Consider the following 49527-nt stretch of genomic DNA (forward strand, 5'->3'; position numbering starts at 1 on the left):
CTGGCTGCTGCGGTGGATCGTGTTTTTGTGTGCCTGGATCCGGGAGTGCCTGTTGCCGTCGGCGGCTCGCAGCTCAGGTGCGCGCGTCGCAATGGTCTGCTGAAGCGGATACTTCAGGGGTGACTATTGACACGATTCCCGAGGAGGTTGGTATGGCGCGCATCCCGGAAGCAGAGGTTGAGCGGCTTAAGGCCGAGGTGTCGTTGCAGCGGCTGGTGGAGGCCAAAGGGGTCAAGCTGGCCCGGCAGGGGAAGGACTGGCTGGGCCGCTGCCCGTTCCACGACGACAAGACGCCTTCGCTGGTGGTGAGTCCTGGGAAGAACCTGTGGCACTGCCTGGGCGCGTGCGCCACGGGCGGGACGGTGATCGACTGGGTGATGCGGGCCGAGGGGGTGTCGTTCCGGGGAGCAACTGGATATCGCCCTGGAGCGATCAAGCCTGCAGTTCACCAAGCCGGCGGAAATCGCCGCAGTGATCCGCTGGCATAAGGTTGCGTTGGCGCAGCAGCGGGCGCGCTACTGGGGCGAAGGCGCTTGACGGCGACCGTGCCGTGGGCCAAAAGTGCATCAAGGGAATTTTACGAAGCCGGGAACCCGCCTCAATGGCCGCAGCGTTCGCAAGTGCCTATCGCATCAAGGGAAACCGTCGCCGGATACGACGGCGCACGTCAGGGCGAACTATCTATGTCTATGTTGGAGGGAATCCGGTTAGCTACGTCGATCCGGAGGGATTGCAGCAAGTTTGGGGAGGAAGAAGCGCGCAGGGATGGCAAGCTTTGTCTGTTTCGCAGCGTAGTCAGTACCTAGCCAATAGGGCTCCAGGTGAGGCTGCCATGGGAGCGACTGACTTTGCTCGACAGTTCGTCAATCAATGGCTGGCCACGCATGTAGTCGGCCGTTCCCATAACGGATGGGGGGGGCAGGATAAATATTTCCACTGCATGGCAAATTGCCAAGCGGCACAAAGAGGCCCAGGCGGATATGTGGCTTCCCAATGCTTAAGTGATGGCCGGGAATGGTTCGACCAGAATATCAAGGGAGATTCCGCTGCTGATTCTGCGGTAGATCAAGCAGCGAACAACTATGGGCGGTCATCTGGGTGGTCAAACCCAAGTGGAAATTGCTCGCAGATGTGTGGTGGTTACCGGCCAGGCGGGAGCTTCCCCTTCTGATGATCCGAAAACCTTCCATGAGCGTTCGTAAGGCTTGTCTTGCGGTGGCTTTGGCCGTCATCGTGTCTGGTTGTGGCGAGGTAACCATCGCGAAATATGCGGATCGTAATGACGCGCTTGCAAGGGAGGCGATAGGCGAATCTAAATGGCTTCCTGCGTGGTTGCCTGAGGGTGCTGTTGCTATCCGAGAGACTCATGATGTGGACACAAACGAATCATGGCTGGTCTTCCGCCTGAATGGCGATAAATTGACTTTGCCATCGAAATGCGAGCTGGCAGATAAACCAGCTATGACGGAAAAGCGAGTGATGTCGCGATTTCCTCAGTTTGCTCAAGATGCATGGTCCCGTGCCTCTGAGCACACTGGCGAGTTCTATCGTTGCCCTGAGAGCAGTGTTGCTCGCTGGGTTATGCATGACGAGGAACTAGGCTTGGTTTATAGCTGGGTAAAGTTCTGAGTTGCATAGAAGCGCCGCACTCGCCGCGGGGCTTCTTCATTTAGCCGCTGGCCTTCTTCTTGGGCTGCATGCGCAACTGCGACTGCCGGGCCTGATGCTTGAGGATCAAGCCTTCCAATACGGCTTGCGCGGTGGCGCGCTCGTCATCGTCGAACTGCTGCAATGCCTCGAACTGCAAGCGCAGGCTGTCGTCAGGGCCGCGTTCGTCGTCGTCGAACAAGAGCCGATCAGCACTAACGGTTAGGGCTTTGGAGAGTTTGCGGATCATCTCCAGCGTGGGCTGGGCCTCGCCCTTCTCGTAGCGTTGCACCTGATGGCCCGCATCCCGGAACAGGAAATCGAACGCCTCAAGGCCGAGGTGTCGTTGCAGAGGCTGGTGGAGGCCAAGGGGGTGACGCTGGCGCGGCAGGGCAAGGACTGGCTCGGGTGCTGCCCGTTCCACGCCGACCGCACGCCGTCGCTGGTGGTGAGTCCGGGGAAGAACCTGTGGTACTGCCTGGGCGCGTGCGCGACGGGCGGCACGGTGATCGACTGGGTGATGAAGGCCGAGAGGGTGTCGTTCCGGCACGCGGTGGAGCTGCTGCGCAACGACGCGCCGCTGACCGGGCCGGTGGTGCGGCAGGCGACGGTGCCGAAACTGGCCGCGCCGGTGGGGGCAGGTCAATCCGACCATCGGCGGCGGGGTCGCCGGTAGCGGCGCGTAGCCGGCCTGTGACCTTGACCTCCAGGTATGCCCCCTCCCAGCCCCCCGCCGTTCCACCCGCCACCGCCAGCGTTGCAGCGCCGGAACCGATCCCGCCGGCCGGCCGGCCCGTACCGGGCCTACAATGGCCGCCATGAACGCCCCCACCCCCCGCACCATCCCGCTCCAGGTCCTGTCCGAATCCGCCGCGCCGCAGGCGCCGCTGCAGGTCGGGGCCAAGCAACTGGGCGGGGACAAGATCAACCGCTCGCCGGTGCAGTTCGCCGACGCGCCGGTGCTGCGCAAGCCCTCGTGGATCCGGGTGCGCATTCCCTCCGGCAACGCGGTGGCCAACCTCAAGGCCAAGCTGCGCCAGAACCGCCTGGTCACCGTGTGCGAGGAGGCCAGTTGCCCCAACATCCACGAATGCTTCGGCCACGGCACCGCCACCTTCATGATCCTGGGCGAGGTCTGCACCCGGCGCTGCTCGTTCTGCGACGTCGCACACGGCCGGCCCAAGCCGCCGGACCCGGCCGAGCCGCTGCACCTGGCGCAGACGGTCAAGGACATGGGCCTGAAGTACGTGGTGGTCACCAGCGTGGACCGCGACGACCTGCGCGACGGCGGCGCCGGCCATTTCGTCGATTGCATCAGCGCCATCCGCGAGTTCAGCCCGGGCACCCGGATCGAGATCCTGACTCCGGATTTCCGCGGCAAGGGACGCATGGACCGCGCGCTGGAGATCCTGGCGGCCAATCCGCCGGACGTGTTCAACCACAACGTGGAGACGGTGCCGGACCTGTACCCGAACGTGCGCCCGGGCGCGGACTACCAGTGGTCGCTGACCCTGCTGCGCAAGTTCAAGGCCCAGCATCCGTCCATCCCGACCAAGTCCGGGATCATGCTTGGCCTGGGCGAGACTCTGGAGCAGGTGCAGGCCACCCTGCGCGACCTGCGCGCGCACGAGGTGGACATGATCACCATCGGCCAGTACCTGCAGCCCACCGCGCACCACCATCCGGTGCTGCGCTACTGGACGCCGGAGGAATACAAGGCGCTGGAGGTCTACGGCTACGGGCTGGGCTTCAGCCACGTCGCCTCCGGGCCGATGGTGCGCTCGTCCTACCACGCCGACCGCCAGGCCGCCGGCGCCGGGGTGGGTTGAGCGCACGCCGCTGCGCCGGTACGCGCGCAGGCGGGGCGTTCACCTTTCCCCACGCGGCAGCGGCTAGCCTGTGAAAGGCGTCGCGCGCGCGGGCAGGCAACTTCCGGCGCGGCGATGGGTCACAGTCGTCGTCCAATCCGTATGCAACCGGCCAGGAACGGCCCGAGATCGCGCATGAATCCCAGAATCCCCGCTCTTCTGAGCCTGGCTTTCCTGCTGGCCGCGCCGACCGCGCTGCCGGCCCGCACGGATGCGCCGGCGCAGGTGGCCATCGCACCGACCGCCGACCAGGCCACCACGTCCAAGCTGGTCTACGGCCTGCTGTCGGACAGCCGCTATGCCTATCGCCCGCGGCCGGCCGATGCGGCCATGTCGGCGGACATCTTCCGCCGCTACCTGGAATCGCTGGACGGCAGCCGCCAGTTCTTCACCGCCGCCGACATCGAGCGCTTCGCGTCCTGGCGCGGGCGCATGGCCGACGCGGTGCGCAACGGCGACCCGGCGCCGGCCTTCGCCATCTTCGTGGCCTACCGCGAGCGGGTGGGGCAGCGCGCGGCGCATGCCCGCGCGCTGCTGGAGCAGGACTTCGACTTCTCCGGGCACGAGCGCTGGGAATACGACCGCAAGGACGTGCCCTGGGCCGCCGACGAGGCCGCGCTGGACGAGGTGTGGCGCAAGTCGGTGATGAACGACTGGCTGCGGCTGAAGCTGGCCGGCAAGGCCCCGGACGAGATCCGCAAGACCCTGGACAAGCGCTACGCGCAACTGGGCCGGTCGGTGACCGAGCTGAAGAGCGAGGACGTGTTCTCGCTGTTCCTCAACGCCTACACCTCCGCCATCGACCCGCACACCGACTATCTCAACCCGCGCACCGCCGAGAACTTCAACCAGGCCATGTCGCTGTCGCTGGAGGGCATCGGTGCGCAACTGCAGCGCCAGGACGACGTGGTGGTGATCCGCGAGATCATCCCCGGCGGCCCGGCCTCGCTGGACGGCACGCTCAAGGCCGGCGACCGCATCGTCGGCGTGGGCCAGGGCGCGTCCGGGCCGGTGGAGGACGTGGTCGGCTGGCGCATCGACGACGTGGTGGCCAAGATCCGCGGGGCCAAGGACACCCAGGTGAACCTGGAGTACATCCCGGCCGAGAACGGCATGGACGGCGAGCACCGCTTCGTCCTGCTCACCCGCGCCCGCGTGCAGTTGGCCGAGCAGGCCGCCAAGAGCAAGACCTACGCCATCCCCGCGAAGGACGGCCTGCCCAGGCGGGTGATCGGGGTGATCGAGCTGCCCACCTTCTACCAGGACTTCGAAGGCCGCCGCCGCAACGGCAGCGACTACACCTCGGCCACCCGCGACGTGGCCAACCTGCTGGACCAGTTCAAGAAGCAGGGCGTGGACGGCGTGGTCCTGGACCTGCGCAACAACGGCGGCGGCTCGCTGGACGAGGCGGTGCAGTTGACCGGCCTGTTCGTCGACCAGGGGCCGGTGGTGCAGGTGCGCGAGTCCGGCGGCCGGGTCAGCGTCAACAGCGACCGCAACCCGGGCGTGGCCTGGGACGGCCCGCTGGCGGTGCTGATCAACCGCGCCTCGGCCTCGGCCTCGGAGATCTTCGCCGGCGCCATGCAGGACTACGGCCGCGCGCTGATCATCGGCGAGACCACCTTCGGCAAGGGCACGGTGCAGAACCTGGTGGACCTGGACCGCTGGCCGACCAGCGAGGGGCCGCGCTTCGGCCAGGTGAAGCTGACCATCGCCCAGTTCTTCCGCATCGAGGGCGGGAGCACCCAGCACAAGGGCGTGGTCCCGGACATTGCCTACCCGCTGAGCGTGGACGCCAACGAGTTCGGCGAGAGCACCTACGACAACGCCCTGCCGTGGACGCGGATCGCGGCCGTGCCGCATACGCGCTACGGCAACTTCGCGCCGCTGCTGCCGCGGCTGCAGGCCCTGCATGCGCAGCGCATCGCCGACGACCTGGAGTTCCGCTGGTGGAGCGAGGACGTGGTCCGCTACCGCGAGGAAGCGGCCAAGAAGTACCTCTCGCTCAACGAGGCCGAGCGCCGCACCGAGCGCGACCGCCAGGAAGCCCAGCGCAAGGAGCGCCAGGCCATCCGCAAGGAGAAGGGCCTGGATCTGGACCCGCTGGCCGACGAGAGCGACGACGGCCTGACCGCCGGCGAGCGCGACGTGGTCAAGGACGCCGCGCGCGAGAAGGCCGCCGAGAAGCGCCCGGACCCGCTGCAGCGCGAGTCGGCCGCGATCCTGGCCGACGCCATCGGCCTGCTGCAGCAGGACCGGCCGTTGTCGGCGCAGGTGCTGCCGAAGACGGCCTCGGCGGTGCGCTGGGCCGAGTAGGCGGGTGGACGGCCGCCGCCGCGCGTGCGGCGGCTTTGGACGGGCTGGCCGCCGGCGGCTGCCCGCCTTGCGTGTCGGCTCCTGCAAGAGGCCACCCTGCCTTGCCCGTTCCATCCGCGGCAGCCAGAAGGCCGCGCAATCTTCCGGTTCCGGTTCCGGTTCGCGGTGCAGCAGCGCAGTTCGGCAATCGCGATGGATGGACGGGCCGGCCTCAGTCCGGGATCGCCAGCGCCAGGGTCTCCTTGACCTCCTCCATCACGATGTAGCTCTTGGACTCGCGCACGTGCGGCAGGGTCAGCAGGCTGCTGCCCAGCAGCTTGCGGTAGGAGGCCATCTCCGAGATGCGGGCCTTGATCAGGTAGTCGAAGTCGCCGGACATCAGGTGGCACTCCAGCACGTTGGGCAGCTTCAGTGCCGCGCGGCGGAATTCCTCGAAGATGTCGCCGGACTTGTACGCCAGGCTGATCTCCACGAACACCAGCAGCCCGGCCTTGAGTTGGCGGGGGTCGAGCCGGGCGTGGTAGCCCTGGATCACGCCATCGCGTTCGAGCCGGCGCACGCGCTCGGTGCACGGCGTGGTGGACAGCCCCACCCGTTCGCCCAGCTCGGTGAAGGAGATGCGGCCGTCCTGCTGCAGGATGCGCAGGATGTGGCGGTCGATGCGGTCCAGCTCGCGGGTGCGGGGCTTGTCGGGACGGGCCGGCATGGAAATCTCCGTGGAGAGCCGCTTGGAAAGTGGATGCGACTGGTTTGTATCAGAAAATCGCGAAAAATGAATGGACAATCGTCCATATACTGCGCCCATCCGGCAATCGCTGGCATCCTTGCCAGTGAAAGCGCCTTTTCGAGGGTCGTGCGATGCAGCGGGTTCTGGTACTGGGCAGTGGCGTGATCGGCGTGACCAGCGCGTGGTACCTGGCGCGCGCCGGCTTCGAGGTGACCGTGGTGGACCGCGAGCCCGGCCCGGCGCTGTCCACCAGCTATGCCAACGCCGGGCAGATCTCGCCCGGCTACGCCTCGCCCTGGGCCGCGCCGGGGGTGCCGCTGAAGGCGATCAAGTGGCTGTTCCAGCGGCACGCGCCGCTGGCCATCCGGCCCACGCTCGACCCGCGGCAGTACCTGTGGCTGGCGCGGATGCTGCGCAACTGCACCGCCGCCCGCTACGCGGTGAACAAGGAGCGCATGGTGCGCCTGGCCGAATACAGCGGCCACTGCCTGGACGAGCTGCGCGCGCGCACCGGCATCGCCTACGAGGGCCGCCGCCTGGGCACCACCCAGTTGTTCCGCACCCAGGCCCAGCTCGATGCCGCCGCGCGCGACATCGCGGTGCTGGAAGAAGCCGGGGTGCCGTACGAACTGCTGGACCGGGCCGGCATCGCCCGGGTCGAACCGGCGCTGGCGGCCACCGGCGGGCTGCTGGCCGGTGCGCTGCGCCTGCCCGGCGACCAGACCGGCGACTGCCACATGTTCACCGAGCGCCTGGCGGCGCTGGCCGCCGCGCAGGGCGTGGAGTTCCGCTACGGGGCCACGGTCGAGGCCATCGAGGGCGACGGCGCGCGCGTCACCGGCGTGCGCATCGATGGCCGGGTCGAGACCGCGGACCGCTACGTGCTGGCCCTGGGAAGCTGGTCGCCCCGGCTGCTGCGGCCCCTGGGCATCCACCTGCCGGTGTATCCGCTCAAGGGCTATTCGCTGACCGTTCCCATCGTCGATGCGGCGATGGCACCCACCTCCACCGTGCTTGACGAAAGCTACAAGATCGCCATCACCCGCTTCGACACGCGCATCCGCGTGGGCGGCATGGCCGAGGTGTCCGGCTTCGACCTGCGCCTGGACCCGCGCCGCCGCGCCACCCTGGAGAAGGTCGTGGACGAGCTGTACCCGCGCGGTGGCGACCTGGCCCGCGCGCAGTTCTGGGCCGGCCTGCGCCCGGCCACGCCCGACGGCACGCCGGTGGTCGGCGCCACCGCGCTGCGCAACCTGTTCCTCAACACCGGCCACGGCACCCTGGGCTGGACCATGGCCTGCGGCTCGGGCCGTTACCTGGCCGACGTGATCGCCCGCCAGCCGACCGGGATCGGCCGCGAGGGCCTGGACATCTCGCGCTACGGCCGTGGCGGGCTCGCGCGCGAAGGCGGGGAGTCGATCGACGCCAGTCCGGCGACAATGGCACGCTGAAGCCACCGCCCCGGCCTGCGCCGGGTTCCCGCGCACTGGATTCGCGCGTGCCATGCCGCCTGCACGCGCCGCCTCCGCACCCACGTGAATACCCGACCCGCATGCGTCCCACCCACGCCCTGATCGACCTCGATGCCCTGCGCCATAACTACCGGCTGGCGCGCGAACTCGGCGGCGGCCGCGCCCTGGCGGTGGTCAAGGCCGACGCCTACGGCCACGGCGCGGTGCGCTGCGCGGCCGCGCTGGAGGCCGAGGCCGACGGTTTCGCGGTGGCCTGCATCGAGGAGGCGCTGGCCCTGCGCGAGGCCGGCATCGGCAAGCCCATCCTGCTGCTGGAAGGCTTCTTCGAGGCCGGGGAACTGCCGCTGATCGCGGAGCACGGCCTGTGGACCGTGATCCACGCGCCCTGGCAGATCGAGATGCTGGAGCGGGCCGCGCTGGCGCACCCGGTCGAGACCTGGCTGAAGCTGGACTCGGGCATGCACCGCGTCGGCATCGATGCCGACGCCTATGCCGGGGCCTGGAAGCGCCTGCGCACGCTGCCGCAGGTGGCCGGCATCGTCAAGATGAGCCATTTCGCCCGTGCCGACGAGCCCGGCTGCCCGCGCACGCTGGAGCAACTGGAGACCTTCGCGCGCATCACCGCCGGCCTGCCCGGCCCGAGCAGCCTGTGCAACTCGCCCGCGCTGCTGGGCTGGCCGCAGGCGAAGGCGGACTGGGCCCGCCCGGGGCTGATGCTGTACGGCGCCTCGCCGTTCCCGCAGCCGCATGAAGCCGTCGCACGCCTGCGCCCGGTGATGACGCTGGAGTCCAGGGTCATCGCCGTGCGCGAACTGCCGGCGGGCGAACCGGTGGGCTACGGCGCGCGCTTCGTCACCGAAGGTCCCACCCGCGTGGGCGTGGTTGCCGTCGGCTATGCCGACGGCTATCCCCAGTTCGCCGTCAACGGCACCCCGGTGGCGATCGACGGCCGGCCCGGCCGGCTCATCGGCCGCGTCTCCATGGACATGCTGACCGTGGACCTTACCGACCACCCGCAGGCGGGCGTCGGCAGCCGGGTGGAGCTGTGGGGCGCACAGGTGCCGGCCGCGCAGGTGGTGGCGCACAGCCAGACCAGCGCCTACCGGCTGCTGTGCGCGGTCAAGCGGGTGCCGCTGCGCTACTGCGGCTGAGCGCCGGCTGGGGCCGCGGCCGGCGCGCGGAGCCGGGCTGGTTAGAATGCGCCATTGTGCAACGGGGGCGGACGATGGACGGGCAAGAGAATACGGGTGCGAGCCTGGGGAAGAGGATCGACGACCTGAAGTGGTATGTGGGGGTTTTTTCCGGCTCGGTCGCCTTTCTCGTGGCGGGCCTGTCGGTGATCGTCGGCTTCAACCTGTCCTCCGAGCGCGCCTCCCTGCGCGACTTCAAGGAGGAGATCAGGACCGAGGTGAGGGAACGGCTGGGCAGCGGCGCGCAGCCTTCGCTGGACCTGATGACGCTGGAGCGCAAGCCCCTGGCAGGCGCCACGGTCGATGCGGCCATCCTGCGCAACGCCGGCAACTTCCCCCAGATCAGCTTCAGGTACGCGGTCGCCAATCGCGGACGAGGCAACAGCGGGGCGTTGTTCGCGCGCTACTACTCCACCGATATTCCCTTCACCGATCCCAATATCGACGATACCGAGTACGAGACCTCCACGTTCGTGGACGCGCTCAATTTCAGCCCGTCCACGCTTCCGGGCGGCGTGTCCATGCCGTACACGGCCAACCTGCGCGTTGCCGAGGGGTTCGTGCTGGGCGACGGGCCCGCATCGGTGCGCATGAGGATCTATTACGCCGATGGCGAGACGGCGACGGCGGAATTCAGGCTGCGCGGCGCCCGGTAGGCGAGCGCCCGCGCCATCGGGCGGCGAGCCGGGCTCAGCGTCCGTCCTCCGGCGCCCGCGCCACCGGCAGGTGCCAGCCGTGGCGGATGGCCATGAAGCGCAGGCCGAAGCAGACCACCGCGCCGGCCGCCATCGCCGGGGTCTGCGGCAGCCCGGCGACGTGGGCCACGGCGACCACGCCGCCGCCGGCCAGGGCGGCCACCGCGTACAGTTCGGCCCGCAGCACCACCGGGGTGCGAGCCACCAGCAGGTCGCGGGCGATGCCGCCGCCGATGCCGCTGATCATGCCCAGCAGGACCGCGGCGAACGGCGACAGCCCGAACGCCAGCGCCTTGCCGGTGCCCAGCACCGCGAACAGCGCCAGTCCGGCCGCGTCGAACAGTTGCACCGGGTTGCGCATGTGCTCGATCGACTGGTGGCGGTAGAAGGTGAGCACGCCGGCGACCATCGCCGTGGCCAGGTAGCGCCAGTCGGCCAGCGCGGCCGGCGGCTGCGCACCGATCATCACATCGCGCGCCAGGCCGCCGGACACCGCCGCCGCGCACGACAGCACCAGCACCCCGAAGAAATCCAGGCGATGGCGCACCGCCAGGGTGCCGCCGCTGAGCGCGAACACGAAGGTGCCGATGAGATCGAACAGCAGCACGAGGAAGGACACGGCGCGGCACGGGTTGCGGAGGTGGTGCAGAGCATCGCAGTCCCGCGCGTGGTTGTCATGCGGTTCCTACAAGGGCAGGGTATCGGCGGGGACGCGCACCGTGCCTTCCATCAGGGTCCGTGCGCTGCGGCTCATCACCGCCTTCGTGACGCTCCACCGGCCGTCGATCCGCGCCACCGTCGCACCTACCCGCAACGTGCCGGACGGATGGCCGAAGCGCACCGACGTACGCTCGCCGCCGCCGGCGGCACGGTTGACCAGCGTGCCCGGGATCGCGGCGGCGGCGGCGATGGCCACCGAGGCGGTGCCCATCATCGCGTGGTGCAGCCTGCCCATCGACAGCGCGCGCACGTTGAGGTCGATGCCGGCGGCGGCCACGCGCTTGCCGCCGCTGGATACGTAGTCCTCCGGCGGTGCGACGAAGGCGACCTTCGGCGTGTGCTGGCGGGCGGCCGCCTCCCGCGGCGAGCCGATCAGGCCCATGCGCAGCGCGCCGGCCACGCGGATGGCCTCGAACCTGGCCAGGGCCACCGGGTCGTCGTTGATCGCAGGCTGCAGTTCGGTGCCGTCGCAGCCGATGTCCCGGGCATCCACGAACACCGTGGGGATGCCGGCGTCGATCAGCGTCGCCCGCAGGGGGCCGATGCCCGGCACGTCCAGTTCGTCGACCAGGTTGCCGGTGGGGAACATCGCCCCGCCGCCCTCGCCGGCATCGGCGGGGTCGACGAACTCCAGCACGATCTCCGCCGCCGGGAAGGCCACGCCGTCCAGCTCGAAATCGCCGTCTTCCTGCACCTGGCCGTCGTGCACCGGCACGTGCGCGACGATCGTCTTGCCGATGTTGGCCTGCCAGATGCGCACGATGCAGAGACCGTCGCGCGGCACGCGCGCGGCATCGACCAGGCCGTTGGCGACGGCGAACGGCCCTACCGCCGCGGACAGGTTGCCGCAGTTGCCGCTCCAGTCCACGAACGCGGCCTCAATGGCGACCTGCCCGTACAGGTAGTCCACGTCGTGGCCGGGCACCGACGCCGGGGAGACGATCACGCACTTGCTGGTGCTCGACGTCGCCCCGCCCATGCCGTCGGTGTGCTTGCCGTAGGGATCGGGACTGCCGATCGCCCGCAGCAGCAGCGCGTCGCGCGCCGCGCCGGGCGTGCGCGCCGCCTCGGGCAGGTCCTCCAGGCGGAAGAACACGCCCTTGGAAGTGCCGCCGCGCATGTAGGTGGCCGGGATGCGGAGCTGGGGCCGGTGGGACATGGATGCCTCGTCGGTGGGGCCGGAACGGTGGGCCGATGTTTCCTGCGGGCCCCCTGCGGGCCGAAGGGGGCGCGGCGGCCCAAGCTCAGGCGTCGGGGATTTCCGGTTCGACCAGCAGGGCCAGCAACGCCAGCGATTCCTGCCAGCCCTGGTAGCAGGAATCCAGCGGGATCGCGTCGGGAATGCCTTCCTGCACGATCCGCAGCACGGTACCGGCGATGCTGGGTTCGAGCGTCACCGTCACCTGCATGTCGCCGGCCAGGCCGGAGTCCTCGAAGCGGTCGGTGTACGCGATGCGCTGGTTTGGCACCAGGTCGGTATAGGTGCCGCCGAAGACGTGGCCGGACCCGGTGCCGAGGTTGGCGAAGGACATGCGGTAGCCGCCGCCGATCCGTGCGTCCATGGCGTGGACCTTGCCGGTGAAGCCGTGCGGCGGCAGCCACTTCGCCATGGCGTCCGGATCGAGGAAGGCCCGGTAGACGCGCGCCGGCGGGGCGCGCAGGACTCGGTGCAGGGTGACGGTGCTGGGCATGGGGGCGTCCGGTGGTGGAGGGAAACCGCGTGGTAGCGCCGTGCGCGTTACGCCGCCGTCGACGCGAGGAAATCCTGGGCGAAGCGCTGCAGCACGCCGCCGGCCTCGTAGATCAGCAATTCCTCGTCCGACTCCAGGCGGCAGGCGACCGGCGCTTGCAGCGTCGTGCCGTCGCGGCGATGGATGACCAGGGCCAGTTCCGCGCCGGGGGCGGGCGTGCCGGCCACGTCGAAGGTCTCGCTGCCGTCGATGCCGAAGCTGTGCCGGTCCTGGCCCGGCTTGAACTCCAGCGGCAGCACGCCCATGCCGATCAGGTTGGTGCGGTGGATGCGCTCGAAGCCCTCGGCCACGATCGCCTCCACGCCGGCCAGGCGCACGCCCTTGGCCGCCCAGTCGCGCGAGCTGCCCTGGCCGTAGTCGGCGCCGGCGACGATGATCAGCGGCTGCTTGCGCTGCATGTAGGCCTCGATCGCCTCCCACATGCGCATCACCTCGCCCTCCGGCTCCAGCCGCGCCAGCGAGCCCTGCCTCGCTTCGCCGTCCACCGCCGCCATCTCGTTGACCAGCTTGGGGTTGGCGAAGGTCGCGCGCTGCGCGGTGAGGTGGTCGCCGCGGTGGGTGGCGTAGGAGTTGAAGTCCTCTTCCGGCAGGCCCATCCGCGCCAGGTATTCGCCGGCGGCGCTGGTGGGCAGGATCGCGTTGGAGGGCGAGAGGTGGTCGGTGGTGATGTTGTCGCCCAGCACCGCCAGCGCGCGCATGCCGCGCAGCGTGCGCGCGCCGGCCAGCGCGCCTTCCCAGTACGGCGGGCGGCGGATGTAGGTGCTCGCCGGGCGCCAGTCGTACAGCGGGGCGACCGCGGGCCCGTGCTCCACGCGCACCTCGAACATCGGCCCGTAGACCTGGCGGAAGTGCTCGGGCTTGACGCTGGCCTCGACGATGGCGTCGATCTCCGCGTCGGTGGGCCAGATGTCCTTGAGCGTGACCGGGTTGCCTTGCGCGTCCAGGCCCAGGGCGTCCTTCTCGATGTCGAAGCGCACGGTGCCGGCGATGGCGTAGGCGATCACCAGCGGCGGCGAGGCCAGGAACGCCTGCTTGGCGTGGGGGTGGATGCGGCCGTCGAAGTTGCGGTTGCCCGACAGCACCGCCACCGCGTACAGGTCGCGCTCGACGATCTCGCGCTGGATCGCCGGGTCCAGCGCGCCGCTCATGCCGTTGCAGGTGGTGCAGGCGAAGCCGACGATGCCGAAGCCCAGCTTCTCCAGTTCCGGCAGCAGCCCCGCTTCCTCCAGGTACAGTTGCACCGCGCGCGAGCCGGGCGCCAGCGAGGTCTTCACCCACGGCTTGCCCGCCAGCCCCCGGGCGTTGGCGTTGCGCGCCAGCAGCCCGGCGGCGATCACGTTGCGCGGGTTGGAGGTGTTGGTGCAACTGGTGATGGCGGCGATGATCACCGCGCCGTCGGGCATCAGGCCCCGCGCTTCCTGCGCGCGGGCCTCGTCCAGGCCCATCGCGATGCCGCGCTCGGCCAGCGCGCTGGTCGGCAGGCGCCGGTGCGGGTTGGACGGGCCGGCCATGTTGCGCACCACCGAGGACAGGTCGAATTCCAGCACCCGCTCGTACTGTGCGCCGGCCAGGTCGCCGGCCCACAGCCCGGCGGCCTTGGCGTAGGTCTCCACCAGCGCGACCTGGGCGTCCTCGCGCCCGGTCAGGCGCAGGTAGTCCAGGGTCTGGCCGTCGATGTAGAACAGCGCGGCGGTGGCGCCGTATTCCGGGCACATGTTGGAGATGGTGGCGCGGTCGCCGATGGTCAGCGCCGCGGCGCCTTCGCCGAAGAATTCCAGGTAGTGGCCGACCACGCGCTCCCTGCGCAGGAACTCGGTCAGCGCCAGCACCACGTCGGTGGCGGTGATGCCTTCCCGCGGGCGGCCGTCCAGCCTCACCCCGGTGATCTGCGGCAGGCGCATCCACGAGGCGCGGCCCAGCATCACGCTCTCCGCCTCCAGCCCGCCCACGCCCACCGCGATCACGCCCAGCGCATCCACGTGCGGGGTGTGGCTGTCGGTGCCCACGCAGGTGTCGGGGAAGGCGACGCCGCCCAGGGTGTAGACCACCGGCGACATCTTCTCCAGGTTGATCTGGTGCATGATCCCGTTGCCCGGCGGGATCACCTCCACGTTGCGGAACGCGCGCCGGCTCCACTCGATGAAATCGAAGCGGTCGGCGTTGCGGCGGTCCTCGATGGCGCGGTTCTTGGCGAACGCGTCCGGGTCGTAGCCGCCGCACTCCACCGCCAGCGAGTGGTCCACGATCAACTGCACCGGCACCACCGGGTTGACCTGGGCCGGGTCGCCGCCCTGCGCGGCGATGGCGTCGCGCAGCCCGGCCAGGTCCACCAGCGCGGTCTGGCCGAGGATGTCGTGGCAGACCACGCGCACCGGGAACCAGGGGAAGTCCAGGTCGCGGCGGCGATCGACGAGCTGCAGCAGGTAGTCGCGCAGGCGCGCGGGGTCGGCGCGGCGCACCAGGTTCTCGGCATGCACGCGCGCGGTATAGGACAGGCCGGGCCAGGCGCCGGGACGGAGCGCCTCGACCGCTTCGCGGGCGTCGAACCAGTCCAGGGCGGTGCCGGGCAGGGGCTTGCGGTGCAGTGTGTTCATGGCGGGCGTCGGGCGCTGGCTTCGGCCCGGGCCGTCCGCCGCCGGCGACGATGCGCCGGCCTGCCGGACGCGCCGGGCGAGGAGGTGTGCACCGATTCTAGCGCCGGCCTTCCGCCTTGCCGCGCCTTGCGCCTGTCCGCCGGCTGAAAAGGCCGGCCGATCGCGGACACCTGTTGATGCCGGCGATCAACGCATCGCCGTTGCCGGGCGCGTTGCCGCGCGCGGCCGGCTCAGCCGCTGCAGCCGCCGCAGCACACCGAGGGCATGAGCTCGATGTCGGACACGGCCACCGGATGCCCGGCGGCGGCCAGGATCATGGCCAGTTCGAACGGCTGCGCGCAGGTGGCGATGCGCACGCGGCCGTCGGCGGCGTCCACGTCGACCAGGCCGGCCGGGTCCAGTTGCAGCAGGTGGTGCTCGATGCCGTCGATTCGCGGGTTTCCGATGCGGATCTTGAATTCCATGAAGCGCCTCGCAGCGGGCCGGCATGGGGTGCGCGGCCGGAAAGGAATCCCGCGCCGCCTGGGCGGCGCGGGCGACGCGGTTACTTGGTGACGACCAGCTTGCCCTTCATCAGCGCCGAGTGGCCGGGGAAGCTGCAGAAGAAGCTGTAGTCGCCGCCAGCGGCGAGCTTCTTGCCCGGGAAGGTGATCTTGGTCTTCTCGCCGCCGCCGATGACGTGGGTGGCGGCGATCACGCGGGCGTCGTCCTTGGGCACGTAGTGGTTGGCGATGCCGGCCTTGATCGCGTCGCGGGCCACCGCGGCCAGGTCGGCGGTGGTGGTGACCACCACGTTGTGGCCCATGGCCGTGGCCGGCAGCTTGCCGGTGTGGACCAGCTCGATGGTGACGGTGGCGCAACTGGCCGAGACGGTCGCCTCCTTGAGGTCGAACTTCATCGCGTCGTCGCCCTTGAGCGAGAGGGTGCAGTTGCCGGCGGCCTGGGCCAGGCCGGCGGTGCCCAGCAGGGCCAGGGCGAGGAGGACACGGGTGATTTTCATGAGGGGAGACTCCTTAGGGGTTGAGGGTGCAGGTGGAAGTATCGGTCAATCGCCGGCGAGGGCCTCGCGCACGTCCTCCAGGAAGGCCGGGTCCGGTGCGGCGCCGACGACTTCCGAGCGGGCCACGACGCGGCCTTCGGCGTCCAGCAGCACCAGCACGCTGGTGTGGTTGATGCTGCCGTCCTCGCGGAACCGGTAGCGTACGTCCAGCACGCTGGCGAGGGCGCGCACGTCCTCGGGCCGCGGCTGCAGGAAGCGCCAGTGCTCGCCGACGCGGTGGCGCTGCGCGACCTCGGCCAGGACCTGCGGGGTGTCGCGCGCCGGGTCCAGGCTGACCATGGCGACGTCCAGGCGCGCGCGCTGGGCGGCCGGCAGCCGCTTCTGCACGGCCTTGGCGTTCTCGATGATCAGCGGGCACATCAGGTGGCAGTTGGCGTAGATCATCGACACCAGTTGCGGGCGGCCGCGCAGCGCGTCCCAGCGCAGGGCGTTGCCGTGCTGGTCGCTGAAGCCGGCCTGCAGGTGGTACAGCGACTGGCCGGGCAGTTCCCGCGCCGCCGCCGCGTCCGCGGCCGCATGCGCCTGCGGCGCGCCCGTGGCCGGGCCCAGGGCGGCGAGGAGGATGAAGGGGAGGACGGAGAACTTCATGGCTGGCTCCTTGCGCAGCGGAAACCGAGGTTGCCCAGCGTGGCGCCGGGCTGCAGCGCCGACAGCAGGACGAAACGCTTGACCACGCCGTAGTCGCCGCGGTCGTTGAAGGCCAGCGCGGTGGCGCCGCAGTACTTGAGCGGCTCGCCGTCGTCCTGGCCGCGGCGGTCGCCGTCGCCCAGCAGCGAGGCGAAGTCCTCGCTCCATTCCCAGGCGGCGCCGTGCAGGCCATGCACGCCCCAGGCGTTGGCCGGCGCGCCCGGAGCGGCGTCCAGCGCCCGGGGGGTGCCGTCGTCGATCTGGCGCATGCGCCAGGCCGGGTCGTGGCGGGCGTCGCGGCGGGTGGCGTCGGCGGCGGCGGCGTACTCCCATTCCAGGAAGGTCGGCAGGCGCGCGCCCTGCGCGCGGCAGTAGGCGTCGGCCGCGTACCAGTTCACGTGTACCACCGGCGCGTCGGCGTCCACGGCGTCGCCGGGGGCGTCGGCGCGGGCCCAGTGGCCCAGGTGGCCGGGGCTGGAGAACACCGCCGGCACGCGCCCGCGCCGCCACTGGGGATGGGCCGCCACGAACGCGGCGAACTGCGCGTTGCTCACCGGCCGCTCCATCAGCAGGTAGGAGGCCACCGGCGTGTCGCCGGCGCCCTCCTCGAAGCGGACCGAGGAGCGGAACGGGCCGCCGGCGATTTCCCGGTACCCCGCTCCCGGGTCAGCGGCGCCGGCGAGGGCCGGCGCCAGGACCAGGACGAGCGCCAGTGGCAGCCTGCGTTCCATTTCGATTTCACCGGCCTCCCTGGGGCTCGCCTTCGGGGTACTCGCGGTCCAGTTGCTGCCCGGTGTATATCTCCGGGTTCTTCTCGCCGTCCACCTTGAGGATGCCCAGCGAGCCCTTGTGGAAGGTCCGGAAGATGCTGTGGTCCACCAGGATGAAGTTGCCCGGCACGTCGGCCTTGAACTCGACCATGGCCGAGCCGCCGGCCGGGATCAGCGTGGTCTGCACGTTCTCCTGGTACTTGGTGCCGCCCTCGAAGTAGACCTTGTCGAAGATCTCGCCGATGACGTGGAAGCTGGACACCAGGTTCGGACCGCCGTTGCCGACGAACATGCGGATGGTCTCGCCGGCCTTGGCGGCGAGCGCGTTGTCGCCGGTCAGCGAGCCTTCGGCGCCGTTGAACACCACGTAGGTCGGGTGCTCGTCGATGGCCTTCTCCAGGCTGAAGGGCTGCAGGCCCGGCTCGCCGTAGGCGCCCTCGGTGTAGAAGTCGCCCTGCATCACGTAGAACTCCTTGTCCACCTTGGGCAGGCCGTCCTTCGGCTCGACCAGGATCAGCCCGTACATGCCGTTGGCGATGTGCATGCCCACCGGCGCCATCGCGCAGTGGTAGACGTACAGGCCCGGGTTGAGCGCCTTGAAGGTGAACTGGGTCTCGCGGCCGGGCAGTGTGTTGGTGGCCTCCGCGCCGCCGCCGGTGCCGGTGACCGCGTGCAGGTCGATGTTGTGCGGCACGTGCGAGCTGTGGTGGTTCTTCAGGTGGAATTCCACCGTGTCGCCCTCGCGGATGCGGATGAAGCTTCCCGGCACCGAGCCGCCGAAGGTCCAGAAGTTGTAGGTGACGCCGTCGGAGATGCGCATCTCCTTCTCGACCATCTCCAGGTCGACGACGACCTTGGCCGGCGTCTTGCGCGTGATCGGCGGCGGGACCATCGGCGGGGCGGTCAGCACCGCCTGGATGGTTTCCATCTTGGCGGCGGCCGGCTGCGCGGCGAAGGCGGGAAGGGCGAGCGCCGAAGCGATGGCGCCGGCGAGGGCGCAGGCGAACAGGGGACGGAGCTGGGTTCTCATGGTGTCTTCTCTCAATCGCTGCTTGGTTGGCGGAACCCAGGTTGGGGCGTGCGCATGCCGGGCACCTTGATTTGCATCAATCCGGCCCTGGCGGAAAGCGCCTTTCGCAGGCTGTTTTGACCCAGGTCAAGCTGCCCGGGGGTGGGACAATTTGCCCACTTCCGATGCGGTCCGGCGCCACCACAATCGACTCGTTCCCCACAAGGAAAACGCGTCATGGCCGCAACGAACAACATCCTCGCCGCAGCGCTCGCCGGCGCGCTCTGCCTCCCGTCCGCGCTGGCCGCGCAGGACCACGCCGCGCTGGCGCACGATGCGGCCCTGCGCGCGACCACGCTCGACGGCGTGGTGGTGATGGGGGTGGCGCCGGTGGCGGCCAATACCTTCGTGCTGGACCCGAAGCTGCCGCGCCAGCCGGCGCCGGCCAGCGACGGCGCCGACTACCTCAAGACCATCCCCGGCTTCTCCGCCCTGCGCAGCGGCGGCACCAACGGCGACCCGGTGCTGCGCGGCATGTTCGGCTCGCGCATCGCGCTGCTGACCAACGACGGCGCGCTCAGCGGCGCCTGTCCCTCGCGCATGGACAACGCCATGTCCTACATCGCCCCGGAGACCTACGACCGGCTGACCGTGGTCAAGGGCCCGCAGACGGTGCTGTGGGGCGGCGGCGCCTCGGCCGGCACGGTGCGCTTCGAGCGCGAGATCCCGTACTTCGACCGCCCCGGCGTGCGCGCGCAGGGCAGCGTGCTGGCCGGCAGCCACGAACGCAACGACCAGGTGCTCGACGCCAGCGCCGGCACCCCGCGCGGCTACGCGCGCCTGGCCGGCAACCGTTCCGAGGCCGACGACTACGCCGACGGCGGCGGCCGCGAGGTGCCCTCGGCCTGGCGCAAGTGGAACGCCGACGTGGCCGTGGGCTGGACGCCGGCCGCGGACACGGTGCTGGAACTGAGCGCCGGTACCGGCGACGCGCAGGCGCGCTACGCCGGCCGCGGCATGGACGGCGCCCGCTTCCGCCGCGACAGCCTGGGCTTGCGCTTCGAGAAGAAGCGCATCGGCGGCGTGCTCGACGCGGTCGCGGCCAACGCCTACCGCAACGAGGTGGACCACGTGATGGACAACTACAGCCTGCGCGACCCCGACCCGTCCGGCGGCATGCCCATGCCGATGGCCAGCAACGTCGGCGACACCAGCCAGGGCGGGCGCGCGGCCGCCACCTGGCAGCGGGACCGCTGGGAACTGACCGCCGGCATCGACGGCCGGCAGAGCGAGCACCGCCGGCGCAGCGCGATGGGGCGCGGGGCCTACCGCGACGCGCCGTGGACCAAGGACGCGCGCTTCCGCACCCTGGGCGTGTTCGCCGAGTCGCACTGGCACCTGACCGACGCGCACCACGTCATGTCCGGGCTGCGCGTGGACCGGGCGCGGGCGGACGACCTGCGTGCCACCACCGCCGGCATGATGCCCATGCCCAACCCCACCGCCGGCCAGCGCCGCCGGGACACCCTGTCCGGCGGCTTCGCCCGCTACGAGTACGACATGTCCGGCCGGGCGGGCGGATACGTCGGCATCGGCCGCGCCGAGCGCATGCCCGACTACTGGGAGCTGTTCTCGCCCAGCCGCGGCCCGGACGGGGCGGCCAACGCCTTCGCCGGCGTGCGCCCCGAGCGCACCACCCAGCTCGACGCCGGCCTGCAGTACCGCGCAGGCGCGGTGGAGGCCTGGGCCTCGGTCTACGCCGGCCGCATCGACGGCTACATCCTGTTCGACTACATGGGCGGCCCCATGTCCGGCGCGGCGATGGGCGCGACCACCCGCGCGCGCAACGTGGACGCCGACATCCGCGGCGGCGAGGCCGGGGTGGACTGGCGTCCGCTGCACGGGCTGAAGCTGTCGGGCGTGGTGGCCTACGCGTGGGGCGAATCGGACGACGGCCGCGCGCTGCCGCAGATGCCGCCGCTGGAGGCGCGGCTGTCGGCCGGCTGGGAGCGCGGCGGCTGGTCGTGGGGCGCGCTGTTGCGCGTCGCCGACGCCCAGCGTCGAGTGAGCACGGGCCAGGGCAACGTCGTCGGCCGCGACCTGGGGCCCAGTGCCGGCTTCGCGGTGTTTTCGCTCAACGGCGCCTACCGCATCGGCGACCGGCTGCGCCTGTCGGGGGGCATCGACAACCTGTTCGACCGCGCCTACAGCGAGCACCTGAACCTGGGAGGCAACAGCGCCTTCGGCTACCCGGCCATGCCCGAGCGCATCGCCGAGCCGGGACGCAGCGCCTGGGTGAAGCTCAACTTCGAGTACTGAGTCCGCGCGGCCGGGCAGCACGGCGCGCGATGGACCCGGCGCAGGCAGGAGCCGGCTTCGGTCGGCGGCCCGGGCCCGACGCCGGCGCGCCGATGTAGGTTCGGCCGGCGGCTTGACCTGGGTCATCGCGGCGCGCGCGGCGCGAACCTAGCGTGCGTGCAGTCCCCGGCACCGCCGCCCATACGTCCGCCACCGCCATGCACGACCTGCGCGCCTTCCTGCAGCACCTGTCCCGCCACCGGCAACTGCTGGAGATCGACGCGCCGGTCGATCCCGACCTGGAGAGCACCACCCTGTGCCTGCGCGCGCTGCGCGACGGCGGGCCGGCGCTGCTGATGCACAACGCCACCGGCTCGGACCACCCGCTGCTGGGCAACCTGTTCGGCCACCGCCGCCGGATCGAGCTGGCCATGGGCGACCGCCCGATCGCCTCGCTGCGCGAACTGGGCGAGCTGCTGGCCTCGCTGAAGGAGCCGCGCTGGCCGTCCTCGCTGCGCGACGCGCTGGGCAGTTGGCCCGAGCTGGCGCAACTGGCCCACGTGGCGCCCCGGCAGGTGGACGATGCGGCGTTCTGCGAGCAGGTGGTCGAGGGCGAGGACATCGACCTGGGCGCGCTGCCGATCCAGCGCTGCTGGCCCGGGGACGCCGGCCGCCTGGTCACCTTCGGCCTGGTGGTCACCCGCGGCGTGCACCAGGCGCGGCAGAACGTGGCCATCTACCGCCAGCAGCCGATCGGCCGCAACCGGGTGATCATGCGCTGGCTGCCGCATCGCGGCGGCGCGCAGGACTACGCCTCCTGGCACTACGCCTATCCCGACCGCCCGTTCCCGGTGCTGGTGGCCATCGGCGCCGACCCGGCCACGATGCTGGCGGCGGTGGCGCCGGTGCCGGACACGCTGTCGGAGTACGAGTTCGCCGGCCTGCTGCGCGGCTCGCGCAGCCGGGTGTGGCGCAGCGAGCTGACCGGGCTGGACGCGCCGGCCGGCGCGGAGATCCTGCTGGAGGGCTTCATCCATCCCGGCGACACCGCGCTGGAAGGCCCGTTCGGCGACCACACCGGCTACTACAACGCCCAGGGCACCTTCCCGGTGCTCACGGTGCAGCGCCTGCGCATGCGCAGCGGGGCCATCTACCACGGCAGCTACATGGGCCGTTCGCCGCTCGACGAGCCCTCGGTGCTGTCGATGGCCCTCAACGACATCTTCGTGCCGATCCTGCGCAAGGTGTTCCCGGAGATCGTCGACTTTTACCTGCCGCCGGAGGCGTGCTCCTACCGCATCGCGGTGGTGAGCATCCGCAAGCAGTACCCCGGCCACGCGCGGCGGATCATGATGGGCGTGTGGTCGTACCTGCGCCAGTTCACCTACACCAAGTTCGTGATCGTCACCGACGAGGACGTGGACGTGCGCGACTGGGGCCAGGTGATCTGGGCCATCTCCACCCGGGTCGACCCGGCGCGCGACGCCATGGTGGTGGAGAACACGCCGATCGACTACCTGGACTTCGCCACGCCGGTGTCCGGCCTGGGCTCCAAGCTCGGCCTGGACGCCACCCGCAAGTGGCCGGGCGAATCGGCGCGCGAGTGGGGCAGGCCGATCGCGCCGGACCCGCAGGTGGAGCAGCGCATGGACGCGCTGTGGTCGCGGTTGAGCCGCGCACCGGAACCTGACCTGGATCAATGAGCGCGGCGCGAGCGGCGCCTAGCATGGCCATCCTGTCGCCGAGGAGCGGTCCGATGCAACTGGTATGCCCGGCCGGCAACCTGCCGGCGCTGCGCGCGGCCGTCGATGCGGGCGCCGATGCGGTCTACGCCGGCTTCCGCGACCAGACCAACGCGCGTGCGTTCCCCGGCCTGAACTTCGACGAGGCCGAGCTGCGCCAGGGCATCGACTATGCCCACGCGCGCGGCCGCCAGGTCTACCTGGCGCTGAACACCTATCCGGACAGCGCGCGCCTGCCGTACTGGCAGGCCGCGGTCGACCACGCCGCCGACCTGGGCGTGGACGCGATCATCGCCGCGGAGATGGCGGTGCTGGACTACGCCTGCCGCACCCACCCGCGGCTGGCGCGGCACCTGTCGGTGCAGGGCTCGGCCACCACCGCGCCGGCGCTGCGCTACGCCCACGAGCGCTTCGGCATCGCCCGCGCGGTGCTGCCGCGGGTGCTGTCGGTGCAGCAGGTCGAGCGCCTGTGCGAGGCCTCGCCGGTGCCGCTGGAGGTGTTCGCCTTCGGCAGCCTGTGCATCATGGTCGAGGGCCGCTGCCAGTTGTCCAGCTACGTCACCGGCATGTCGCCCAATCGCCACGGCGTGTGCTCGCCGGCCAGCTTCGTGCGCTGGGAGGAGCACGCGGGCGACGACCGCAGCGTGCGGGTCAACGGCATGCTGATCGACCGCTTTTCCGCCGGTGAGCCGGCCGGCTACCCCACCGTGTGCAAGGGCCGCTACGCGGTCGGTGGCGAGGTGTTCCACGCGCTGGAGGAACCGACCAGCCTCAACACCCTGGAGCTGCTGCCGCGGCTGGCCCAGGCCGGGGTGGCCGCGCTCAAGATCGAGGGCCGCCAGCGCGGCGTGGCCTACGTGCGCGCGGTGGCGTCCACCTGGCGCCAGGCCATCGACCGCTACCGCGACGACCCGCGGCGCTGGACCGCCGAGGCAGCCTGGCAGCAGGCGTTGTCGGCGCACGCCGAAGGGCAGCAGACCACGCTGGGGCCGTACCACCGTGCCTGGCACTGAGCGCACCGATGCGGCGCGCGCGACGCAGGGGCGCGACATGAAGCTGAGCCTGGGGCCGCTGCAGTACTTCTGGCCGCGCGCGGCCACCCTGGCCTTCTACCGCGCCGCGGCCGACTGGCCGGTGGACATCGTCTACCTGGGCGAGACGGTGTGCAGCAAGCGCCGCGAGCTGCGCACCGGCGACTGGCTGGCGCTGGCCGAGGAACTGGCCGGGGCCGGCAAGGAGGTGGTGCTGTCCACCCTGGCGCTGATCGAGGCCGAATCGGAGCTGGGCGTGGTCCGGCGCCAGGTGGAGAACGGGCGCTTCATGGTCGAGGCCAACGACCTGTCGGCGGTGCAGTTGTGCCGCGAGCATGGCGTGCCTTTCGTCGGCGGCCCGTCGCTGAACGTGTACAACCACCGCGCCCTGGCGATGCTGGTGGAGGACGGCCTGCGCCGCTGGGTGCCCGGCACCGAGCAGGGCCGCGTGCTGCTGCAGGAACTGCGCGCGGCGCTGGAGGCCCAGGGCGGGCGCATGCCGGAGCTGGAGGTGCTGGCCTGGGGCCGGCTGCCGCTGTCCTGGTCGGCGCGCTGCTTCACCGCGCGCGCGCTGGACCTGCCCAAGGACCGGTGCGGCTTCCGCTGCATCGACCATCCCGACGGCCTGCCGCTGGCCACGCGCGAGGGCGAGCCGTTCCTGACCCTCAACGGCATCCAGGTGCAGGGCACGGAGATCGTCGACATGGCGCCGCAGCGCGACGAGCTGGCCGCCCTGGGCGTGGGCGTGCTGCGCCTGTCGCCGCAGTCGCGCGACATGCAGGCGGTGGTCGCGCACTTCCGGCGGATGCTGGCGTCGCCGGTGCCGCCGCCCCCGCTGGGCGCGCGCAACGGCTACTGGGACGGGCGCCCGGGCAAGGCCTCGCTGGCGGAACCGCGGATCGGCGACTGAGGCGCGCCGTGCGCGGCCTCAGCCGTGCTCGGCCACGATCAGCCAGTTGTTGAACGGGGTATCGCCCGACAGCGGCGAGAACCGGCTGCGCAGCCCGGCGTCATCGAAGCGCGCGCGCAGCGCCGCGGCCTCCGGGTAGCGGCGCGGGGCCGCGTTCATCCAGCCCAGCACGCGCGACAGCACGTCCGCGCCGCGGGTGATGCGCGCGCGCCGGCCGCCATCGTCCAGGCCGGTGCGGATCACCAGCCGCGCGCCGGGTTCGAGCATGCCGATGGCGCCGTCGACGATGGGCATCTGCCGCGCCGGGTCGACGAACTGCAGCAGGTCCAGGATCGCCACGCTGCCGCGGTGCGGCGGCAGCGCCAGGGACAGGTCCATGGCCTCGAAGCGGGTGTCGCCCAGGCCTGCGCGCGCGGCCGCGCGGCCGGCGGCGGCGATCTTGCGCCGGTCGTTGTCCAGGCCGTGGTAGCGCAGGCCGATGCCGGACTGGCGCAGCGCATGCGCCAGCAGGCCCAGGCCGCAGCCCAGGTCCAGCAGCGGCGCGCCGGTGCCGGCCAGCGCCGCGCACACGCCCGGGTACAGCGGGTCGCTGCGCAGCTTGGTGCGCACGTAGTGGTAGTGGTAGCGGCCGCCGAAGCGGCGCTGGGACAGGAACGCGGCGGCGATGCGCTGCGCGGGCTCGCGCGGCAATGGCCGCCGCGCGGCCGCGTCGTCGTCGCCGTGGGCGTCTTCGCCGGGGCTCATGGCCGCAGCATCCGCCGTGCCGCCGGCAACGCCAGCGCCGCCCACAGCGCGTACATCGCCGCCGACGGGTGCAGGCCGTCGGCGGCGAGCATGGCCGCCTCGCCGCCGCGCTCGCGGCTGAGCGGGGCGATGTCGATCCAATGCGCGCCGGCGGCCAGGCTTTCCTCGCGGGCCACGGCGTTGAACGCGTCGATCTGGACGGCCACCCGCGCCGGGTCGCGCCCGTGCGCGCGGGCGAACGGGGTCACGCCCCAGTCCGGGATCGCCAGCACCAGGACCTGCCGTGGCCGGCCGCCGGCGAAGGCCGCGGCGCGCCGCAGCAGCGCGGCGAACGGCGCGCGGAAGCTGTCCGGCGCGCGCCCGCGGTACTGGTCGTTGACGCCGATCAGCAGGCTGACCAGCGCATGCCGGTCCAGCGGCGCGCGTGCCTGGGCCACGTCGATGCCGGCATCCAGCTCGTCGGTGGTCCAGCCGGTGGCGGCGACGATGCGCGGCGGGCCGGGGTCGATGCCTTCCTCGCGCAGGGCGGCGGCCAGTTGCACCGGCCAGCGCCCGGACGGGCCGATGCCCTCGCCGATGGTGTAGGAGTCGCCCAGTGCCAGGAAGCCGGGTGCGGCGCGGTCGGGCGGGGCTCCCGCGTTGGCCGGCATCGTCCCGGTCAGGCTGCCGCGTTGCGCGACTTCAGCGGCACCACCTTGGTCGCCGCCTCGGCGCGGCGGTCCAGGGCGCGTTCGATGCGCACGAACACCTCGCGCATGGTCTCGGCCTGCGGCAGCAGGGTGACGCGGAAGTGGTCGTGGTAGGGCACGTTGAAGCTGGAGCCGGGCACGATCAGCACGTCCTCGGTCTCCAGCAGCTCCAGGGCGAAGGCGTGGTCGTCGAAGCCGCGCGCGGCCGGACCGACCACCGACGGGAACGCGTACAGCGCCCCCCGGGGCTGGACCAGCCGCAGATGCCCGCTGGCCGCGCAGGCCTCGACCACCGCGCGGCGGGTCTCGTACAGGCGCCCGCCCGGCGCGCACAGCGCGCTGATGGTGTCCGGCCCGCCGGTCGCCGCGGCGATGGCGTACTGCCCGGCCACGTTGGCGCACAGGCGCAGGCCGGAGAGCAGGTCCAGGGCGTTGCGGTAGTCGGCGGTGCGCGACGGGGCGCCGGTGAGGATCGCCCAGCCCACGCGCCAGCCGCAGGCGCGGTGCACCTTGCTCAGGCCGCTGAAGGTGATGCATGGGTGGTCGCCGGCCAGCGGCGCCAGCGGCTCGAACGCCGCGCCGTCGTACAGCACCTGGTCGTAGATCTCGTCCACCAGCAGCAGCAGGCCGTGGCGCGCGGCGATGGCGACGATGCGCTCCAGCAGCTCGCGCGGGTAGACCGCGCCGGTGGGGTTGTTGGGGTTGATCAGCACGATCGCGCGGGTGCGCGAGGAGACCAGGTTCTCGATCTCCACCGGGTCGGGCATGAAGCCGTTGTCCGGTGCGCAGCGGTAGTACACCGGGCGGCCGTCGTTGAGGATGGTGGCCGCCGACCACAGCGGATAGTCCGGCGAGGGCACCAGCACCTCGTCGCCCGGGTTGAGCAGGGCGCGCAGGGTCATGTCAATCAGTTCGGACACGCCGTTGCCGACGAACACCCGGTCGCTGTCCACGTGCGGGGCGTTGCGGGCGCGGTAGGCGCTGGCCAGCGCCTCGCGCGCGGCGGGCAGGCCGAGCTGGTGGGTGTAGGGATCGGTGTGGTCGATGTGGTCGACGATGGCCCGCTGCAGGTGCGCCGGGGCGCGGAAGCCGAACGCGCCGGGGTTGCCGATGTTGAGCTTGATCAGCTTGCGTCCGGCCGCTTCCAGCGCGTGGGCTCGCCTGTTCAGTTCTCCGCGGATCTCGTAGCGGACTTCTGACAAGCGCTCGCGGACGCGAAGCGGTTGTTCGGTGGACATGGGGCAGCCGGACTGGCAGGGGACAAGGTTCGCATGGTATCGAAAAAGACGGTGCAAGTGCCTGTCCGGGCTGGGATGGGCGAACGCCGGCCGGGATTTTCGTTTCCAGGGAAACGGTCGCACAGGCAAGGCGACCGGTGCCCGGCCAGGAGCCGCGAGCCGCGGCGCACCCGATGGGGCGGCCGTGCGGGCCCGTACAATCGGCCCATGACCGCTGCCGACTTCGACTACGCCCCCCTGCGCCGGATCGGCTGGCCGTGGGCCGGCGCGGCCGAGGACCCGCGGTGGCGGGCGCTGGCCGCCGCCCATCCCGGCGCGCGCCCGGCGCGGGTGAGCGAGCAGCATCGCACCGGCTACGTGCTGGCCGATGCGCCGGACACGGGGTTCCGCGTGGAGTCGCCGCCGGAGTGGCAGCGGCGCCCGGTGTTCACCGCCGACGGCGTGCCCCTGCACGAGCGCGCGGCGGTGGGCGACTGGGTACTGCACGACGGCCGCCGCATCCTCGCCCTGCTGCCCCGGCGCAGCGCGATCAAGCGCGCGGCGGCCGGCGAGCATTACCAGCAGCAGGTGATCGCGGCCAACGTCGATACCGCGTTCGTGGTCTGCGGCCTGGACGCGGACTTCAACCCGCGCCGGATCGAGCGCTACCTGCTGCTGATCGGCGGCGGCGGAAGCGGGCCGACGGCGGCGCCGCAGCCGGTGATCGTGCTGACCAAGGCCGACCGCGACGGCGCCGACGCGGAGGCTGCGCTGGCGGCGCTGGCCGGACTGCGCGCGCAGGGCGTGCCGGTGCTGTCGCTCAACGCGCGCGACCCGGAGGCGGTGGCGGCGCTGGCGCCGTGGCTGGCGGCCGGCTGCACCGCGGTGCTGGTCGGTTCCTCCGGTGCGGGCAAGTCGACCTTGACCAACAGCCTGCTCGGCGAGCTGCGGATGAAGACCGCGCAGGTGCGCGAGCACGATTCGCGCGGGCGCCACACCACCACCCACCGCGCGCTGATCGCGCTGCCGTCGGGGGCGTGCCTGATCGACACGCCGGGCATGCGTGAGCTCAAGCCCACCGGCGAGGAGGAACTGGCCGACGGCGGCTTCGGCGACATCGAGGCGCTGGCCGCGCAGTGCCGCTTCAACGATTGCGCCCACCACAACGAGCCGGGCTGCGCGGTGCGCGCGGGGATCGCGGCCGGCGAGGTGGAGGCCGCGCGCGTGGGCCATTACCTGAAGCTGCGCGACGAGGTCGCCGGCGCCGCCGGCCGCCTGGCCGCGCGGCTGGCGCAGAAGTCGCAGGCGCGCCCGCCGGGCCGGCCGCCGCACCGTTCCGGGCGGCGCTGACCGGGCGCCGGTTCTGGCAGGAACCGGTTGCCGCATGTAGGAGCCGGCTTCGGTCGCCGGCCATACCCGGCGCCTGCAGGTGCGGGGCATCGCTGCGCGCCGGCAGGATTAATCCGCGGCCGGGCGCAGGCCCATGGCGCGATGCGCTATCGTCGCGCGATGCCATCGACGTGCGCGATCGCCCACCACGCAACGCTCGACCGCCGGCTGGTCAAGGCCGTGCGCGGGATCAAGCTGCTCAGCCTGGCCAGTTGGCCGGCGCAGGTGCAGGCCGATTTTCTGGCCGGCTGGCGGCGCGGGTGCGCGGCATTGCCGGACGTGCCCTATCCGAAGCTGGATTTCGCCCAGGCGCGCGGCGAACTGGCCGCCATCGCGTCGGCGGCCGATGCCGGGCACCCGCTCGGCGCCTACCTGCGCGAATCGGCCGCCAGTTGGGACCGGGCCGCGCGGCTGCTCGAATCGCTGGGCACGGCGCGCGCCTGCGCCGAGTCGGTGGCGCTGTTCGGGCGCCCGGACGATCCGCTGCCCGGGCAGGGGCCGACCACGCGCGAGGCGGCGCGCCACTTCATCCAGATCGCCGGCGAGCTGGACCACGAGCTGCTCGCGCCGGAGGAGCAGGTGCCGGTCTCGGCCGCCGCGCTGTCGCTGCAGTTGCAGGCGGACCTGGACGATTTCTTCGGCGGCCGGGTGATCGCGGTGGAGCTGGACCCGGCGCTGATCGCCAAGGCCGCCGCCGGCGCCACCCGCATCCGCCTGCGCGGGGGCGCGGCCTTCAGCGACTACGACCGCCGCCAGTTGTTCCACCACGAGGCGCTGGTGCATTCGCTCACCGCGCTCAACGGCCGCGCGCAGCCGCACCTGCCCAGCCTGGCCCTGGCCTCGCCGCGGGTCACCGCCACCCAGGAGGGGCTGGCCACCTTCGCCGAGCAGATCACCGGCAGCATCGACATCGGCCGGATGAAGCGCATCAGCCTGCGCATCGAGGCGGTGGCGATGGCCCTGGAGGGCGCGGATTTCCTGCAGGTGTTCGGCTACTTCCTCGATGGCGGGCAGGACGAGGCGGAGAGTTTCTCCTCGGCCCAGCGCGTGTTCCGCGGGGTGCCGGTGACCGGCGGCAGCGCCTTCACCAAGGACACGGTGTACCTGCGCGGGCTGATCGGCGTGCACACCTTCTTCCGCCGCGCGCTGCAGCGCGACCGCCTGCGCCTGTGCCGCTGGCTGTTCGCCGGCAAGATGACCCTGGACGACGTGGTTCGCTTCGAGCCGCTGCTGGCCGACGGCACCCTGGCGCCGCCGCGCTGGCTGCCGCCGTGGGTGGAGCGGGCCAGCGGGCTGGCGGGAATGCTGGCGTTCTCGCTGTTCGCCAACCGCATCCGCATGGAGCGCATCGTCGGCGGGCCGCTGGGCTGACGCGCCTCGCGGCGCCCCAGCGGCCGGCCGCCGGCGCGATCGCGCTCTTTTCGTAGGCGCCGGCTTCGGTCGGCGACGGCTTCAGCAGCCAGGGAACGCCGGCAACCGGGCATGGCGGCCGCCGACCGAAGCCGGTTCCTGCAGCCGGCTCGTACAGGACGGGGGCGCCGCGCCCGATGCAGTCAGCGTTAGGGGCGCTTCCAGGCCACGCAATCCACCTCCACCTTGCAGTCCACCACCATGCGCGATTCCACGCAGGCCCGCGCCGGCGGGTGGTCGCCGAAGTAGTGCTGGAACACCGCGTTGAAGGCGTAGAAGTCGCGCGCGTCGTCCAGCCACACGCCGCAGCGCACCACGTGCTCGGGGCCGTAGCCGGCCTCGGCCAGGATCGCCAGCACGTTGCCGATGGCCACGTGCGACTGCTCGGTCACGGTGCCGGCGACCAGCTCGCCGTCGCGCATCGGCACCTGGCCGGAGACGTACAGCCAGCCGTCGGCCTGCACCGCGCGCGAGAACGGCATGCGCTGCCTGCCCTGGCCGACGCCGCCCTGCGCGCCGTAGCGGATGATGTCGTTCATGGTTCCGGGCTCCTGCGGTGGGGATGATCTTCGGTGGGATAGCGGACGCTGCCGCCCATGGCCCCGGGTCGCTGGGGGGGCGGTCCCGCCTCCGGTGCGGCGCAAGAAGGCGGCTGCCCACGCGCGGGCCTCCTGTCGTGGGCGGGCATCAGTCGGCGGGGACGAGGAAGCGGCCGTGGCGCCGTGGCTCGACGTCCTGGCCGTCGTAGGCGGGGCGCCCGTTGACCCATACCTGCACGATGCCGGCGGCCGGGCGCACCGGGTCGTGGAAGTCGGCCACGTCGCGCACGCGCCGCGGGTCGAACAGGACCAGGTCAGCCCAGGCGCCGGGTTCGATCTCGCCGCGCCCGTCCAGGCCGAAGGCGCGCGCGGACAGGCCGGTCATCTTGTGCACGGCGGTGTGCAGCGGGAACAGCGCCTCGTCGCGCGCGTAGTGGCCCAGCACGCGCGGGAAGGTGCCCCACAGGCGCGGGTGCGGGCGCGGGTCGCGGGGCAGGCCGTCGGAGCCGATCATGGTCAGCGGGTGGGCCAGGATGCGGCGCACGTCGGCCTCGTGCATGCCGTGGTAGACCGCGCCGGCCGGCATCAGCCGCTGCGCGGCCTCCAGCAGCGTGGCGTCCCAGCCGGCGGCGATCTCGGCCAGCATCCGCCCGCCTTGCTCCGGATGCGGGTCGGACCAGGTGACCAGGATGTCGTGGGCGTCGGTGACCTGCTTCGGGTCCAGGGTCGAGGAACTGGCCGCGTAGGGATAGCAGTCGCAGGCCACGTCGTGCCCGTGCCCGGCGCGCTCCAGCGCGGCCAGCACCTCGCCGCTGCGGTGCCAGTTCTCCACGCCGGCGCACTTCAGGTGCGACACGCGCACCGGCGCGCCGCTCGCGCGCCCGACCTGGAAGGCTTCCTCCATGGCCGGCAGGATGCCGTCGAACTCGTCGCGCAGGTGGGTGGCGTAGATGCGGCTGGCGGGCAGGTCGCGGACCAGCTCCAGCACCTCGCTGGACGGTGCCGCGTGGGCCGAGGCGTAGGCCAGGCCGGTGCTCAGGCCCAGCGCGCCGTCGGCGATGCTCTGCCGCAACTGCGCGCGCATGGCCGCGACCTCTGCCGGCGTGGCGGCGCGGTCCAGCCGGTCCATGTGGTTCTGGCGCAGCGCGGTGTGGCCCACCAGGGCGGCCACGTTCACCGCGGGGCGAGCGGCCTCCACCGCGGCGCGGTAGTCGGCGAAGCGCGGGTAGCGGAACTCCTCCGCCGCGCCCAGCAGGTTCATCGGGTCGGGCACCTGGGCCGCGGGCGCCACCGGGGTGGCGCTGATGCCGCAGTTGCCCACCACCACCGTGGTCACGCCTTGGGTGAGCTTGGCCGGCATGGCCGGGTTGCGGATCACCTCCAGGTCGTCGTGGGTGTGCACGTCGATGAAGCCCGGGGCCAGGGCCAGGCCGCGGCCGTCCACCGCCTGCGCGGCGGTCGCCGCGTCCGCCGCGCGGCCGGCCAGGACGATGCGCCCGTCGCGCACGCCCACATCGGCCACCCGTCCCGGGCGGTCGCGGCCGTCGAACACCAGCGCGCCGCGCACCAGCAGGTCGTAGGCGTCCAGGGTGTTCATGCGGGCCACCGGCGGGAGAGGAGGAAGGCGGTGCCCATGCTCAGTCGCCCAGCGGCAGGCGGTTGTCGCCGCCGCGGTAGCTGTCCAGCGCCAGCTTGATCCGGCGCAGGCGCTCGCGGCTGTCGCCGGCCCGGTGCAGGGCCAGGGTGGTGGAGAGGATGTCGATGGCCAGCATCACCGCGTAGCGCGAGGCGGTGGGCTTGAACACGAAGTCGGTCTCGTCGATGACGATGGGCAGCAGCCAGTCGCTGAGTTCGGCCAGCGGCGTGCCGGCGCGGGTGATGGCGACGACGCGCGCGCCGTAGCCGCGGGCGATCTCCAGCGCGGCCAGCAGCTCGGGGGTGAGGCCGCTGATGGACAGCGCCAGCACCACGTCCTGCGGCCCCATGGTGGCGGCCACCATCTTCATCGCCAGCGAGTCGCTGCAGGGGATGACGGTGCGGCCCAGGCGCACGAAGCGGTTCTGCACCTCGCCGGCGAACACGGTGGACGCGCCGCCCATGCCGAAGGCGTAGACCATGCGCGCGCCGGACAGCGCCTCGGCGGCGGCCTGCACCAGCGGTTCCTGCATGCCGCCCAGGTTGCGCCGCAGGGCATCCTCGATGTCGGTGCAGATCTGCGCGTACAGGGCCGACACCGGCGGCGCGTCCGGCTCGTCGAGGAAGCGCTTGCCCACCGCGCTGGCCTCGGCCAGGCGCGCGCGCAGCTCGCGCACGTTCTCGCAGCCCAGGGTCTTGGCGAAGCGGGAGATGGCCGCCACGCTGACCTGGGCGCGCTCGGCCAGCTCGGCGATGCCCATCTGCGCGGCCGCGCTCACGTCGGCCAGGATGGCGTCGGCGATGCGCTTCTCGACCGGGCTGAGGATGTCGCGGTGCTCGCGCAGGTGGTAGACGATGTCGAACACTTCGGCCTCCCGGCGGGTAGCGCGGGCCCTGCCCGCATCGCCGCTGTCCGCGGCGTTCACAACAGCACCGCCAGCAGGGCGGTCAGCCCCAGCGCGATCAGCGAGACCAGGGTCTCCAGCACCGTCCAGGTCTTGAAGGTCTGGGCCACGCTCATGTTGAAGTATTCCTTGACCAGCCAGAAGCCGCCGTCGTTGACGTGCGACAGCACCAGCGAGCCGGCGCCGGTGGCCAGCACCAGCAGCTCCGGGTGCGGGTAGCCGGCGGCCAGCGCCACCGGGGCTACGATCCCGGCGGCGGTGCTCATGGCCACCGTGGCCGAGCCGGTGGCGATGCGCATCAGCGCGGCCACGGTCCAGCCCATCAGCAGCGGCGACAGCTCGAAGCGCTGCGACATCGCGGTGATCTCGGCGGCCACGCCGGTGCCGACCAGGATGCCGTTGAGGCCGCCGCCGGCGCCGACCAGCAGGGTGATGGCGGCGGTGGGCGCCAGGCAGTCCTGGGAGAACTTGAGGATCTGCTCGCGGCCGAAGCCGCGCATCAGGCCCAGGGTGACGAAGCTCAGCAGGGTGGCCAGCAGCAGCGCCACCACCGAGTTGCCGATGAAGCGCAGGCCGCCGTTGAGCGCGGTGCCCGGCGCGGCCAGTACGTCGGCCCAGCCGCCCAGCAGCATCAGCCCCACCGGCAGCAGCAGGGTGGCCAGGGTGATGCCGAAGCCGGGCAGCGCCTCGTCCGGCACATGGCCCAGGCCCTCGTCCAGCAGCGCCGCCTCCATCGGGTTGTTGCTAGGCAGGCGCACGCGCGGGGCGACGAGGCGGGCGAACACCGGCCCGGCCAGGGCCGCGGTCGGCAGGCCCACCACCAGCGCGTAGAACAGGGTGCGGCCGACGTCGGCCCGGTACTCGTGCACGGCCAGCATCGCCGCCGGGTGCGGCGGCACCAGCCCGTGCACCACCGACAGGCCGGCGACCATCGGCAGCCCCACCAGCAGCAGCGACACGCCGGTGCGCCGGGCCACGTTGAACACGATGGGGATCAACAGCACGAAGCCGACCTCGAAGAAGATCGGCAGGCCCAGGCCGAAGGCCACCAGCATCATCGCCCAGTGCACGTTGCGCGGGCCGAACCAGCCGATCAGCGTGCGCGCGATGCGCTCGGCGCCGCCGGATTCGGCCATCATCTTGCCCAGCATGGTGCCCAGGGCCACGATCAGGGCGATGTGGCCCAGGGTGCGGCCCACGCCCTGCTCGTAGGCGGCCACCACCTCGCCGGCCGGCATGCCCGCCACCAGCGCCAGCCCCAGCGAGACCAGGGTCAGGGTGATGAAGGGATTGAGCCGGTAGCGCGCGATCAGCACGATCAGCGCGAGGATGGCGATAGCGGCGTAGACCAGCAGCAGGCTTCCCGGGGACATGCGCGGCTCGGTGGAGGGCGGGCGGGGTGGTGGAGCTCAGAAGTACGTGCGCACGACGCCGGTCACCCGCCAGGCGTCGTCCACGCGCAGCAGGTGCCGCCACTTGTCGAAGGTCAGGCACGGGTGGCAGATGTCGAAGCACAGCAGGTCGCCGACCCGCAGGTCGTCGCCGGCGTCCAGGTCCAGGAAGGCGTGCTGGTCCATGATCGAGCCCAGCCGCCAGTGCTCCGGCGCGGCCCGCGGCGCCTCGGTGCCGGGGCGGTGGTGCAGCACCGGCAGCGGCAGGCCGGCGTCGAAGGCCGCATCGCGCTTGCCCAGGCCGACGATGGCCCGGCCCGGCTCCGGGCGCGACAGCACGCAGGCCCACAGTTGCAGCGCCGGGCGCAGGCCGTCGGCCATCCGCCGCGCCACCGGGTTGGAGGCGTGGATGCGCGCGTCCGCGCGGCGGTAGGCGCCGGCGTCGTGGGTGAGGTAGCAGCCCGGGCGCAGCAGCACCTGCACGCCCGGGTCCTTGGCGGCCGCGGCGAATTCCTCGGCGACCACGTCGTACCACGCCGAACCGGCGCCGGAGAGGATCGCGCGCGGCCCGGCGAAGGCGCCCGCCGCGCGCAGCGCCTGGAACTGCGCCAGGGTGCGCCGCAGCAGGGCGCGCACGCCGGCCTCCTCCTTCAGCACGCCCTCGTAGACCTCCACTCCCGCCAGCGCCAGCGCCCGGGGCCAGCGCGCGATGGCCTGGACCACTTCCTCCGCCTGCGCCGGATCGCGCACGCCGGTGCGGCCGCCGGCCGCGCCCACCTCCAGCAGCACCCGCAGGCGCAGGCCGCGTTCGCCGAAGAAGGCGCCCAGCGCATCGGCGCCGGCCACCGAGTCGACCAGACAGCAGAACTCGAACTCCGCATCGGCCAGCAGGCCGGCGACGATGGCCATGTTGGCCCGGTCCACGAGCTGGTTGGCCATCAGCACCCGGCGCACGCCGTGGCGGTACGCGTCGCGCACCTGCGGCGCGGTGGCCAGGGTGATGCCCCACGCGCCGGCTTCCAACTGCAGGGCGAACAGCTCCGGGCTCATCGTGGTCTTGCCGTGCGGCGCCAGTTCCAGCCCGTAGGCGGCGATGAAGTCGCCCATCCAGGCCAGGTTGTGGCGCAGCGCCGAGTCGCGCAGTACCGCCGCCGGCAGGCTCACTTCGCCTTCGAGCAGGCGCCAGCCCAGGTCCGCCACGGTCTGTGGCGTGGCCGTCCCGGCTCCCAGTCCCTTACCTGAAAGGGGGATGCGAGTGGAATTTTCAGTGGACATGCAGGTATTTTCTGCGATATGTGGCGATTTATGGGCACACTGTGTAGCACACTGCCGGTAAATTTAAAAATAAATTTCACATTCCCCGGGCATGTGCCTGCCGCTTGCCGGCGAAAGTGGCGGCCGCGTCGCGTGCGTGTCGCGCCCTGGAGCGCGGGCCGGCAAGCGCCGGCTCAGGCGTCGTTGCGGGCGCCGGCCTGGCGCACCTCGCGCAGGGTGGCGGTGAACAGCTCGATGAACTGCTCGGCGGTGCGCGAGGGCGGCCGGTCTTCCAGGTGCACGCATTCGATGCGGAAGGTGATGGCCGGGTCGATCGGGCGGAAGCCGACCCGCTCGTCCGCGCTCACCCGCGCGGTGAACTCGTCGACCACGGTCATGCCCGCGCCGCAGCGGGTCAGCGCCGCGGCCAGGTAGTAGGTCTGGTTGGACACCACCTCGTGGATGTTCACGCCCTGGCGCTCGAGTTCGCCGTCCAGCAGGTCGGCGATCGGACCGCTGCTGGCCAGGCCCACCAGGTCGCGTCCGTCCAGCCAGGCGATGGGCACGCTGGGGCCGGGGTCGGGCATCTCGCTGTGCCGGTACAGCAGCATCAGTTGGCCATGGTCGAGCGTGCGCCGCTGCATGCGCGGGTGCTGCGGCGGGTTGTAGGCGAAGGCGATGTCGCACTCGCGCTCGTACAGGGCGCGGAACAGGTCGTCGTGGTGCAGGGTCTGCACGTCGAAGGTCACCTGCGGGTGGCGCCGGCGGAACAGCGCGATCGCGCGCGGCGCCACGTACAGGCCCAGCGAAGGCACCACCGCCAGGCGGATATGGCCGCCGCCGCCGTTGCGCAGGTTGGCCACGGTCTTTCGCAGCGAGGCGGTCCGTTCGAAGATGTCCTTGACCTCGACGAACAGCGCGTGCGCCTCGTCGGTGGCCACCAGGCGCCCGCGCACCAGGGTGAACAGCTCGAAGCCGAGCTGGTACTGGGTGTGGTGCAGCACCTTGCTGACCGAGGGCTGCGAGACGTGCAGGGCACGCGCCGCGGCACTGATCGAGCCGGTGGTGTAGATCGCGTGGAAGACTTCTATCTGGCGCAGCCGCATGGGTCGATCTTAGGCCGGCGCGGCCGTCGCCGGCCAGCGCTCAGGGCGGATCGAGCAGCGCGGCGGCGGCGCGCTCGCCGCTGCCCATGGCCAGGGTCCAGCCGAGCATGCCGTGGCCGATGTTCAGGACCAGGCCCTCGCCGGCGTGGCGCACGACCGGGCTGGAGAACGGCGTGACCGGGCGCAACCCGGCCCAGTGGCTCTCGATGCGCGTGTAGTCGGCCGCCCGCGGCAGGGAGGCCCGGGCCATGGCCACCAGCTCGGCCAGGCGTGCCGGCGCCGGGGCCGGGTCCCAATGGTTGAGGTCGGCCAGGCCGGCCACCCGGATGCGATCGTCGAGCCTGCAGAACACCAGCTTGCGCGAGGTGTCGGTGATGCTGACCGCCGGCGCCGCCGGCCCGCAGGGCGCGGTGAAGGAATAGCCCTTCACCGCCATCAGCGGCACCCGCAGGCCCAGCGGGCGCAGCAGCGCGGCGCTGTCGATGCCGGCGCACACGACCACGCGGCCGGCGCTCACGGCCTGGCCGTCCCCGGTCTCCAGGCGCCAGCCGCTCCCGTCCCGGCGCAGGCTGCGCAACGCGAAGCCGAAGCGGGCCTGTACTTCGTAGTCGTCGCGCAGCACCTGCAGCAGGCCGATGGAGAAGCGCCAGGCGTCGCCGGTCTCCTCCTCGGGCGAATGGACCACGCCGGCCACCGCCTCCAGGCCGGCCAGCGCCGGCTCCAGCGCGGCCGCCTCCTCGGCGCCGATCAGCCGCTGGTTCACGCCGTGCGCTTGCTTGAGCCGGATCATCGCCGCCGCCGCCGGCAGCGCCGCGGCGTCGTAGTACACGTGCATCTTGCCGGCGACGCGGTGTTCGAAGCCGATCGGGTGCCGGGCCAGCAGCGCGGCCATCGCCGCGCGCGATTCCAGCGCCAGTTCCAGGGTCGCCAGGGTGTTGCGGCGCAGCCGCGAGGCGGTGGCGTTGCGCAGGAACGCCAGGCCCCAGCGCCAGAAGTCGGGATCGGCCGACGCGCGCGCGCGGAATGCCGCGTCGCGCCCGCACAGCAGGGCCGGCAACTGCCGCCACAGCGACGGCCCGGCCATCGCGTCGGTATAGGCGTAGCTCAACTGCGCGCCGTTGGCGAAGGAGGCGCCCCGCGCGGGACCGGGCGCGCGGTCCAGCAGCAGCACCCGGGCGCCGCGGCGGGCGAGGGCATAGGCGGTGGCGAGGCCGACGACGCCGGCGCCGATCACGGCGACCTCGGCGCCCTGGCGGGCGGTGGGTGGGGAATCTGACATGGCCTGGGGAGTGGTGTTCAACGGAGGGGGAAAGCGGCGGTGCCTTCGCGTCTGGGGTCGGCGCCCCATTCCCAGCGGCCGTCGCGCAGGAAGACGCCGTGCAGGCCGGAATCCTCGCCGGCACCGGGACGGATATCGATGCCGCGTTCGCGCAGCGCCGCCAGCACCGGCGGGGCGAAGCGGCCCGCCTCGCCGTCGAAGCGCGTACCGCGCGCGACCAGGTTGGGCAGGGCGATGGCCTCGGGCAGCGGCATGCCCCAGTGCAGCAGCCCGACCAGGGCCTTGCCCACGTAGGCCGGGATCGCCGAGCCGCCGGGCGAACCCAGCGCCCCGGCCAGGCGGCCGTCGGCGTCCAGCAGCAGGGCCGGCGTCATCGACGAGCGCGGGCGCTTGCCCGGCGCAATCGCGTTGGCCATGCCGGCGCGGCCGTGCTCGCCGTCCCAGGCGAAGTCGGTGAGCTGGTTGTTCAGGAAGAAGCCGCCCACCATGCGCCCGGAACCGAAGAACGATTCCACCGTGGTGGTGACCGACACCGCGTTGCCGTCGCCGTCCACCACCACGAAATGGCTGGTGCCGCCCGGCTCGTCGGTGGCGTCGGGGGCGGGATGCGGGGCGCCCTCGGGGCGGCCCGGCGCCGGCGGGGCCGCGGCGGCGCGCGCGCCGATCAGGCCGGCGCGCGCGCGCACGTAGTCCGGCGCCAGCAGGCCGGCCACCGGCACCGCGGTGAAGCGCGGGTCGCCCACGTAGTGGTCGCGGTCGGCGTACATCAGCCGGCTGGCCTCGGCGAACAGGAACCAGGCCTGCGGGTCGTCCGGCCCGCGGGCATCGATGTCGGTGGCCTCCAGCAAGGCCATCAGTTGCAGCAGGCCCACCCCGCTGGCCGGCGGCGGCGGCACGCACAGCACATGCCGGCGCAGCGGCCGGCACAGCGGCGAGGCCCGCTCCGGGCGATAGCGGTCGAGGTCGTCCGCGGTCATCGCGCCGGGCATGGGTGCGTCCCGCGTGCGGGCCACGATGGCGGGCGTCAACGGCCCGCGGTAGAAGGCGTCGGCGCCGCCTTCGGCGAGGACCCGCAAGGTCGCCGCGTAGGCGGGATTGCGCAGGAGGTCGCCGCTTCGCAGCGGCCGGCCGGACGCGTCCGAGAAATAGGCCCGAACGTCGGGCGCGGCGGCTTGCGGGAAGGAACCGTGGATGTGCCGGGCCAGGCGCGGCGTGATCCGGAAGCCCGCTTCGGCGCGTGCGATGCTTTCATCGAACAAGCGGTTCCATGCCAGCTTGCCGTGCGCCCGGTGGGCCTGCGCGAACGCCGCGACGGCCCCCGGCACCCCGGTGGCGCGCCCCGTGAGCATGGCCTCGGCGCGTGGCAGGGGATTTCCCCGGGCATCGTCCAGCAGGGCGGGGATGGCTGCGGCAGGCGCCGCTTCGCGGCCGATATAGACGGTCGTCTCGCCGCTGTCGGCGGCGTAGGCCATGATGATCGCGCCGCCGCCGATGCCCGAGCTCTGCGGTTCCACCAGGCCGAGCATGGCCTGCACCGCAACCGCCGCGTCCATGGCGCTGCCGCCGCGCTGCAGGACGGCGACGCCCGCGTCCACCGCCAGCGGATGGGCGGCGACCACGATGGCGCGTTCGCCGGATGCGTGCGCGGAAGCCGGCGCCGGCGAAGCGGCCAGCGCCGCGCCCAGGACGGTCGCCGAGAGCGCCCATGCCGCCAGCCGCCGCAACGAGGCGGCGGGCATGCGGGAGCGCGGGCGGCGAGCGGAGTCGTATGCGATGGAAGGCATGCCCGCAGCCTAACGGGCGAGCGGATTGACGCGGTATCACTTTCCATTGCCACCGATTAGCCTTCAGCTATGGGTGGCCCGCGCGTGCGGTCCTCTCGGTTCCGCACGCGACTCCGCCGCTCGAACGCAGGCCCCATAGCCTGCGGCTATACGCGTCGGCAACTTTCCTTCGCGACAAACCACGGCGCGATGGCCAACCTAGGTGATGGAGGGGGCGGTCTGCTGCGAACAATCGCGGCGACGACTGGCCGCACCGCCACATACGAGCACACATCCTTCTGGCGGGAGCTATCACGTGATCGGCAATAAATCACCTCATCTGCTCGCACGGAGCATTCTGCTGTGTCTGGGCGGTTTCGCCATCGGCGCACACGCGGCGCCGCCGCAGCCGGCGTCCGGCCCGGATGAACGACCGCAGAAATCGCCACCGGCGGCATCCGGGCAACAGGCAAGGGAACAGGCGTCGGTAACGCTCGACGCGATCTCGGTCACCGGCTCGCGCGTCGTCGGCGGCGACTACGAGTCGCCGACGCCGGTGACCATGATCGAGTTCGAGCAGATCGAACTGGCCGCACCCAACAACATCGCCGACTACCTCAACACCCTGCCTTCGATGGTCGGCGACAGCACGACCATGGAAGGCAACAACTCCATCAGCGCCGGCGCCACCGGCATGAACCGGCTCAACCTCCGCGGGCTGGGTGCGGACCGCACCCTGGTCCTGGTGGACGGCCGCCGCTTCGTCGGCTCCACGCTGGAAGGAAACGTCGACATCAACGGCCTGCCCAACGGGCTGATCCGCAGCATCGACGTGGTGACCGGCGGCGCCTCGTCGGTGTACGGCTCGGACGCGGTCGCCGGCGTGGTCAACTTCGTGCTGGACACGCGCTACACCGGCCTCAAGGGCTTCGCCCAGGTGGGCCAGTCGCGCTACCACGACGACCGCCAGCAGAACGGCGGCCTGACCTTCGGCACGCCGTTCGCCGATGGCCGCGGCCACTTCCTGCTCAACGCGGAATATGCGCACAACTCCGGCGTCGGCGCCGCGCGCGACCGGCCCTGGTACGGCGGGCACGGGATCATGACCAATCCCGCCTGGACGCCCACCAACGGCGAGCCGTACCGCATCACCGTGCCGTTCCTCAATCGGCCCAACGAGGCGTCGGCCGGGCTGATCCCCAGCGGACCGCTCAAGTGGACCACCTTCGATGCGGACGGTTCGCCGCGCCAGTTCGACTACGGGGTGCTCGACCTGACCGGCTCGGCGTCGTCGGGGGGCGAGGTGGACGGCCATTTCGCCACGATGTCGCTGAAGGGCGCGGTCGAGCGGCACAGCCTGTTCGCGCGGGGCTCGTTCGAGATCAACGACGCCTTCGAGGCGTTCGCCGAGGCCAGCCATTCCCGGTCGGTGGTGAACACCAACTCCTCGTACAACTATTACAACGGCAGCCTGTCGATCAAGTCGGACAACGCCTACCTGGACCCGCGCACGCGCGAGGCCATGGTGGCCGCGGGCGCATCCAGCGCCCCGTACGGGTTGCTGCTGGGCGTGGCCTCGCCGCGGGTGGAGGTGAACACCTATCGCGCCGTTTTCGGCGTGAACGGATCGTTCGGCGACAATTGGACGCTCGACGCGTACTACCAATACGGTGAAAGCCGGCTCAACACCGTCGTCAACAACGTCACCAACACGACCCGCCTGGGCCTGGCGCTCGATGCCGTCGTCGACCCGGCCAGCAACCGCATCGTGTGCCGCTCCACCCTGGCCGATCCCGGCAACGGCTGCGTGCCGATCAATACCTTCGGTGGCGCGAGCCTCTCCGAGCCCGCGCTGGACTACGTCATCGGCGAGCCCAGCTTCCGGCAGACCATGAAGCAGCAGGTCGCCTCGGCCAGCATCCAGGGCGAGGCCTTCTCCACCTGGGCCGGGCCGGTCATGACCGCGTTCGGCATCGAGCACCGGCGCGAGGCCGTCGGCGGCGCCGTCGACGACCAGGGCCAGCCGCGGCAGTGGCTCTTCGGCAACTTCATGGCGACCCACGGCGAGAACCGGATCAACGAGGTGTTCTCCGAGATGCTGATGCCCCTGACCGAACGGTCGCTGGCGTTCAACGGCGCGGTGCGCGTGGCCGATTACAGCTATTCGGGCATCGCGGTCACCTGGAAGGGCGGCCTGACCTGGCAGCCGAACGACTCTGTCCTCCTCCGGACCGTGCGCTCGCGCGACATCCGCGCGCCCAACCTGGGCAACCTGTACCAGGCCGGCCTGACCCAGCGCCAGAACGTGCGCGACCCGTGGTTCAACGACACCCAGCGCAACATCGAGCGGATTTCCCAGGGCAACCTCGCGCTGAAGCCGGAAGTGGCCGACACCAGCAGCATCGGCCTGGCGCTCACCCCGGCGCGCTGGCCGGGCGTGCGCGGCGCGATCGACTACTACCAGATCGAGATCAAGGACGCGATCGCCACGCTCAACGACCAGCAGACCGTGGACCGGTGCCACCAGGGCGACACCGCCGTATGCTCCTTCGTGGTGCGCGACGGCACGGGTGCCGTCTCCGGGCTGATCCGCACGCCGATCAACATCGCCAAGCGGACCGTGCGCGGCGTGGACATGGACGTGTCCTACCTGCAGGCCGTGCCGTTCATCGCGCCCGGCGCCGAGCTGGATCTGCGCCTGGTCGCCAGCCGCCTGCTGGAAAGCCGCAACGAGGACCCGTTCAGCAGCATCGACTACGCCGACGAGAACATCGCCGGCTCGGCCAAGCAGCGGGCGCTGTTGACGGCGACGTTCCGGAACGGGCCGCTGCGGTTCGGTGCCTCGGCGCGCTTCATTGGCAAGGGCGTGCTGAGCAACGAGTGGGTCGACGGGGTGGACATCGACGACAACACCGTGCCCAGCACCTGGTACCTGGGGCTGTTCGGCTCGTACCACTTCCCCGGCGACAGGCTGGAGGCGTTCTTCCGCGTCGACAACGCGCTCGACCGCGCGCCGCTGGTCATCGGCACGAACCGCAACGGCATCAACCCGGTGCTGTACGACGTGATCGGCAGGTACGCGAGCGTCGGCGTACGCTTCCAGTTCTGACCGGTTCGGGCTTGGCGGAAGGCGAGGGCGTGGCCACCTGGTGGCCACGCCCTTCCTCGTCCGGCGAAGGCATGCGCCCCTCGCCGGCATCCTCGTGACAAGGAGCATCCCATGGGACACGAACGTACGGGCAGGCGCCTGCGCTGGACCGCCTTCGCCGCGCTGGCCGCGGTGCTGGCGGCGCCGCTGCCCGACGCGGGGGCGGCGCACCCGCATGCGCCCGTCCCGCCCGCGCCGCGCGAACTGCTCAACTACGCCGCGATCGAGAAGCCAGTGCGCGCCGAGCGCGGCATGGTGGTCAGCCAGAGCGAGGCGGCCAGCGCCGCCGGCGCGCGGATCCTGCGCGCGGGCGGCAATGCCGTGGACGCGGCGGTCGCCACCGCCTTCGCCATGGCGGTGACCCTGCCGCGCGCCGGCAACATCGGCGGCGACGGCTACATGCTCATCCACACCGCCGGCGAGCGGCGCACGCGGGCCATCGACTTCCGCTCGACCGCGCCGGCGGCGGCCACGCTGGAGCGCTACCTGGACGCACAGGGCAAGGTGGCCGGCGACAAGGCCGGATATCTCGCCGCCGGAGTGCCGGGCACCGTCGCCGGGCTCGCACTGGCCCACCGCAAGCACGGCAGGCTGCCCTGGGCCGACCTGCTGCAGCCGGCGATCGCGCTGGCGGCCGAAGGCATCGTGCTCAGCCACGACGAGGCCTTCGCGCTGGACTGGGGCAGGCAGCGGCTGTCGCTCAGCGGCCCCGGCGCGGCGGTGTTCCTGCATGCCGACGGCAGCGCCCTGCGCGCCGGCGAGCGATTGCTGCAGCCGGACCTGGCCTGGTCGCTGCGGCAGATCGCCGAGCACGGCGAGGACGCCTTCTACCGCGGCCGGATCGCCGAGCGCCTGGCCGCCGGCATGGCGCGCCACGGCGGCCTGATCACCCGCGCCGACCTGGCCGGGTACCGGGCGATCGAGCGCGCGGCGCTGCGCACCACCTACCGCGGCGTGGAGGTGGCCACCATGCCGCCGTCCAGCGGCGGCGGCGCCAGCATCCTGGAGATGCTCAACATCCTCGAACACACCGACCTGCGCGCGCAGGGGGCGGGTTCGGCCGCGGCCCTGCACGCGATGGCCGAGGCGATCAAGCTGGCCTGGGCCGATCGCGGCCGCTACGCCGGCGATCCCGATTTCGCCACGCTGCCCACCGCCGGCGTGGTCTCCAAGGCGTACGCTGCGGAACGCGCGAAGCTGATCTCGCCCACGCGGGCGCGGCCCGCGCCGCAGGCCCCGCCCGGCGACCCGTGGCCGCACGAAAGCCCGCAGACCACCCACTTCTCGGTCGTCGACACCGACGGCAACGCGGTCAGCGCCACCTACACGCTGGGCTCGGACTTCGGCGCGGGGGTGATGATCGAGGGGACCGGCTTCCTGCTCGGCAACCTGGTCGGCAACTTCTCGATCGAGGCGCAGGCCGAGGCCGCGCGCGCGGGCGAACCGGCGCCGGCCAACGCGCTGCTGCCCGGGCGCCGCCCGGTGTCGAGCATGTCGCCCACCCTGCTGCTCCGCGACGGCGCGCTGTGGATGGCCACCGGCAGCCCCGGCGGCAACACCATTCCCGGCACGGTGATGCAGATGATCGTGAATGTGGTCGACTTCGGCATGAACATCGCCGAGGCCACCCACGCGCCGCGCATCCACCAGGAGATGCGCGGCGGCGAACTGCGCGTGGAGCGCGGCCTGAGCCCGGACACCGTGCGCCTGCTGGAAGGGCTGGGCCACCGCGTGGTGCCGGGCGAGACCATCGGCAGCACCCAGACCCTGATGCTTGGCGCGCAGGGCGTGGAGGGCGCCGCCGACCCGCGCCGGCCGGGGGCCGGCGCCGTGGCGGAATGACCGTGGGGCGGCGCGGCCCCGGCTACTCGGCCACGCGCTCGAAGTGGATGGCCGAGGTGCGTCCCGCGCGCACCGTGATGCCGCGCCCGTCCGGGTCGGCCAGCAGGGTCAACGAGGCGTTGCCGAAGCCGCCTTCGGCAGCGCGGCGCAATAGCTGGCGGGTGCCGGCCGCGGGCGACCGGTCCGCCACGATCTCCAGCCGGAGGTCGTCGCCCTCGGCCTGGAGCACGTAGCGCGCGGGCAGCTCCGGCGAGCGATAGATGCCGCTCACCGCCCGGGCGTCGGGAACCGTCAGCAAGCCCGGCCGGAGGTGTTCGATCACCGCATCCAGCTTGTCCTGCGTCACCCAGTCGGCCCGGTTACACAGCACGGCCACGCTCAGCCCGTCGTCCGGCAGCCGCGCGTAGACATGGCGGAACCCCTCGGCACTGCCGGTGTGCTGCACGAACCCGCGGCCCTTGCGCGGCCCCACGGCAAGGCCGCCGGCGTAGGGCATGGCGTCGGCCCCGTACAGCGCCGGCGAGCCATCGGCCAGCGCGCCCGGCTGCAACATGATCCGGCGGATGGCGGGGGTCCAGACCCGGTGGCCATGCGCGATGTCGTACTCGTAGCGCGCCAGGTCGTTCATGCTGAGCATCAGCCCGCCCGACCCGCCGAAGCGCGGGTAGCCGTCGCGGATTTCGAACCCGTCCCCGACGGGAGCGTAGCCGTGCGCGAGGTTGTCGCCGGCCGGGTCCGCGCCGTCCAGGAAATAGCTGTCGCGCATCCCCAGGGGGGCGAGGATGCGCTCGGCGGCATAGCCGGCGAAGGGCTTGCCGGAAACCCGCTCGACGATCTCGGCCAGCAGCAGGTAACCGCCGTTGGAGTATGCGAGCGCCGTCCCGGGGGCGAAATCGGTGCGCTGCTGCAGGGCCAGCAGGCGCAATGCCTCCTGCTTGGCGCCCGGCGCGGCCGGGTCCATGCCCGCCATCCGCATCAGCGTGATCCAGTCGCGCACGCCGGAGGTGTGGTGGAAGAGCATCGACACCGTGATGCCGTCGGCCCAGGCCGGCAACTCGGGGAGGTGCAGGCGCACTTCGTCGTCCAGCGACAGCGCGCCCGCCTGCGCCAACTGCGCCACGGCCAGGACCGTGAACTGCTTGGAGATCGAGGCGGCGTAGAACACCGTGTCCGCGTCCAGCCGCCGCCGCGCGGCGATGTCGGCGAACCCGCTGGCGGCGATCGCCTGCGGGCGGCCGTCGTCGAACACGCCGATGACGCAGCCGGGCGCGACCGAGTGCAGGGGGTCCTTCACCAGCGCGGCGAGCGGGTCGCCGGGCGGCGGCTCCGCGGCCAGGGCGGTGCCGCCGAACGCCAGTGCCGACAGCAGCAGGATCCGTACGCTCATGGGAGTTCCTCGTGGAAGGGGTGGAGGGTTTGCGGCGGGCAGCGGCCGAGGGATGCGTGCGCCGGAGAAGGCATGCTCGTCACCAGAAGTTGATGAAGCCGGTGATGATCAGCGCGTTGGTGAAGTCGATGAAGAACGCGCCCACCAGCGGCGCCACCAGGAATGCGCGCGGGGCCATGCCGTAGCGCTGCACCAGGGTGCGCATCACCGCCATCGCGTTGGCGGTGGTGCCGAGCATGAAGCCGATGAAGCCGCCGCCCATCACCGCCGCGTCGTAGTCGCGGCCCATCAGCCAGAACACCGGCACCGCGAACAGCACCACCAGCGTCACCTGTACCGCCAGGTTGACCAGAAGCGGCAGACCCATGCCGGCCAGTTCCCACAGCCGCAGGTTCATCAGCGCCACCGCCAGGAACAGGGCCAGGCAGACGTTGCCGATCAGTTCCACCGTATGCACCGGCAGGCCGATCCAGCCGCTGGCGTCGTCCAGGTTGCGGATCAGCGCGCCCACCAGCATCGCGCCGATGTAGGCCGGCAGGGTCAGGCCGAGCGCATCGAAGCCCTTGCCCAGCCAGGAACCGGCCCACATCGCCAGCAGGATCAGCACGATCGCCTTGAGCGCGTTGAACTCGCGCACCGCGTCGGTCTCCGGATGCACCGCGTTGCCGCTGGCCGCGTCGGCCACCGGGGTGGGCGCGGCGCCGCCCGGGTTCGGGTTGACCACCTTGAAGCGGCGCATCAGCACGGTGATCGCCGGGCCGCCGACCACGCCGCCGCAGACGATGCCGGCCATGGCCGCGGTGACCGCGATGGACTCGGCGCCCTGCAGGCCGGCGGCCTCGAACAGCGGGGCGAAGGCCAGGCCGGTGGCCGGCCCGCCGGTGAGCGTGGCCGAACCGGCCAGCACGCCGAACATCGGATGCAGCCCGAACATCCCGGCCACGGCGATGCCCACCAGGTTCTGGACCACCGCGAAGCCGCTGGCCAGCGCCAGGAACAGCACCACCTGGCGGCCGCTGATCTTGAGCAGCCCCAGGCTGGCGTTGACCCCCATGGTGGTGAAGAAGGCGATCATCAGCGGCGCCTGCAGCGAGGTGTCCAGTTCGAACAGCGTGGTCCCGCGGCCGTGCGCCCACCAGGCGGCCAGCGCCACCAGCAGGCCGCCGATCACCGGTTCGGGCAGGTTGTAGCGGCTCAGCACCGGTATCGTCCGGCACAGCGCATAACCGGCGAAGAGCGCCAGCCCGCCGAAGGCCACGGTTTGGACGGCATCCAACTGGATCATCGGGACTCACCTCGGTTCGGGTCGTGACGAAGGTTCATGGGCAGGCGCCCTCGGGCGGCCGGTGCCGCAGCATGCGGCCGGCCAGCGCCGCGGTGGCCTGGCCGTCGTCGATGGCCGGCACGCCATCCACCAGCAGCGTGCGCACCCCGCGGGACAGTACGCGCGGGGCCAGGTAGTCGGCGGCCGGCGCGTAGGCGTCCGGGTCGAACACCACCACGTCGGCCCAGGCGCCGGGCACCAGCCGGCCCCGGTCCCGCAGGCCGAGGATGGACGCGGTCAGGCCGGTGGAGCGATGGATGAAGGCGTCCAGGTCCAGTACGCCCTGGCCGCGCACGTAGCGCGCGTACTTCTCCGGGAAACTGGCGTACTGGCGCGGATGACCATCGCTGCCGTCGGAACTGGTGGCCATCCACGGCCGGGCCATCAGCAGGCGCAGGTCGTCCTCGTCCATGTTGAAGGAGGCCACCGCCTCGGCCGGGCGGCTGCCGGGCAGGCCGTCGCCGCGCACGATCCGCAGCGCCGCCTCCACCGCGTCCACCCGCCAGTACGCGGCCATCTGCGCCAGGGTGCGGCCGGTCCAGGGCTGGCCGGCGGAGGTGAGCAGCAGCGCCTCGGCACCGCCGCGCCGGCGCAGGTTGTCGCGCATCTCCGTGGCGATGCGCGCCGACTGCAGGGGATCGCGCAGGCGCCGCAGCAGGGCCGGGCGGCCGCCGTCCTCGGCCCAGCGCGGCAGCAGCGCCGCGGACAGGCGCGTGCCCGAGGCCAGCCACGGGTACTGGTCGGCGGTCACGCGCAGGCCCTGGGCGCGCGCGTCCTCGATCATCCGCACCAGCGCGCCGGCCTGGCCGTGCACGTCCGCGCCCAGCGCCTTGAGATGCGCGAAGTGCATCGGCAGGCCGGCGCGCCGGCCGATCTCGATGGCCTCGGCGGTGGAGGCCAGCAGGCCGATGCCGTAGGAGGACTCGTCGCGCTGGTGGGTGTCGTACAGGCCGCCGCGCCGTGCCGCCTGCCGCGCCAATGCCACCACCTCGCCGGTGCCGGCGAAGCTCTGCGGCGCATAGAACAGGCCGGTGGACAGGCCGAACGCGCCCTCGCACATCGCCTGCGCCACCAGCGCCTCCATCCGCGCCAGTTCCACGGCGTCGGGCGCGCGCGCGCTCTCGCCCAGCACCGCGCGGCGCACCGGACCCAGGCCCACGTAGGGCACCAGGTGGGTGCCCACGCCGTGCTCGGCGAACCACGCGCGCTGGCGCGCGATGTCCACCGCGCCGCCGCCGTCCACGCCGATGGCCAGCGTGGTCACGCCCTGGAACAGCCAGGGCAGGTTGCGCCGCTGCAGCGGGTCGTCCGCGCGGATGTAGCGGTCCGGGTGGGTATGCGGGTCGATGAAGCCGGGCGCCACCGCCAGGCCGCGGGCGTCGATCGTGCGCGCGGCGCGGTAGCCGCGCGCCGCATCCGGGCCCACCGCCAGCACCCGGCCCTCGCCGATCACCAGATCGCGCACCCGGGCGCGGTCGTGCTCGCCTCCGTCGTGGAGCAGGCCGCCGACGATGGCCAGGTCGGCGGGCCGGTCCTGCGCGCCGGCCGCCGCGGGGGCCAGCGCCAGCGCGATCCACAGGCAGTACCGGAGTCGGCGTATACGGGGCATGGGCTTCTCGCGACAGAGGAGGGTGGCCGCACGCGTCGAACTGCGCGGGGGGAGGGGCATCGAGGATGCGCGGTCCGCGCGTGCGGCCACCGGACGCCGCGACAAGCCGGATCGCGATGCGCCTCCATCATGGTCAGCCCGGCCGGGCACCGGTACTGAAAAGATGCTCGTACCCCATAACTGGCGGCTATGCGCTACTTGCGCGCGCGCCGCGTCCGGCCCGCCGTGCCCGGCGGTTGCGGCTGCTTCCGGCGTGCGCGACGTGGGCGGCACTTTAGGGCGCGAACCCGGGGAAAGCATGAACGACAAGGGTAGAATCGAGCGTTCACCCGCCCCCGATGATCGCCTCGATGCCAGAACAAGAAGATTTCAAGCAGGCCGCGCTGGACTATCACCGCCATCCCCGCCCTGGCAAGATCAAGATTGCGGCGACCAAGGCGATGCTGACCCAGCGCGACCTGTCGCTGGC

General features: G+C 72.0%; 42 protein-coding genes. 17 read left to right on the forward strand and 25 right to left on the reverse strand.

Annotated elements, in window-relative coordinates:
- Positions 1–119 precede the first annotated feature (119 nt).
- The 3 genes from HNR76_RS14115 to HNR76_RS14125 all read left to right on the forward strand — a co-directional run bounded on the left by HNR76_RS14115 (position 120) and on the right by HNR76_RS14125 (position 1629).
- Positions 120–488, forward strand: coding sequence for a CHC2 zinc finger domain-containing protein (locus tag HNR76_RS14115; protein ID WP_211373212.1), 369 nt, complete (start codon positions 120–122; stop codon positions 486–488).
- Between the two features lie 344 nt (positions 489–832).
- Positions 833–1171 carry a hypothetical protein gene (locus tag HNR76_RS15780; protein WP_425501847.1) on the forward strand — a complete coding sequence of 113 codons (339 nt, stop codon included), beginning with the start codon at positions 833–835 and terminating at the stop codon, positions 1169–1171.
- Between the two features lie 17 nt (positions 1172–1188).
- The gene (locus tag HNR76_RS14125; RefSeq protein ID WP_162312334.1) at positions 1189–1629 is read left to right on the forward strand and encodes a YbbD-related protein; all 441 of its coding nucleotides are present in this window, start codon (positions 1189–1191) and stop codon (positions 1627–1629) included.
- Between the two features lie 40 nt (positions 1630–1669).
- Here HNR76_RS14125 and HNR76_RS14130 read toward each other — a convergent pair whose 3' ends face one another.
- A complete protein-coding gene (locus tag HNR76_RS14130) occupies positions 1670–1939 on the reverse strand; it encodes a helix-turn-helix domain-containing protein (protein ID WP_162312335.1) in 270 nt (89 codons plus the stop codon).
- Between the two features lie 3 nt (positions 1940–1942).
- On the opposite strand from HNR76_RS14130, the gene HNR76_RS14135 reads away from it, so the two are divergent.
- From HNR76_RS14135 to HNR76_RS14145, 3 genes are all read left to right on the forward strand, one after another.
- The gene (locus HNR76_RS14135) at positions 1943–2323 is read left to right on the forward strand and encodes a CHC2 zinc finger domain-containing protein (RefSeq protein ID WP_162312336.1); all 381 of its coding nucleotides are present in this window, start codon (positions 1943–1945) and stop codon (positions 2321–2323) included.
- 142 nt (positions 2324–2465) lie between these two features.
- Complete coding sequence (lipA, locus tag HNR76_RS14140; protein ID WP_162312098.1) at positions 2466–3476, forward strand: lipoyl synthase; 1011 nt, start codon at positions 2466–2468, stop codon at positions 3474–3476.
- Between the two features lie 174 nt (positions 3477–3650).
- Positions 3651–5831, forward strand: a complete 2181-nt coding sequence (locus tag HNR76_RS14145) for a carboxy terminal-processing peptidase (protein ID WP_162312099.1) — start codon at positions 3651–3653, stop codon at positions 5829–5831.
- Between the two features lie 211 nt (positions 5832–6042).
- Here HNR76_RS14145 and HNR76_RS14150 read toward each other — a convergent pair whose 3' ends face one another.
- Complete coding sequence (locus HNR76_RS14150; protein WP_162312100.1) at positions 6043–6537, reverse strand: winged helix-turn-helix transcriptional regulator; 495 nt, start codon at positions 6535–6537, stop codon at positions 6043–6045.
- A 152-nt stretch (positions 6538–6689) separates the two neighbouring features.
- On the opposite strand from HNR76_RS14150, the gene HNR76_RS14155 reads away from it, so the two are divergent.
- The 3 genes from HNR76_RS14155 (at position 6690) to HNR76_RS14165 (ending at position 9876) form a co-directional block, all read left to right on the forward strand.
- Positions 6690–8009: a D-amino acid dehydrogenase gene (locus tag HNR76_RS14155; protein ID WP_162312101.1), complete on the forward strand. Its 1320-nt coding sequence runs from the start codon at positions 6690–6692 to the stop codon at positions 8007–8009.
- 101 nt (positions 8010–8110) lie between these two features.
- Positions 8111–9181, forward strand: coding sequence for an alanine racemase (alr, locus tag HNR76_RS14160; protein WP_162312102.1), 1071 nt, complete (start codon positions 8111–8113; stop codon positions 9179–9181).
- A gap of 74 nt (positions 9182–9255) precedes the next feature.
- Entirely contained in the window at positions 9256–9876 is a 621-nt protein-coding gene (locus tag HNR76_RS14165; RefSeq protein ID WP_162312103.1) for a hypothetical protein, read from the forward strand.
- Between the two features lie 34 nt (positions 9877–9910).
- Here the strand turns inward: HNR76_RS14165 and HNR76_RS14170 are convergent, their stop codons facing one another.
- The 9 genes from HNR76_RS14170 to nirK form a co-directional block, all read right to left on the reverse strand.
- The gene (locus tag HNR76_RS14170; protein WP_162312104.1) at positions 9911–10534 is read right to left on the reverse strand and encodes a trimeric intracellular cation channel family protein; all 624 of its coding nucleotides are present in this window, start codon (positions 10532–10534) and stop codon (positions 9911–9913) included.
- A gap of 66 nt (positions 10535–10600) precedes the next feature.
- Positions 10601–11794 (reverse strand): 2-methylaconitate cis-trans isomerase PrpF, encoded by a 1194-nt coding sequence (gene prpF / locus HNR76_RS14175; protein ID WP_162312105.1) that lies wholly within the window; start codon positions 11792–11794, stop codon positions 10601–10603.
- 85 nt (positions 11795–11879) lie between these two features.
- Entirely contained in the window at positions 11880–12326 is a 447-nt protein-coding gene (locus HNR76_RS14180) for an SRPBCC family protein (RefSeq protein ID WP_162312106.1), read from the reverse strand.
- 47 nt (positions 12327–12373) lie between these two features.
- Entirely contained in the window at positions 12374–14980 is a 2607-nt protein-coding gene (gene acnD / locus HNR76_RS14185) for a Fe/S-dependent 2-methylisocitrate dehydratase AcnD (protein WP_162312107.1), read from the reverse strand.
- Positions 14981–15210: 230 nt separating this feature from the next.
- Positions 15211–15444, reverse strand: coding sequence for a hypothetical protein (locus HNR76_RS14190; RefSeq protein WP_162312108.1), 234 nt, complete (start codon positions 15442–15444; stop codon positions 15211–15213).
- A gap of 80 nt (positions 15445–15524) precedes the next feature.
- Positions 15525–15980, reverse strand: coding sequence for an azurin (gene azu / locus HNR76_RS14195; protein WP_162312109.1), 456 nt, complete (start codon positions 15978–15980; stop codon positions 15525–15527).
- A gap of 45 nt (positions 15981–16025) precedes the next feature.
- Complete coding sequence (locus HNR76_RS14200) at positions 16026–16628, reverse strand: SCO family protein (RefSeq protein ID WP_162312110.1); 603 nt, start codon at positions 16626–16628, stop codon at positions 16026–16028.
- Positions 16625–17398, reverse strand: a complete 774-nt coding sequence (locus HNR76_RS14205; RefSeq protein ID WP_162312111.1) for a formylglycine-generating enzyme family protein — start codon at positions 17396–17398, stop codon at positions 16625–16627. The genes HNR76_RS14200 and HNR76_RS14205 overlap by 4 nt, the downstream gene beginning before the upstream one ends.
- 7 nt (positions 17399–17405) lie before the next feature.
- Positions 17406–18467: a copper-containing nitrite reductase gene (gene nirK, locus HNR76_RS14210; protein ID WP_162312112.1), complete on the reverse strand. Its 1062-nt coding sequence runs from the start codon at positions 18465–18467 to the stop codon at positions 17406–17408.
- Positions 18468–18683: 216 nt separating this feature from the next.
- Here nirK and HNR76_RS14215 point away from each other — a divergent pair, with 216 nt between their 5' ends.
- The 4 genes from HNR76_RS14215 (at position 18684) to HNR76_RS14230 (ending at position 24427) form a co-directional block, all read left to right on the forward strand.
- Positions 18684–20765 carry a TonB-dependent copper receptor gene (locus tag HNR76_RS14215; RefSeq protein WP_183982309.1) on the forward strand — a complete coding sequence of 694 codons (2082 nt, stop codon included), beginning with the start codon at positions 18684–18686 and terminating at the stop codon, positions 20763–20765.
- Positions 20766–20917: 152 nt separating this feature from the next.
- Positions 20918–22447, forward strand: a complete 1530-nt coding sequence (locus tag HNR76_RS14220) for a UbiD family decarboxylase (RefSeq protein WP_249065710.1) — start codon at positions 20918–20920, stop codon at positions 22445–22447.
- Between the two features lie 53 nt (positions 22448–22500).
- The gene (gene ubiU, locus HNR76_RS14225) at positions 22501–23499 is read left to right on the forward strand and encodes a ubiquinone anaerobic biosynthesis protein UbiU (RefSeq protein WP_162312114.1); all 999 of its coding nucleotides are present in this window, start codon (positions 22501–22503) and stop codon (positions 23497–23499) included.
- 37 nt (positions 23500–23536) lie between these two features.
- A complete protein-coding gene (locus HNR76_RS14230) occupies positions 23537–24427 on the forward strand; it encodes a U32 family peptidase (protein ID WP_162312115.1) in 891 nt (296 codons plus the stop codon).
- A gap of 18 nt (positions 24428–24445) precedes the next feature.
- On the opposite strand, the gene HNR76_RS14235 is transcribed toward HNR76_RS14230, so the two are convergent.
- From HNR76_RS14235 to HNR76_RS14245, 3 genes are read right to left on the reverse strand one after another with little or no spacing between them, the layout of a single operon-like run.
- The gene (locus HNR76_RS14235; protein ID WP_162312133.1) at positions 24446–25117 is read right to left on the reverse strand and encodes a methyltransferase domain-containing protein; all 672 of its coding nucleotides are present in this window, start codon (positions 25115–25117) and stop codon (positions 24446–24448) included.
- A gap of 50 nt (positions 25118–25167) precedes the next feature.
- On the reverse strand, positions 25168–25821 hold the full coding sequence (locus tag HNR76_RS14240) for a GDSL-type esterase/lipase family protein (RefSeq protein ID WP_162312116.1): 654 nt from the start codon (positions 25819–25821) through the stop codon (positions 25168–25170).
- 8 nt (positions 25822–25829) lie between these two features.
- Positions 25830–27098, reverse strand: a complete 1269-nt coding sequence (locus tag HNR76_RS14245) for a pyridoxal phosphate-dependent aminotransferase (protein WP_162312117.1) — start codon at positions 27096–27098, stop codon at positions 25830–25832.
- A gap of 207 nt (positions 27099–27305) precedes the next feature.
- On the opposite strand from HNR76_RS14245, the gene rsgA reads away from it, so the two are divergent.
- Together rsgA and HNR76_RS14255 are read left to right on the forward strand one after the other, a co-directional pair.
- Complete coding sequence (gene rsgA / locus HNR76_RS14250; RefSeq protein WP_162312118.1) at positions 27306–28427, forward strand: ribosome small subunit-dependent GTPase A; 1122 nt, start codon at positions 27306–27308, stop codon at positions 28425–28427.
- Between the two features lie 141 nt (positions 28428–28568).
- Positions 28569–29837, forward strand: a complete 1269-nt coding sequence (locus tag HNR76_RS14255; protein WP_162312119.1) for a flavohemoglobin expression-modulating QEGLA motif protein — start codon at positions 28569–28571, stop codon at positions 29835–29837.
- A gap of 188 nt (positions 29838–30025) precedes the next feature.
- Here the strand turns inward: HNR76_RS14255 and HNR76_RS14260 are convergent, their stop codons facing one another.
- From HNR76_RS14260 to HNR76_RS14295, 8 genes are all read right to left on the reverse strand, one after another.
- A complete protein-coding gene (locus tag HNR76_RS14260; RefSeq protein ID WP_162312120.1) occupies positions 30026–30415 on the reverse strand; it encodes a RidA family protein in 390 nt (129 codons plus the stop codon).
- Positions 30416–30563: 148 nt separating this feature from the next.
- Positions 30564–32012 (reverse strand): N-acyl-D-amino-acid deacylase family protein, encoded by a 1449-nt coding sequence (locus HNR76_RS14265; RefSeq protein ID WP_162312121.1) that lies wholly within the window; start codon positions 32010–32012, stop codon positions 30564–30566.
- Between the two features lie 40 nt (positions 32013–32052).
- The gene (locus HNR76_RS14270) at positions 32053–32916 is read right to left on the reverse strand and encodes a MurR/RpiR family transcriptional regulator (RefSeq protein WP_162312122.1); all 864 of its coding nucleotides are present in this window, start codon (positions 32914–32916) and stop codon (positions 32053–32055) included.
- 56 nt (positions 32917–32972) lie between these two features.
- A complete protein-coding gene (locus tag HNR76_RS14275) occupies positions 32973–34328 on the reverse strand; it encodes a GntT/GntP/DsdX family permease (protein WP_162312123.1) in 1356 nt (451 codons plus the stop codon).
- A 36-nt stretch (positions 34329–34364) separates the two neighbouring features.
- Entirely contained in the window at positions 34365–35621 is a 1257-nt protein-coding gene (locus HNR76_RS14280; protein ID WP_162312124.1) for an amino acid deaminase, read from the reverse strand.
- Between the two features lie 173 nt (positions 35622–35794).
- A complete protein-coding gene (locus HNR76_RS14285; RefSeq protein WP_162312125.1) occupies positions 35795–36706 on the reverse strand; it encodes a LysR family transcriptional regulator in 912 nt (303 codons plus the stop codon).
- A 40-nt stretch (positions 36707–36746) separates the two neighbouring features.
- The gene (locus HNR76_RS14290; RefSeq protein WP_162312126.1) at positions 36747–37985 is read right to left on the reverse strand and encodes an FAD-dependent oxidoreductase; all 1239 of its coding nucleotides are present in this window, start codon (positions 37983–37985) and stop codon (positions 36747–36749) included.
- 17 nt (positions 37986–38002) lie between these two features.
- Complete coding sequence (locus HNR76_RS14295) at positions 38003–39769, reverse strand: gamma-glutamyltransferase family protein (protein ID WP_211373199.1); 1767 nt, start codon at positions 39767–39769, stop codon at positions 38003–38005.
- Between the two features lie 295 nt (positions 39770–40064).
- Here HNR76_RS14295 and HNR76_RS14300 point away from each other — a divergent pair, with 295 nt between their 5' ends.
- Both HNR76_RS14300 and ggt read left to right on the forward strand, forming a co-directional pair.
- Entirely contained in the window at positions 40065–42857 is a 2793-nt protein-coding gene (locus HNR76_RS14300; protein WP_162312127.1) for a TonB-dependent receptor plug domain-containing protein, read from the forward strand.
- A 111-nt stretch (positions 42858–42968) separates the two neighbouring features.
- Complete coding sequence (ggt, locus tag HNR76_RS14305) at positions 42969–44738, forward strand: gamma-glutamyltransferase (protein ID WP_162312128.1); 1770 nt, start codon at positions 42969–42971, stop codon at positions 44736–44738.
- A gap of 22 nt (positions 44739–44760) precedes the next feature.
- Here the strand turns inward: ggt and HNR76_RS14310 are convergent, their stop codons facing one another.
- The 3 genes from HNR76_RS14310 to HNR76_RS14320 form a co-directional block, all read right to left on the reverse strand.
- On the reverse strand, positions 44761–46125 hold the full coding sequence (locus tag HNR76_RS14310) for a serine hydrolase domain-containing protein (protein WP_162312129.1): 1365 nt from the start codon (positions 46123–46125) through the stop codon (positions 44761–44763).
- A 79-nt stretch (positions 46126–46204) separates the two neighbouring features.
- Entirely contained in the window at positions 46205–47410 is a 1206-nt protein-coding gene (gene gltS, locus HNR76_RS14315) for a sodium/glutamate symporter (RefSeq protein WP_162312130.1), read from the reverse strand.
- A gap of 34 nt (positions 47411–47444) precedes the next feature.
- A complete protein-coding gene (locus tag HNR76_RS14320) occupies positions 47445–49058 on the reverse strand; it encodes an N-acyl-D-amino-acid deacylase family protein (RefSeq protein ID WP_162312131.1) in 1614 nt (537 codons plus the stop codon).
- Positions 49059–49527 lie beyond the last annotated feature (469 nt).

The organism is Pseudoxanthomonas broegbernensis (assembly GCF_014202435.1).
Classification (GTDB): domain Bacteria; phylum Pseudomonadota; class Gammaproteobacteria; order Xanthomonadales; family Xanthomonadaceae; genus Pseudoxanthomonas; species Pseudoxanthomonas broegbernensis.

Excerpts from the sequence above, each read along its gene's own strand:
- HNR76_RS15780 (WP_425501847.1), top strand. The coding sequence starts at position 833 with ATGGGAGCGACTGACTTTGCTCGACAGTTCGTCAATCAATGGCTGGCC.
- HNR76_RS14125 (WP_162312334.1), top strand. The coding sequence starts at position 1,189 with ATGAGCGTTCGTAAGGCTTGTCTTGCGGTGGCTTTGGCCGTCATCGTG.
- HNR76_RS14135 (WP_162312336.1), top strand. The coding sequence starts at position 1,943 with ATGGCCCGCATCCCGGAACAGGAAATCGAACGCCTCAAGGCCGAGGTG.
- lipA (WP_162312098.1), top strand. The coding sequence starts at position 2,466 with ATGAACGCCCCCACCCCCCGCACCATCCCGCTCCAGGTCCTGTCCGAA.
- HNR76_RS14145 (WP_162312099.1), top strand. The coding sequence starts at position 3,651 with ATGAATCCCAGAATCCCCGCTCTTCTGAGCCTGGCTTTCCTGCTGGCC.
- HNR76_RS14150 (WP_162312100.1), bottom strand. The coding sequence starts at position 6,537 with ATGCCGGCCCGTCCCGACAAGCCCCGCACCCGCGAGCTGGACCGCATC.
- HNR76_RS14155 (WP_162312101.1), top strand. The coding sequence starts at position 6,690 with ATGCAGCGGGTTCTGGTACTGGGCAGTGGCGTGATCGGCGTGACCAGC.
- alr (WP_162312102.1), top strand. The coding sequence starts at position 8,111 with ATGCGTCCCACCCACGCCCTGATCGACCTCGATGCCCTGCGCCATAAC.
- HNR76_RS14165 (WP_162312103.1), top strand. The coding sequence starts at position 9,256 with ATGGACGGGCAAGAGAATACGGGTGCGAGCCTGGGGAAGAGGATCGAC.
- prpF (WP_162312105.1), bottom strand. The coding sequence starts at position 11,794 with ATGTCCCACCGGCCCCAGCTCCGCATCCCGGCCACCTACATGCGCGGC.
- HNR76_RS14180 (WP_162312106.1), bottom strand. The coding sequence starts at position 12,326 with ATGCCCAGCACCGTCACCCTGCACCGAGTCCTGCGCGCCCCGCCGGCG.
- acnD (WP_162312107.1), bottom strand. The coding sequence starts at position 14,980 with ATGAACACACTGCACCGCAAGCCCCTGCCCGGCACCGCCCTGGACTGG.
- HNR76_RS14190 (WP_162312108.1), bottom strand. The coding sequence starts at position 15,444 with ATGGAATTCAAGATCCGCATCGGAAACCCGCGAATCGACGGCATCGAG.
- azu (WP_162312109.1), bottom strand. The coding sequence starts at position 15,980 with ATGAAAATCACCCGTGTCCTCCTCGCCCTGGCCCTGCTGGGCACCGCC.
- HNR76_RS14200 (WP_162312110.1), bottom strand. The coding sequence starts at position 16,628 with ATGAAGTTCTCCGTCCTCCCCTTCATCCTCCTCGCCGCCCTGGGCCCG.
- HNR76_RS14205 (WP_162312111.1), bottom strand. The coding sequence starts at position 17,398 with ATGGAACGCAGGCTGCCACTGGCGCTCGTCCTGGTCCTGGCGCCGGCC.
- nirK (WP_162312112.1), bottom strand. The coding sequence starts at position 18,467 with ATGAGAACCCAGCTCCGTCCCCTGTTCGCCTGCGCCCTCGCCGGCGCC.
- HNR76_RS14215 (WP_183982309.1), top strand. The coding sequence starts at position 18,684 with ATGGCCGCAACGAACAACATCCTCGCCGCAGCGCTCGCCGGCGCGCTC.
- ubiU (WP_162312114.1), top strand. The coding sequence starts at position 22,501 with ATGCAACTGGTATGCCCGGCCGGCAACCTGCCGGCGCTGCGCGCGGCC.
- HNR76_RS14230 (WP_162312115.1), top strand. The coding sequence starts at position 23,537 with ATGAAGCTGAGCCTGGGGCCGCTGCAGTACTTCTGGCCGCGCGCGGCC.
- HNR76_RS14240 (WP_162312116.1), bottom strand. The coding sequence starts at position 25,821 with ATGCCGGCCAACGCGGGAGCCCCGCCCGACCGCGCCGCACCCGGCTTC.
- HNR76_RS14245 (WP_162312117.1), bottom strand. The coding sequence starts at position 27,098 with ATGTCCACCGAACAACCGCTTCGCGTCCGCGAGCGCTTGTCAGAAGTC.
- rsgA (WP_162312118.1), top strand. The coding sequence starts at position 27,306 with ATGACCGCTGCCGACTTCGACTACGCCCCCCTGCGCCGGATCGGCTGG.
- HNR76_RS14255 (WP_162312119.1), top strand. The coding sequence starts at position 28,569 with ATGCGCTATCGTCGCGCGATGCCATCGACGTGCGCGATCGCCCACCAC.
- HNR76_RS14260 (WP_162312120.1), bottom strand. The coding sequence starts at position 30,415 with ATGAACGACATCATCCGCTACGGCGCGCAGGGCGGCGTCGGCCAGGGC.
- HNR76_RS14265 (WP_162312121.1), bottom strand. The coding sequence starts at position 32,012 with ATGAACACCCTGGACGCCTACGACCTGCTGGTGCGCGGCGCGCTGGTG.
- HNR76_RS14275 (WP_162312123.1), bottom strand. The coding sequence starts at position 34,328 with ATGTCCCCGGGAAGCCTGCTGCTGGTCTACGCCGCTATCGCCATCCTC.
- HNR76_RS14280 (WP_162312124.1), bottom strand. The coding sequence starts at position 35,621 with ATGTCCACTGAAAATTCCACTCGCATCCCCCTTTCAGGTAAGGGACTG.
- HNR76_RS14285 (WP_162312125.1), bottom strand. The coding sequence starts at position 36,706 with ATGCGGCTGCGCCAGATAGAAGTCTTCCACGCGATCTACACCACCGGC.
- HNR76_RS14290 (WP_162312126.1), bottom strand. The coding sequence starts at position 37,985 with ATGTCAGATTCCCCACCCACCGCCCGCCAGGGCGCCGAGGTCGCCGTG.
- HNR76_RS14295 (WP_211373199.1), bottom strand. The coding sequence starts at position 39,769 with ATGCCTTCCATCGCATACGACTCCGCTCGCCGCCCGCGCTCCCGCATG.
- ggt (WP_162312128.1), top strand. The coding sequence starts at position 42,969 with ATGGGACACGAACGTACGGGCAGGCGCCTGCGCTGGACCGCCTTCGCC.
- HNR76_RS14310 (WP_162312129.1), bottom strand. The coding sequence starts at position 46,125 with ATGAGCGTACGGATCCTGCTGCTGTCGGCACTGGCGTTCGGCGGCACC.
- gltS (WP_162312130.1), bottom strand. The coding sequence starts at position 47,410 with ATGATCCAGTTGGATGCCGTCCAAACCGTGGCCTTCGGCGGGCTGGCG.
- HNR76_RS14320 (WP_162312131.1), bottom strand. The coding sequence starts at position 49,058 with ATGCCCCGTATACGCCGACTCCGGTACTGCCTGTGGATCGCGCTGGCG.